Source organism: Streptomyces deserti, from assembly GCF_054782695.1.
This window is the reverse complement of record NZ_BAAGRZ010000003.1, coordinates 1-55104: the sequence shown is the minus strand read 5'-3', so window position 1 is coordinate 55104 and position 55104 is coordinate 1. Positions and strand designations below refer to the sequence as shown.

52 protein-coding genes, 1 pseudogene and 1 riboswitch (1 of these 54 only partly in view) are annotated in these 55104 nt (G+C 73.0%); of the genes and pseudogenes, 25 read left to right on the top strand and 28 right to left on the bottom strand.

Annotation, left to right across the window (positions count from 1 at the left end; genetic code table 11):
• On the top strand, window positions 1-638 hold the 3' portion of the coding sequence (locus ACYVMZ_RS08485; protein ID WP_461077234.1) for a methyltransferase. The gene continues 391 nt to the left of window position 1, outside the view; the window shows 638 of its 1029 coding nt (coding positions 392-1029); its start codon lies beyond the left edge, outside the window; the stop codon is at window positions 636-638.
• 384 nt (window positions 639-1022) lie between these two features.
• Here the strand turns inward: ACYVMZ_RS08485 and ACYVMZ_RS08480 are convergent, their stop codons facing one another.
• On the bottom strand, window positions 1023-2150 hold the full coding sequence (locus tag ACYVMZ_RS08480) for a SchA/CurD-like domain-containing protein (RefSeq protein WP_461077232.1): 1128 nt from the start codon (window positions 2148-2150) through the stop codon (window positions 1023-1025).
• Between the two features lie 258 nt (window positions 2151-2408).
• Between ACYVMZ_RS08480 and purB the strand changes: the two genes are divergently transcribed.
• On the top strand, window positions 2409-3851 hold the full coding sequence (gene purB, locus ACYVMZ_RS08475) for an adenylosuccinate lyase (RefSeq protein WP_461077230.1): 1443 nt from the start codon (window positions 2409-2411) through the stop codon (window positions 3849-3851).
• Between the two features lie 13 nt (window positions 3852-3864).
• Window positions 3865-4413, top strand: a complete 549-nt coding sequence (mug, locus tag ACYVMZ_RS08470; protein WP_461077228.1) for a G/U mismatch-specific DNA glycosylase — start codon at window positions 3865-3867, stop codon at window positions 4411-4413.
• Window positions 4414-4465: 52 nt separating this feature from the next.
• Here the strand turns inward: mug and ACYVMZ_RS08465 are convergent, their stop codons facing one another.
• Genes ACYVMZ_RS08465 through ACYVMZ_RS08455 form a run of 3 tightly spaced genes read right to left on the bottom strand, consistent with a single transcriptional unit; the run spans window position 4466 to window position 6612 of the window.
• The gene (locus tag ACYVMZ_RS08465; RefSeq protein WP_461077226.1) at window positions 4466-4906 is read right to left on the bottom strand and encodes a hypothetical protein; all 441 of its coding nucleotides are present in this window, start codon (window positions 4904-4906) and stop codon (window positions 4466-4468) included.
• A 57-nt stretch (window positions 4907-4963) separates the two neighbouring features.
• The gene (locus ACYVMZ_RS08460; protein ID WP_461077224.1) at window positions 4964-5689 is read right to left on the bottom strand and encodes an ABC transporter permease; all 726 of its coding nucleotides are present in this window, start codon (window positions 5687-5689) and stop codon (window positions 4964-4966) included.
• A 2-nt stretch (window positions 5690-5691) separates the two neighbouring features.
• Entirely contained in the window at window positions 5692-6612 is a 921-nt protein-coding gene (locus ACYVMZ_RS08455) for an ABC transporter ATP-binding protein (protein WP_461077222.1), read from the bottom strand.
• A 108-nt stretch (window positions 6613-6720) separates the two neighbouring features.
• Between ACYVMZ_RS08455 and ACYVMZ_RS08450 the strand changes: the two genes are divergently transcribed.
• From ACYVMZ_RS08450 to ACYVMZ_RS08440, 3 genes are all read left to right on the top strand, one after another.
• Entirely contained in the window at window positions 6721-7890 is a 1170-nt protein-coding gene (locus tag ACYVMZ_RS08450) for a sensor histidine kinase (RefSeq protein ID WP_461077220.1), read from the top strand.
• 14 nt (window positions 7891-7904) lie between these two features.
• On the top strand, window positions 7905-8567 hold the full coding sequence (locus tag ACYVMZ_RS08445) for a response regulator transcription factor (protein ID WP_461077218.1): 663 nt from the start codon (window positions 7905-7907) through the stop codon (window positions 8565-8567).
• A gap of 99 nt (window positions 8568-8666) precedes the next feature.
• Entirely contained in the window at window positions 8667-9824 is a 1158-nt protein-coding gene (locus ACYVMZ_RS08440; RefSeq protein ID WP_461077216.1) for an ROK family transcriptional regulator, read from the top strand.
• Window positions 9825-9951: 127 nt separating this feature from the next.
• Here ACYVMZ_RS08440 and ACYVMZ_RS08435 read toward each other — a convergent pair whose 3' ends face one another.
• Both ACYVMZ_RS08435 and ACYVMZ_RS08430 read right to left on the bottom strand, forming a co-directional pair.
• The gene (locus ACYVMZ_RS08435; RefSeq protein WP_461077214.1) at window positions 9952-10713 is read right to left on the bottom strand and encodes a GntR family transcriptional regulator; all 762 of its coding nucleotides are present in this window, start codon (window positions 10711-10713) and stop codon (window positions 9952-9954) included.
• 624 nt (window positions 10714-11337) lie between these two features.
• Complete coding sequence (locus ACYVMZ_RS08430) at window positions 11338-12255, bottom strand: RNA polymerase sigma-70 factor (protein WP_461077212.1); 918 nt, start codon at window positions 12253-12255, stop codon at window positions 11338-11340.
• 240 nt (window positions 12256-12495) lie between these two features.
• Between ACYVMZ_RS08430 and ACYVMZ_RS08425 the strand changes: the two genes are divergently transcribed.
• From ACYVMZ_RS08425 to ACYVMZ_RS08410, 4 genes are all read left to right on the top strand, one after another.
• Entirely contained in the window at window positions 12496-13326 is an 831-nt protein-coding gene (locus tag ACYVMZ_RS08425) for an alpha/beta fold hydrolase (RefSeq protein WP_461077210.1), read from the top strand.
• Window positions 13327-13381: 55 nt separating this feature from the next.
• Window positions 13382-14836 carry a MocR-like pyridoxine biosynthesis transcription factor PdxR gene (pdxR, locus tag ACYVMZ_RS08420; RefSeq protein ID WP_461077208.1) on the top strand — a complete coding sequence of 485 codons (1455 nt, stop codon included), beginning with the start codon at window positions 13382-13384 and terminating at the stop codon, window positions 14834-14836.
• A gap of 155 nt (window positions 14837-14991) precedes the next feature.
• Window positions 14992-16578, top strand: a complete 1587-nt coding sequence (locus ACYVMZ_RS08415) for an alkaline phosphatase D family protein (RefSeq protein WP_461077206.1) — start codon at window positions 14992-14994, stop codon at window positions 16576-16578.
• Between the two features lie 477 nt (window positions 16579-17055).
• The gene (locus ACYVMZ_RS08410; RefSeq protein WP_461077204.1) at window positions 17056-18318 is read left to right on the top strand and encodes a GNAT family N-acetyltransferase; all 1263 of its coding nucleotides are present in this window, start codon (window positions 17056-17058) and stop codon (window positions 18316-18318) included.
• A gap of 93 nt (window positions 18319-18411) precedes the next feature.
• Here ACYVMZ_RS08410 and ACYVMZ_RS08405 read toward each other — a convergent pair whose 3' ends face one another.
• Window positions 18412-19602: a trans-sulfuration enzyme family protein gene (locus ACYVMZ_RS08405; protein WP_461077202.1), complete on the bottom strand. Its 1191-nt coding sequence runs from the start codon at window positions 19600-19602 to the stop codon at window positions 18412-18414.
• Window positions 19603-19663: 61 nt separating this feature from the next.
• Between ACYVMZ_RS08405 and ACYVMZ_RS08400 the strand changes: the two genes are divergently transcribed.
• Together ACYVMZ_RS08400 and ACYVMZ_RS08395 are read left to right on the top strand one after the other, a co-directional pair.
• Window positions 19664-20155: an Lrp/AsnC family transcriptional regulator gene (locus tag ACYVMZ_RS08400; protein WP_461077200.1), complete on the top strand. Its 492-nt coding sequence runs from the start codon at window positions 19664-19666 to the stop codon at window positions 20153-20155.
• Between the two features lie 33 nt (window positions 20156-20188).
• Window positions 20189-21889, top strand: a complete 1701-nt coding sequence (locus ACYVMZ_RS08395) for a DUF885 domain-containing protein (protein ID WP_461077198.1) — start codon at window positions 20189-20191, stop codon at window positions 21887-21889.
• A 9-nt stretch (window positions 21890-21898) separates the two neighbouring features.
• On the opposite strand, the gene ACYVMZ_RS08390 is transcribed toward ACYVMZ_RS08395, so the two are convergent.
• From ACYVMZ_RS08390 to ACYVMZ_RS08380, 3 genes are all read right to left on the bottom strand, one after another.
• Window positions 21899-22744, bottom strand: coding sequence for an SDR family oxidoreductase (locus ACYVMZ_RS08390; RefSeq protein WP_461077196.1), 846 nt, complete (start codon window positions 22742-22744; stop codon window positions 21899-21901).
• Between the two features lie 336 nt (window positions 22745-23080).
• A complete protein-coding gene (locus ACYVMZ_RS08385; protein WP_461077194.1) occupies window positions 23081-23599 on the bottom strand; it encodes an immunity 21 family protein in 519 nt (172 codons plus the stop codon).
• A 44-nt stretch (window positions 23600-23643) separates the two neighbouring features.
• A complete protein-coding gene (locus ACYVMZ_RS08380) occupies window positions 23644-24123 on the bottom strand; it encodes a rhodanese-like domain-containing protein (RefSeq protein WP_461077192.1) in 480 nt (159 codons plus the stop codon).
• A gap of 94 nt (window positions 24124-24217) precedes the next feature.
• Here ACYVMZ_RS08380 and ACYVMZ_RS08375 point away from each other — a divergent pair, with 94 nt between their 5' ends.
• Window positions 24218-24664 (top strand): Lrp/AsnC family transcriptional regulator, encoded by a 447-nt coding sequence (locus tag ACYVMZ_RS08375; RefSeq protein ID WP_461077190.1) that lies wholly within the window; start codon window positions 24218-24220, stop codon window positions 24662-24664.
• Between the two features lie 2 nt (window positions 24665-24666).
• Here ACYVMZ_RS08375 and ACYVMZ_RS08370 read toward each other — a convergent pair whose 3' ends face one another.
• The 8 genes from ACYVMZ_RS08370 to ACYVMZ_RS08335 form a co-directional block, all read right to left on the bottom strand.
• Window positions 24667-27660, bottom strand: a complete 2994-nt coding sequence (locus ACYVMZ_RS08370; protein WP_461077188.1) for an AAA family ATPase — start codon at window positions 27658-27660, stop codon at window positions 24667-24669.
• Window positions 27657-28820 carry an exonuclease SbcCD subunit D gene (locus ACYVMZ_RS08365; protein WP_461077185.1) on the bottom strand — a complete coding sequence of 388 codons (1164 nt, stop codon included), beginning with the start codon at window positions 28818-28820 and terminating at the stop codon, window positions 27657-27659. The genes ACYVMZ_RS08370 and ACYVMZ_RS08365 overlap by 4 nt, the downstream gene beginning before the upstream one ends.
• Window positions 28821-28966: 146 nt before the next feature.
• Complete coding sequence (locus tag ACYVMZ_RS08360; protein WP_461077183.1) at window positions 28967-29593, bottom strand: YigZ family protein; 627 nt, start codon at window positions 29591-29593, stop codon at window positions 28967-28969.
• A gap of 41 nt (window positions 29594-29634) precedes the next feature.
• On the bottom strand, window positions 29635-30177 hold the full coding sequence (locus ACYVMZ_RS08355) for a SixA phosphatase family protein (protein ID WP_461077181.1): 543 nt from the start codon (window positions 30175-30177) through the stop codon (window positions 29635-29637).
• Window positions 30174-30947, bottom strand: a complete 774-nt coding sequence (locus tag ACYVMZ_RS08350) for a hypothetical protein (protein ID WP_461077179.1) — start codon at window positions 30945-30947, stop codon at window positions 30174-30176. The genes ACYVMZ_RS08355 and ACYVMZ_RS08350 overlap by 4 nt, the downstream gene beginning before the upstream one ends.
• 58 nt (window positions 30948-31005) lie before the next feature.
• Window positions 31006-31827: an ABC transporter ATP-binding protein gene (locus ACYVMZ_RS08345; RefSeq protein ID WP_461077177.1), complete on the bottom strand. Its 822-nt coding sequence runs from the start codon at window positions 31825-31827 to the stop codon at window positions 31006-31008.
• A gap of 52 nt (window positions 31828-31879) precedes the next feature.
• Window positions 31880-32893 carry a FecCD family ABC transporter permease gene (locus ACYVMZ_RS08340; protein ID WP_461077175.1) on the bottom strand — a complete coding sequence of 338 codons (1014 nt, stop codon included), beginning with the start codon at window positions 32891-32893 and terminating at the stop codon, window positions 31880-31882.
• The gene (locus ACYVMZ_RS08335; protein WP_461077173.1) at window positions 32890-33906 is read right to left on the bottom strand and encodes an ABC transporter substrate-binding protein; all 1017 of its coding nucleotides are present in this window, start codon (window positions 33904-33906) and stop codon (window positions 32890-32892) included. The genes ACYVMZ_RS08340 and ACYVMZ_RS08335 overlap by 4 nt, the downstream gene beginning before the upstream one ends.
• A gap of 68 nt (window positions 33907-33974) precedes the next feature.
• Window positions 33975-34161: riboswitch (cobalamin riboswitch) on the bottom strand.
• A gap of 85 nt (window positions 34162-34246) precedes the next feature.
• Here ACYVMZ_RS08335 and ACYVMZ_RS08330 point away from each other — a divergent pair.
• From ACYVMZ_RS08330 to ACYVMZ_RS08320, 3 genes are all read left to right on the top strand, one after another.
• Window positions 34247-34654 (top strand): CoA-binding protein, encoded by a 408-nt coding sequence (locus ACYVMZ_RS08330; protein WP_461077171.1) that lies wholly within the window; start codon window positions 34247-34249, stop codon window positions 34652-34654.
• Window positions 34655-34836: 182 nt separating this feature from the next.
• Window positions 34837-36477: an APC family permease gene (locus ACYVMZ_RS08325; protein ID WP_461077834.1), complete on the top strand. Its 1641-nt coding sequence runs from the start codon at window positions 34837-34839 to the stop codon at window positions 36475-36477.
• A 30-nt stretch (window positions 36478-36507) separates the two neighbouring features.
• Window positions 36508-37722 carry a 4-hydroxybenzoate 3-monooxygenase gene (locus tag ACYVMZ_RS08320; protein WP_461077832.1) on the top strand — a complete coding sequence of 405 codons (1215 nt, stop codon included), beginning with the start codon at window positions 36508-36510 and terminating at the stop codon, window positions 37720-37722.
• A 1-nt stretch (window position 37723) separates the two neighbouring features.
• Here the strand turns inward: ACYVMZ_RS08320 and ACYVMZ_RS08315 are convergent, their stop codons facing one another.
• The gene (locus ACYVMZ_RS08315) at window positions 37724-38083 is read right to left on the bottom strand and encodes an ArsR/SmtB family transcription factor (protein WP_461077169.1); all 360 of its coding nucleotides are present in this window, start codon (window positions 38081-38083) and stop codon (window positions 37724-37726) included.
• 61 nt (window positions 38084-38144) lie between these two features.
• On the opposite strand from ACYVMZ_RS08315, the gene ACYVMZ_RS08310 reads away from it, so the two are divergent.
• Entirely contained in the window at window positions 38145-39236 is a 1092-nt protein-coding gene (locus tag ACYVMZ_RS08310) for a cation diffusion facilitator family transporter (protein ID WP_461077167.1), read from the top strand.
• A 1-nt stretch (window position 39237) separates the two neighbouring features.
• On the opposite strand, the gene ACYVMZ_RS08305 is transcribed toward ACYVMZ_RS08310, so the two are convergent.
• Together ACYVMZ_RS08305 and ACYVMZ_RS08300 are read right to left on the bottom strand one after the other, a co-directional pair.
• Window positions 39238-39795, bottom strand: coding sequence for a YbaK/EbsC family protein (locus ACYVMZ_RS08305; RefSeq protein WP_461077165.1), 558 nt, complete (start codon window positions 39793-39795; stop codon window positions 39238-39240).
• 42 nt (window positions 39796-39837) lie between these two features.
• Window positions 39838-40410, bottom strand: coding sequence for a helix-turn-helix domain-containing protein (locus ACYVMZ_RS08300; RefSeq protein WP_461077163.1), 573 nt, complete (start codon window positions 40408-40410; stop codon window positions 39838-39840).
• A gap of 97 nt (window positions 40411-40507) precedes the next feature.
• Here ACYVMZ_RS08300 and ACYVMZ_RS08295 point away from each other — a divergent pair, with 97 nt between their 5' ends.
• Window positions 40508-41365 carry an EamA family transporter gene (locus ACYVMZ_RS08295; RefSeq protein ID WP_461077160.1) on the top strand — a complete coding sequence of 286 codons (858 nt, stop codon included), beginning with the start codon at window positions 40508-40510 and terminating at the stop codon, window positions 41363-41365.
• Window positions 41366-41386: 21 nt separating this feature from the next.
• Here ACYVMZ_RS08295 and ACYVMZ_RS08290 read toward each other — a convergent pair whose 3' ends face one another.
• Entirely contained in the window at window positions 41387-41593 is a 207-nt protein-coding gene (locus tag ACYVMZ_RS08290) for a transposase (protein WP_461077830.1), read from the bottom strand.
• A gap of 152 nt (window positions 41594-41745) precedes the next feature.
• On the opposite strand from ACYVMZ_RS08290, the gene ACYVMZ_RS08285 reads away from it, so the two are divergent.
• The 5 genes from ACYVMZ_RS08285 to ACYVMZ_RS08265 are packed head-to-tail and all read left to right on the top strand — an operon-like array spanning window position 41746 to window position 45860.
• Window positions 41746-42249, top strand: a complete 504-nt coding sequence (locus ACYVMZ_RS08285; RefSeq protein ID WP_461077158.1) for an RNA polymerase sigma factor — start codon at window positions 41746-41748, stop codon at window positions 42247-42249.
• A complete protein-coding gene (locus ACYVMZ_RS08280; protein ID WP_461077156.1) occupies window positions 42246-43064 on the top strand; it encodes a zf-HC2 domain-containing protein in 819 nt (272 codons plus the stop codon). Before ACYVMZ_RS08285 ends, ACYVMZ_RS08280 begins: the two co-directional genes overlap by 4 nt.
• Window positions 43061-43894 (top strand): ABC transporter ATP-binding protein, encoded by an 834-nt coding sequence (locus ACYVMZ_RS08275; RefSeq protein WP_461077154.1) that lies wholly within the window; start codon window positions 43061-43063, stop codon window positions 43892-43894. Before ACYVMZ_RS08280 ends, ACYVMZ_RS08275 begins: the two co-directional genes overlap by 4 nt.
• The gene (locus ACYVMZ_RS08270) at window positions 43891-45288 is read left to right on the top strand and encodes a hypothetical protein (protein WP_461077152.1); all 1398 of its coding nucleotides are present in this window, start codon (window positions 43891-43893) and stop codon (window positions 45286-45288) included. The genes ACYVMZ_RS08275 and ACYVMZ_RS08270 overlap by 4 nt, the downstream gene beginning before the upstream one ends.
• Window positions 45285-45860 carry a hypothetical protein gene (locus ACYVMZ_RS08265; RefSeq protein ID WP_461077150.1) on the top strand — a complete coding sequence of 192 codons (576 nt, stop codon included), beginning with the start codon at window positions 45285-45287 and terminating at the stop codon, window positions 45858-45860. Before ACYVMZ_RS08270 ends, ACYVMZ_RS08265 begins: the two co-directional genes overlap by 4 nt.
• A 133-nt stretch (window positions 45861-45993) precedes the next feature.
• On the opposite strand, the gene ACYVMZ_RS08260 is transcribed toward ACYVMZ_RS08265, so the two are convergent.
• Together ACYVMZ_RS08260 and ACYVMZ_RS08255 are read right to left on the bottom strand one after the other, a co-directional pair.
• Complete coding sequence (locus tag ACYVMZ_RS08260) at window positions 45994-46542, bottom strand: putative immunity protein (RefSeq protein ID WP_461077148.1); 549 nt, start codon at window positions 46540-46542, stop codon at window positions 45994-45996.
• A gap of 174 nt (window positions 46543-46716) precedes the next feature.
• Window positions 46717-47019: a helix-turn-helix domain-containing protein gene (locus ACYVMZ_RS08255; RefSeq protein WP_461077146.1), complete on the bottom strand. Its 303-nt coding sequence runs from the start codon at window positions 47017-47019 to the stop codon at window positions 46717-46719.
• A gap of 66 nt (window positions 47020-47085) precedes the next feature.
• Between ACYVMZ_RS08255 and map the strand changes: the two genes are divergently transcribed.
• The gene (gene map / locus ACYVMZ_RS08250) at window positions 47086-47868 is read left to right on the top strand and encodes a type I methionyl aminopeptidase (protein ID WP_461077144.1); all 783 of its coding nucleotides are present in this window, start codon (window positions 47086-47088) and stop codon (window positions 47866-47868) included.
• Between the two features lie 325 nt (window positions 47869-48193).
• Here map and ACYVMZ_RS08245 read toward each other — a convergent pair whose 3' ends face one another.
• Window positions 48194-49003: an acyltransferase gene (locus tag ACYVMZ_RS08245; protein ID WP_461077142.1), complete on the bottom strand. Its 810-nt coding sequence runs from the start codon at window positions 49001-49003 to the stop codon at window positions 48194-48196.
• A gap of 111 nt (window positions 49004-49114) precedes the next feature.
• On the opposite strand from ACYVMZ_RS08245, the gene ACYVMZ_RS08240 reads away from it, so the two are divergent.
• Complete coding sequence (locus tag ACYVMZ_RS08240) at window positions 49115-49654, top strand: gamma carbonic anhydrase family protein (RefSeq protein ID WP_461077140.1); 540 nt, start codon at window positions 49115-49117, stop codon at window positions 49652-49654.
• Window positions 49655-49713: 59 nt separating this feature from the next.
• Here ACYVMZ_RS08240 and ACYVMZ_RS08235 read toward each other — a convergent pair whose 3' ends face one another.
• The 3 genes and pseudogenes from ACYVMZ_RS08235 to ACYVMZ_RS08225 all read right to left on the bottom strand — a co-directional run bounded on the left by ACYVMZ_RS08235 (window position 49714) and on the right by ACYVMZ_RS08225 (window position 54716).
• Complete coding sequence (locus ACYVMZ_RS08235) at window positions 49714-50358, bottom strand: DedA family protein (protein WP_461077138.1); 645 nt, start codon at window positions 50356-50358, stop codon at window positions 49714-49716.
• A 98-nt stretch (window positions 50359-50456) separates the two neighbouring features.
• Window positions 50457-52841, bottom strand: a complete 2385-nt coding sequence (locus ACYVMZ_RS08230) for a phosphoketolase family protein (RefSeq protein WP_461077136.1) — start codon at window positions 52839-52841, stop codon at window positions 50457-50459.
• 193 nt (window positions 52842-53034) lie between these two features.
• Window positions 53035-54716, bottom strand: a pseudogene (locus tag ACYVMZ_RS08225) (RICIN domain-containing protein).
• Window positions 54717-55104 lie beyond the last annotated feature (388 nt).

Genomic DNA, 55104 nt, shown 5'->3' with positions numbered 1-55104 from the left:
TGTACGGCAAGGAGTTCTTCACCTACCTCAACGAGGACGCCCCGGAGTCGGCCGACGTGTTCAACCGGGCCATGACGACCTCCAGCCGGCAGTCCGCCCGGGACGTCGCCGAGCTCCTCGACCTGTCGGGGGCCTCCTCGGTAGCCGACATCGGCGGCGGCCAGGGGCACGTGGTGGCGAGCCTGCTGGAGAAGTACCCGGCGATGCACGGCACGCTGCTCGACCTGCCGCGCGTGGTGGAGAACGCCGATCCGCGGCTGCGGCCGGGCGGCTCGCTCGCGGACCGGGTGCGCGTCGTGCCCGGCGACTGCCGGGAGGCCGTGCCGGTGAAGGCCGACGTCTACGTCGTCAAGAACGTCCTGGAATGGGACGACGACAGCACGGCCCGGCTGCTGCGCAACGTCATCGAGGCGGGCGGGCCGGGGACACGCGTGGTGGTCATCGAGAACCTCGTCGACGACACACCGTCGATGCGGTTCAGCACCGCCATGGACCTGCTGCTGCTGTTGAACGTCGGCGGGGCCAAGCACACCACCGACAGCATGGTCCGCCGGCTGACCGCCGCGGGCCTGGTCATCGACGACATCAGTCCGGTCAATCCCTACCTGCACGCGTTCGACTGCACTGTGCCGGGGTGACCGGGGTCGGCCGCCCCTGCCGCGGCAGGGGCGGCCGACAGGCGCCCCGGGCGTCGGGCCGACCTCGGAGCACGGGCATGCCCGTGCGCCGGGGTCGGCTTCGGTGGTCAGGGGGGCGGGCGGCGGGGCGCCTCGGGGGACGGGCTCGGGGCCGTCTCGGGCGGTCGGGCGTCCGGAATCGGGCCCGGCCTCGGCGGTCAGGTCTCCGGCTGGGGCCCTCCGGGGGCTCGCATCCGGAGGCCGCCCTCGGCCACAGCACAAAGCCCCCGGCGTCGGGAACAGCCTTGGTGACCGGCATGGGTCGGGAGTGGCCCGCAGGGTCGGGCATCCGGGCGCCGACGGCAGCCCGGAGGGCACGCGGTCGGCGTCGGCCCGGCCCGGCCGTCAGGCCTCCGGCGCCCGGCGGTCGGTGATGAGCTCCATGCGGGCGAGCGGCAGAAGACGCTCCAGGTCGCCGTCCGCACCTGCCTCACCGTCGAGGAGCGTCGTCAGCTCGGCCGCCTGCCGGGCATCCGCGAGGCCGAGGGCGCGGGCGGGGTCGGTGTCCAGGCCGGCCCGGACGTCGATCAGCCGCACCACGACGTCGCCGCGCTGGAAGATCGTGCTGCGCAGGACCAGGGTGTGCGGATCGTCCGCCGCCGCCTCGTCCTGCTGGGCGAGCACCTCGGCCAGCCGCAGTCCGCTGCCCGGCCGGGCCGGGTAGTACAGCGCGTACCGCTCCCCCACCGCGCTCTCCTCGTCCGCCGTCACGTGGTGCACGGCGGGCAGCGCCGCCCGGGTGAAGAAGGCCCGGGCGGATACGGGGTCGTCGAGGTCCCGGTGCTGCTCCAGGTGGGGGTTGATGGCTTCCTCGACGGCGCGGACCTCCGGCTGCCGCGCCACGTGCCGCAGGGCGGCGAGCAGGTCGCCGCGCACCTCGATGGCCCGTACGACCCGGTTGCCGTGCATGAACAGGGACGTGCGGCACAGCCGGGTGGTGTCGTCGACGCGCGGCTCGGGCGAGGCGTAGTCGGCCAGGATCTCGGCGACGGCACGTTCGCTGCCCGGTTTGACCGTGAAGGTGAGTGCGTGCCTGGTCACGCCGTCCCCGATCCTGGGGGACGCCTGGAGCCAGCGCTGCGCGGCCTCGGCGGCGGGCTGCCCCGCGCCGGTCTCGCGGACGACGTGGAAGCGCAGCGACCGGGTGTCCCGGACACAGCCGTGCAGCGGTTGCACCATCCGTACGTGGTCCTCGCTGTTGACCCAGGCGAGGAACGGCGGGGCGCTCTCCCACTCACTGGTGATCAGCCACTGAGAGGGGTTCTCGATCGACTGGCACAGCTGGTCGCTGACATGCCCGGGCACGGACGCGACCTGGTTGGAAAGCTGCTCGTACGCCTCCAGAAACTGCTGCTGAGCGCCGTCGTGGACGTCCACCAGCAGGACGACCCGGAGCCTGGAACCGTCGAACACGGACTGGGAGACCCGCTGCGACACCTGCCGCGCCGGCGGTCGATCAGAGGTGGTGGTCATCCTGCGCACGTCTCCTTCACGTCCCTGACAGGACATTCGCGGGGCAGAGGTGAACGCCGGCCGCCGGCACCGCGACGCCGACCTGCGTCGATCCTCGGCCGGTCGGCAGGCCCGCGCGACTTGTACGCATCACGCGGGTGAGCGGCCGGGCCCGGGGACGCATACGGGTTCGTCACCTCTGGCCTGCGTGTTTCGGGCGACGGGCCCGTCTGCGAGCAGGATCCGGGGCCCTCTGGACGCCGGGTAGACTCCGTGCACGTGACTGCTGCGCCCGCCAAGCCCCGTATCCCCAACGTCCTCGCCGGACGTTACGCCTCCGCCGAGCTCGCCACGCTCTGGTCGCCCGAGCAGAAGGTGAAGCTGGAGCGGCAGCTCTGGCTCGCCGTGCTGCGGGCCCAGAAGGACCTCGGGATCGAGGTTCCGGAGGAGGCGCTGGCCGACTACGAGCGCGTGCTCGACCAGGTCGACCTCGTCTCGATCGCGGAGCGCGAGAAGGTCACGCGGCACGACGTGAAGGCGCGGATCGAGGAGTTCAACGACCTCGCCGGGCACGAGCACGTGCACAAGGGCATGACCTCCCGCGACCTCACCGAGAACGTCGAGCAGCTGCAGATCCGGCTGTCGCTGGAGCTGATGCGCGACCGCACGGTGGCGGTGCTCGCACGGCTGGGCAAGCTGGCCGGGGAGTACGGCGAGCTGGTCATGGCCGGCCGCTCGCACAACGTGGCCGCGCAGGCCACCACCCTCGGCAAGCGTTTCGCGACCGCGGCCGACGAGCTGCTGGTCGCCTACGGCCGGGTCGAGGAGCTGCTGGGCCGTTACCCGCTGCGCGGCATCAAGGGCCCGGTCGGTACGGCGCAGGACATGCTGGACCTGCTGGGCGGGGACGCCGCGAAGCTGGCCGAGCTGGAGCGGCGGATCGCCGGTCACCTGGGCTTCGCGCAGGCGTTCACCTCGGTCGGCCAGGTCTACCCGCGCTCGCTGGACTACGAGGTCGTCACCGCGCTGGTGCAGCTGGCCGCCGCGCCCTCCTCGCTGGCGAAGACGATCCGGCTGATGGCCGGGCACGAGCTGGTCACCGAGGGCTTCAAGCCGGGCCAGGTGGGCTCCTCGGCGATGCCGCACAAGATGAACACCCGCTCCTGCGAGCGCGTCAACGGCCTGATGGTGATCCTGCGCGGCTACGCCTCGATGACCGGCGAGCTGGCGGGCGACCAGTGGAACGAGGGTGACGTGTCCTGCTCGGTGGTGCGCCGGGTCGCGCTGCCGGACGCGTTCTTCGCGCTGGACGGTCTTCTGGAGACGTTCATGACGGTGCTCGACGAGTTCGGCGCGTTCCCGGCGGTCGTGGGCCGGGAGCTGGACCGCTACCTGCCGTTCCTGGCCACCACCAAGGTGCTGATGGGCGCGGTGCGCGCGGGGGTCGGCCGGGAGGTCGCGCACGAGGCGATCAAGGAGAACGCCGTCGCCACGGCTCTCGCGATGCGCGAGCAGGGCGCCGAGCGCAACGACCTGCTCGACAAGCTCGCCGGCGACGAGCGCATCCCGCTCGACCGCGCCCAGCTGGAGGCGCTGATGGCGGACAAGCTGTCCTTCACCGGCGCCGCGGGCGACCAGGTCGGCGCCGTCGTCGGCCGGATCGAGGAGATCGTCAAGCAGCACCCTCAGGCCGCGGGCTACACGCCCGGGGCGATCCTCTGACACGCCGCACATCGTGCCGCGCTTCACCCCTGAGGAGTTGGAGGCCGCCCGCGACCGCCCGGTGCCGGACGTGGTCGCGGACGGCCTGCGCGTGCTGTTCTGCGGTATAAATCCCGGGCTGATGACGGCCGCGACGGGCCACCACTTCGCCCGTCCCGGCAACCGCTTCTGGCCGGTGCTGCACCGGTCCGGGTTCACGCCGAGGCTGCTGAAGCCGTCCGAGCAGCGGGAGTTGCTGTCGTACGGGCTCGGTATCACGAACGTCGTGGCGCGGCCGACGGCGCGGGCCGACGAGCTGAGCGCCGAGGAGTACCGCGAGGGTGGGCGGCTGCTCGCCCTGAAGGTGGCGCGGCTGCGGCCGCGCTGGCTGGCCGTGGTCGGGATCACCGCCTACCGGGCCGCGTTCGACGACCGCAAGGCCCAGGTGGGGCCGCAGTCGCGGACGATCGGCGACACGCGCGTGTGGGTGCTGCCCAATCCGAGCGGGCTGAACGCGCACTGGACGGTGGAGACGATGGCGGAGGAGTTCGCGCGGCTGCGTGCGGCCGCGCAGGCTCCCTAGGCGGTCATGGCGGGTCTGTCCCAGCCGGTCACGGCAGATGTGTTCCAACCGGTCACGGCGGGTCTGTCTCCGTGACGACGGCCAGGAGTTGGACCTCGTCCGACTCGTCCAGGTCGGCGACGGCCACGGCGACCCAGCGGCCGGTCCCGACCACCTCCCACAGGCAGGCCACGCGTGCGCGTGCGCTGAGCGTGGCCCACGGCTCGGGTATCTCCTCCCGTTCGGTGCGCAGGAGAACGGTCTGCAGGTTGTAGGGCGGCGTATCCCCCCAGCGTGAGGCGAGGAGTTCGTCGAGGGCGTCCCGGTCCTTCTCGCACTGGTCGACCGTCACCGCCCGCTGCGCCGGGTCTGCGTCCCCGAGGCCGTGACTGCTCTCTAATACCGCGACGTGGTAGCCGGGACCCGAGCTGCCGACATCCGACGGACCGTGCTCCGCCGGAAAGGGGCGGAAGCACAGCTCGTCGATGAGGGCGATGTGCTGTGCGATGTTCATGAAGTCCAGTAAACCCGCCGCCACTGACAGTTGGCGGGGCGTCAGCCCGTGGGCCGGTCAGGCGTCCCGGCGGCGCAGGCTCCACGCGCCCGCCAGGAGCGCGGCGGCCGTCCACAGGGCGGTCACCACGAGTCCCGGCCAGGGGCCGAGCGTTCCCTCGTACGTCTCGTGGAGGACCACCTGTCCGGCCTTGTCGGGCAGGAAGTCCGCTACGGTGCCCACCGCGTCGCCGATCACGAACGCGACCACGAGGATGAAGGGGATCAGGAGGGACAGTGTGGCCACGCCGCTGCGCAGCAGGGTGGCGAGGCCGGCCGCGAACAGGGCCATCAGCATCAGGTAGATCCCGCAGCCCACGACCCCGCGTACCTGCTCGCCCACGGTGAGCCCGTCCGCCGCGGAGCCCAGTCCGGCCCGCGCCACGACGAGGGCGGCGAAGGCGGTCGCCAGTCCCACGAGGAGAGCCGGTACGGCGATCGCCGTCACCTTGGCGGCGAACCACCGTCCGCGCTGTGGCACCGCGGCCAGTGAGAGCCGCAGCGCACCGCCGTGGAACTCCGACGACACGGCCATGGCTCCGAAGGCGATCGCCGCGATCTGGCCCGGGACGACCCCGGACAGGGCCATGAACAGCGGGTCGAACTCCGGGTCGGACGTCTTGGAGACACCGGCCACCGCGGAGAACGCCGTGGTCGCCGCGAACATCCCCAGCAGCGCGCCGAGGAGCGAGCGGAGCGTGCGGATCTTCAGCCACTCGGAGCGCAGTACGGGCGCGGATTCCATGGTCAGGCCTCCTGGCGAGGTGCGGTGAACTCGGCTTCGGCGGCGGTCAGGCCGAGATAGGCCTGCTCCAACGTGCCTTCCTCCACGGCCAGTTCCAGGAGCGGCACGCCCGCTGCGGACGTGAGGCGCCCTATGTCGTCCACGCGCGCGTGGTGCACGATCCAGTGGCCGTCCTCGTGTTCCACGGCGTCGTGACCGTGCCGGGCGAGGACGCTCTTCAGGGCGGTGGGGTTCGTGGTGCGGATCCGTACGCGGGGCCGCACGCGCGCGTGGATGAACTCCCGCATCGGGGTGTCGGCCAGCAGGCGGCCCCGGCCGAGGACGATCAGGTGGTCGGCGAAGGACGCGGTCTCGTTCATCAGGTGGCTGGAGACCAGGACCGTGCGCCCCTCCCCCGCGAGCCGGCGCAGCAACTCGCGGATCCAGATGATGCCTTCGGGGTCGAGGCCGTTCGAGGGCTCGTCGAGCATGACCACCTCGGGGTCACCGAGCAGGGCGGCGGCGATACCGAGCCGCTGCCGCATGCCCAGGGAGTACGTCTTCACCCGGCGGCGGGCTACCGAGGCCAGGCCCGTCTCCTCCAGCACCTCGTCGACCCGGCGGTCCGGGATGCGGTTGGCCGCCGCCAGGACGCGCAGATGGTCGCGGGCGGTGCGGGAGCCGTGCGCGGCGTGGGCGTCGAGCAGGGCGCCGACGTGGCGCAGGGGTTCGTGCAGGGTGGCGTAGGCGCGGCCGCCCACGGTGGCGGAGCCGGCGGTCGGCCGGTCGAGGCCGAGCACGAGCCGCATGGTGGTGGACTTTCCGGCGCCGTTGGGGCCGAGGAAGCCGGTGACGCGGCCGGGGCGCACGGTGAAGGTGAGGCCGTCCACGGCCCGGCGGGTGCCGTACTCCTTGGTGAGGTCTCGGACGTCGATGCTGGTCATGGCAGCAGCGTGGCCGTTCCAGGCGGGTCGGGGCCTCCCCCGCCGGGGGAGATCGCCTCCCCCGTGCGGGGGAGGTGCGGTGTCAGTGGTGGCTGGCACGATGACGGGATGGTCCGCTTGCTGCGCCCGTTCACCCGGGCGGTGACGTACACACGATGGCTGCATCTGTTCCTGGCCGTCGTGTGGCCGGCCATGTGGTGGTACATCTTCGACCCGTTCTGGGCGTGGCTCACGGCCATCGTGCTGCTCGGGGTCAGCGGACTCGTGCCCGCGATGCGGACCGTCGAAGGGTTCCAGGCCAGACTGCTGCTGCTTCGCGAGCGGCACGACAGCGACACCCCGGACATCGTCACGGCGCCCTCCGCCACCTGGGGCGACCGCGGACGCACCACCCTGTGGCTGGAGATCCGGCTGTTCCTGGGCTGTGCGGTCGGCTTCCTCACCATCCACCTGCCCATGCTCACCAAGGACTTGGTGCGCGCATCGCAGGGCGGCAGCCCGGACCCGGCCACGTTCATCCAGGTTCCGGGCCACCACTGGTGGTACGCCCTGCTCGCTCTCCTCCCCTTGATCACGCTGGCCGCCATCGTGGTCGGCGCCGGAAAGCTGATCACCGGCAACGCCCGCCGCCTCCTCGGCCCCTCCCCCGCGGAGCGGCTCGCCGCGCTGGAGGAGCGCACCGAGCAACTCCTGGAAAGGACGCGCATCGCGCGCGAGTTGCACGACTCGATCGGTCACGCGCTGACCGTCGCCGTGGTGCAGGCGGGCGCCGCGCGCACGGCGGGCGACCCCGCGTTCACCGACCGGGCGCTGAGCGCGATCGAGGAGACCGGCCGGGCCGCCCTGGAGGACCTGGAGCGCGTGCTCGGTGTGCTGCGCGAGTCGGGGAAACCCGTGAGCGGCAGGCCGACGCTCGCGGACGCCGACCGGCTGCTGGAGTCCGCGCGGGCCTCCGGGGCGAAGGTCGACGCCGAGGTGGCCGGTCCGGTGGACACCGTGCCCGGGCCGGTCTCCCGGGAGGGCTACCGGATCCTGCAGGAGTCCCTGACCAATGCGCTGCGGCACGCGGGGCCCGTACCCGTGCGGGTCCGCACCCGCGTCGCCGACGGCACCCTCGTCCTGGAGGTGCGCAATCCGCTCACTGCCGGGATACCCGGCCCGGGGCGCGGCAGCGGGCTGCGCGGCATACGTGAGCGTGCCGCGCTGCTGGGCGGCCACGCGCACACCGGACCCGACCGAGGGGACTGGCAGGTGCACGTCGAGCTGCCGCTGAGCTGATCTACGCTGGCCGGATGCCGGTCACCGTTCTCCTCGTCGACGACGAACCCCTCGTACGCGCGGGTCTGCGAGCCGTGCTGGAGGCACAGCCCGACATCGAGGTCGTCGGGGAGGCGGCCGACGGGGCGGCGGTCATTCCGCTCGTACGGCAGCTGCGGCCCGACGTGGTCGCCATGGACGTCCGCATGCCGCTCCTGGACGGCATCGAGGCCACGCGCGCCCTGCTGCGGACCGTCGACGCGCCGCCGAAGATCCTCGTGGTGACGACGTTCGAGAACGACGAGTACGTGTACGAGGCGCTGCGCGCGGGGGCCGACGGGTTTCTGCTCAAGCGGGCCCGGCCCGCCGAGATCGTGCACGCGGTGCGGCTGGTCGCCGAGGGTGAGTCGCTGCTCTTCCCCGCCTCGGTGCGGCAGCTCGCCGCCGAGTACGGCGACGGCGGCGGGAACCGGGTGGCGCGGGCACTGATGGAGCGGGCCCAGCTCACCGAGCGGGAGGCCGAGGTGCTCCGCCTGATGGCGCGGGGCCTGTCGAACGCGGAGATCGCCGGGCGGCTGGTCGTGGGGACGGAGACGGTGAAGTCGCACGTGAGCGCCGTACTGGCAAAGCTCGGGGCGCGGGACCGCACGCAGGCGGTGATCGCGGCGTACGAGTCGGGGTTCGTGGCGCCGGGGTGATCGCCAGGGGTGGGCCCTCGGCAGGCGGCCGGCACTCGCCGGGGTCCGCCGTGCCGAGTACGATCCGGCCAACACGCGCACGAGCTGGGAGGACGGACGGTGGGGCGGCTGACCGGCGGGGATCCCTCGCTGCTGCGAAGGATCAACTCCGCGGTGGTGCTGCACGCGCTGCGTGCCACGGACTGCGCCACGCTGACGGAGATCACCCGGGTGACGGGGCTGTCCCGGCCGACCGTGGAGGGCGTGGTCGAGGGGCTGATCGAGGCCGGTCTGGTCGTCGAGAAGGGTCCGGACGAGAGTGTCGTCAGGCGTCAGGGGCGGCCGGCGCGGCGGTTCCGGTTCCGGGCCGAGGCCGGGCATCTGCTGGGCCTTGAGATCGGGGTGCACCGGGTGGCCGCACTGCTGGCCGACCTGGACGGGCGGGTGATCGGCGCCCAGGCCAAGGACGTCGACGAGACGGCGTCGGCCGACGAGCGGCTGGAGCGGTCGCGCACCGCGGTCGCCGAGCTGCTGCGCCGGGCCGGTGTCGCGCGCGGTTCGCTGCGGGCCGTGGGGGTGGGCACGCCCGGCATCGTCGAGGCGGACGGCACGGTGCGGCTGGGCACCGCGCTGCCCGGGTGGACGGGGCTGCGGCTGGGCGAGCGGCTGAGCCGTTCCTTCAAGTGCCCGGTGCTGGTGGAGAACGACGCCAACGCCGCGGCCGTCGCCGAGCACTGGAAGGGTTCCGCCACCGAGTCCGACGACGTGGTGTTCGTGCTGGCCGGGCTGAGCCCGGGCGCGGGTTCGCTGATCGGGGGACGCCTGCACCGGGGGTTCGGCGGGGCGGCCGGCGAGATCGGGGCGCTGCACCTGCTGGGCCGTGAGGCGACGCCGGAGACCCTGCTGTCCACCACGGACGAGCCGCTGCACCCGCTCGACGAGCAGGCGGTCGCGAAGGTCTTCGCGCGGGCCCGCGAGGGCGACCAGCGGGCCCGGGCCGCCGTGGACCGCTTCATCCAGCGACTCGTCCACGACGTGGCGGCCCTGGTGCTGGCCCTGGACCCGGAGCTGGTCGTCATCGGCGGCTGGGCGGCCGGGCTGGACGGCGTGCTGGATCCGCTGCGCCGCGAACTGGCCCGCTACTGTCTGCGCCCGCCGAAGGTCGCCCTGTCGCTGCTCGGCGAGGCGGCGGTGGCGACGGGCGCGCTGCGGCTCGCCCTCGACCACGTGGAGGAGCAGCTGTTCGCGGTGGAGGGCACGGTCACGGCACGCCGCTAGGGCGTCCCGTCCTGGTTCCTCGCCGGTACGCCGCGCCCCGCCCTGGCCCTGGACGACGTACCACCTCCCGCACCAACGCGCGGCGCCCCGGAGGATGGGCTCCCCGGGGCGCCGGAAACACGATATGTCAGGACGCCCGGCGCTGCGGCCCGTGGTGGATCTCCACGCCGCCCGAGTCACCGAAGGTCAGTCGGCACGTGTCAGCGCGGTACGTCGCTACGGACAGTGCCGCCGTGCGGCCCTGGGCGATGAAGCGGGTGGTGACGACGAGGACGGGGGCTCCGGGGAGCCGGTCCAATTCCTTGGCGTCGTCGGCCCGGGCCGAGCCGAGCTCCACGGCGTTGTCCTGCCGCTCCAGTTCCGAACGCTGCAGTTCGCGCAGCACCGCACGCGCGCGTGCCGCTCCGGACGGCGCGTCGATGGCGGACAGGTCGGGCACCGACGACCGGGGGACGTACAGCAGCTCGGCGGCGACGGGCTGGCCGTGCGACACGCGGGAGCGGCGGATGGTGTGCACGGGCTCGTCCCGGCCGGTGCCCAGCGCGTCGGCGACGGCGGCGGGCGGTACCGCCGCGGTGCAGTCGACGGGCTGCCAGGCGTCCTCGGGCCCGCCCGGCCACGTGTGGTGGTCCGTACCGACGGCCACACCCATGCGGGGCGGGGCGACGGTCGTACCGACGCCGCGGCGGCGCTGCAGCCTGCCCTCGAGTTCGAGCTGTTCCAGGGCCTGGCGGAGCGTGGCGCGGGCGACGCCGAAGCGGGCGGCGAGGTCACGCTCGTTGGGCAGGATCTCGCCCACGGAGAACTCCGAGTCCAGCGCCTCGCTGAGCACGGTCTTCAGGTGCCAGTACTTCGGTTCCGGCACCGGATCCAGCTGCGTGGTCCCCACCCTGTCCTCCGCATTCGCCGTGGTCCGGCGGCTTTTTAGCGCCCTTGTTTTTTAAAGGTTGTTGCACTTCTCTGCGACCATAGGGCGGCCCTCACCCTTGGTCAAGACCAATCGCGATCCCTGGGGAGCGGCACGGACGCGCCCGTCAGTCGCGCGGCCAGGGGGCCGGAATGCCGCCGCGCCTGAGCGTGGCCAGGCCGAGGGAAGGCCTAGGGAGACGCCCACGAACGCCACGTCGGGCAGCCAGGTGGCGCGGGTGACCATGGCGTGGCGGGCGATCCGCGCCGCGTGCGGGCGATCGCCGACGCGGTACGCCCGCCGCTGCCCGCCGCCGGCCTCGACGACCGCGCCGACATCCGGTGGGGCCACGCCCCTGCACCCCCGATCGGGCTGCCGCCGGCCGGCCCGACCCGCGTACCGCGCGTGCACATCTGCGGCGGGCACGGGATGAGGGGCATCGCACGGGGGCCGCTGACCGGCAGACTCTTCGCCGAGTCGGCCGTGACGGGCCGGCCCGCCGCGGAGCTCGTACCGCTGCATCCGCTGCGCCGACCGGTGCGCCGAGCGTGCTCAGCCCTCCTGGTTCTCAGCCCTCCTCGTCCTCAGCCCTGCTCGAACTCACCTCTACCTGGACCCCGGCCCGTCATCCGCCCCGTGCCCGACACCGGCCAGCGAGCGCAGCTTGTCGGGGTTGCGGACGATGTACACCGCCTGGATGTGTCCGTCGGCGACGTCCACCTGGAAGACGGCGTCGGGTTTGCCGCCGGACAGCGCCAGGATCGCGGGGCCGCCGTTGAGTTCCAGGAGACGGAGGGACAGGTCCGGGGCGCTCTTCCGGGCGGCGCCGGCGAGGAAGCGGCCCACCTTGTCCGCGGTCTCCAGGACCCGCAGCGGCGCCTTCGCCTTGCCGCCGCTGTCGCCGACGAGACGGACGTCCGGGGCGAGCAGCGCCATGAGCTCCTCGAGGTCGCCGCCGGCCGCGGCGGCCAGGAACCGTTCGGTCAGGTCGCGGCGCTGGGCGGGGTCGACCTCGTAGCGCGGCCGCCGCTCCTCGACGTGCTTGCGGGCCCGCCCGGCGAGTTGACGCACCGCCGGTTCCCCTCGGTCGAGCATGGCGGCGATCTCGGCGTACGGGAAACCGAAGGCCTCCCGCAGCACGAACACCGCTCGCTCCAGTGGAGACAGGGACTCCAGCACGACGAGGACGGCGAGGGAGACGGAGTCGGCGAGCACGGCCCGCTCCGCGGTGTCCGGGACGGTGTTCCCGAAGTCGGTGACGTACGGCTCGGGCAGCCACGGGCCGACGTACGTCTCGCCGCGCGCCTTGATCTGCCGCAGCCGGTCGATGGCGAGACGGGTGGTGACGCGCACCAGATAGCCGCGCAGTTCCCGCACGTCGCTGCGGTCGGTGCCCGACCAGCGCAGCCAGGCTTCCTGGACCACGTCCTCGGCGTCGGCCACGCGGCCCAGCATGCGGTAGGCGACTCCCAGGAGGACGGGACGGTGCTCTTCGAAGACGTCGGTCGCGGCATCGGTGGTCACGGCACCATCCCAGCCGACGGGCGCGGCCGTGTCCAGGCTCCACCACCGGGGTGCGCCAGGCGTGTTGGGGGGTGTACGCGTCGACCGCCGGGGGCTACCCGTCGGTAGTAATTGCTGACAAGCTGTCTACGGCGTCTTCCGGCACGTCCGGTCAGCCAGTCCGGTCGGCCAGCCCCGCCGACAAGCCCCACAAGTCCGTCCCAGCCGTACGTCAGTTGGTCCCAGACGAGGAGCACCTCCATGCCCGCCACCGTCTCCTTCGAGATCACCTCCCCCCACGGCCCGCGGCCCGTGACCGTGTCGTACACGCGCGTGGGCAGCGGTGAACCGTTGCTGCTGCTGCACGGCATCGGCCACCACCGACAGGTGTGGGACCCGGTGATCCCCGTCCTGGCGGCCGAGCGTGACGTGATCGCCATCGACCTGCCCGGGTGCGGTGAGTCCCCGGCGCTTCCGGACGGCACGGCGCACGACCTGCCGACGATGAACGCCGTGCTCGCCGCGTTGTGCGAGGCGCTGGAGATCGAACGGCCGCATGTGGCGGGCAACTCGCTCGGCGGGCTGCTGGCCCTGGAGCTCGGCCGGGCGAAGCTGGTCCGGTCGGTGACGGCGCTGTCTCCGGCGGGGTTCTGGAACGAGGCGGAGCGGCGGTACGCCTTCGCGGTGCTCATGACGATGCGGCAGATCGCCCAGCGGATGCCGCTGCCGGTGGTGGAGCGGCTGGCCCGCCCGGCGCTCGGCCGAACGCTGCTGACGAGCACCATCTACGCCCGTCCGGGCCGCCGTTCGCCCGAGGCCGTGGTCGCCGAGACGCTGGCGCTGGCCCGGGCCCAGGGGTTCTCCGAGACCCTCCGGTCCGGCCGGGCCGTGCAGTTCACCGAGGACGTCCCCGGTGTGCCGGTGACCGTGGCGTGGGGCAGCAGGGACCGGCTGCTCGTGCCCCGGCAGGGCGTGCGTGCCAAGGGCGTCCTGCCCAGGGCCCGGCTGGTGCGGCTGCCCGGCTGCGGCCATGTCCCGATGAACGACGACCCGGCGCTGGTGGCCCGGGTCCTCCTCGACGGCAGCCGCTGACCCGCGAACCCCCGCCTGGCACACCGGGGGAACCGTGCCTCTAAAGTCCCCTCCCATGACGCCATCGCAGACCGGCCCGGACGGGCAGGGCGCCTCCGCAGCCTGGGAGTTGCTGCTGCCCGCCGCCTCGGCTCCGGCCCGCACACGGGGCCGCTCCCTGCAGGCGGCACTGCGCGAGGCGGTCCGCTCGGGCCGGCTCGCGCCGGGGACCCGGCTGCCGTCGAGTCGGGACCTGGCCGCCGACCTCGGGGTGTCGCGCGGGCTGATCACGGAGGCGTACGAGCAGTTGACGGCGGAGGGGTATCTGCGCAGCGGCCGGGGTGCCGGGACCTGGGTGAGCGGTGCCGTACGGGCCGCCCGGCCGCGGGCGCGTGACCTCGCCCCGCGTTCCCCCGGCGCCCGCGCCGACTTCGTGCCCGGCACACCGGACCTGTCGCTGTTCCCACGGTCCGCGTGGGCCGCCGCGCAGCGCCACGTCCTGGCGGAGCTGCCGCACCAGGAGCTCGGCTATCCCGATCCGCGTGGTCTGCCCCGGCTGCGCACCGCGCTGGCCGAACTGCTCGCCCGACGGCGGGGCGTGGTGGCCGACCCCGAGCGGATCGTGGTCGTCTCCGGGGTGGCCCAGGCGACGACGCTGCTCGGCTTCGTGCTGCACGCACGCGGGATGGGCACCGTCGGCGTCGAGAGCCCCGGCAGCCCGCAGCACGACGCCCTGTACGCCTCCGCCGGGGTCACCGCCGTACCGCTGCCCGTGGACGACGAGGGGCTTGCCATGGAGCCGCTGCGGGCGTCGGGCGTACGGGCCGTCGTGGCGACGCCCGCCCACCAGTTCCCCACCGGCATCGCCTACTCGGCGCGGCGCCGGGCGGAACTCCTCGACTGGGCGCGGTCCGTGGACGGGATCGTCCTCGAGGACGACTACGACGGCGACTTCCGCTACGACCGGGCTCCCGTGGGCGCGCTTCAGGGACTCGACCCGGAGCACGTGGCCTACGCGGGCTCGGTCAGCAAGTCCCTCGCCCCGGGGCTGCGGCTCGGGTGGCTGCTGGTGCCGGAGTCCTGGGCCGACGAGGTCGTCGAACGCAAGCGGACGATGGATCTCGGCCATCCAACTCTGGACCAGGCGGTGTTCGCGCGGTTCCTGGAGCACGGCGACTACGACCGCCAGCTGCGCCGCCGTCAGCGCGCCTACCGCGAGCGGCGCGACGCACTGGTGGCCGCCCTGCAGGAGCACTTCCCCGGCTCGTCGGTGTCCGGGATCGCCGCGGGCCTGCATGTGATCGCCGCGTTCCCGGAGTGCTACGGGCCCCAGGACCGCTTCCTGGCGCGCGTGGCGGCGGCCGGAGTCGCGGTGCGCCCGCTGACGGAGTACACGCACGCGCGTTCGGGCGAGAGCGACGGGAACAAGGGGGTGCGGCTGGTGATGGGGTACGCGCACGGGTCGCCCGCGCGGATCCGTGCGGGCGTACGGCTGATGGCCGAGGCCGTCGAGGCCCAGGCCCTGTCGTAAACTCCCGCCTGCTCCGCGACGACAGGGCCTGGTGCCGCGCGCCGGTTCCCCGGCGTCCGCGGCCGGTTGTTCACTTGGGGTTTGCGTGCGTGCCGTGCCGTACGAGTAGGTGTGGCATCGCCCATTGGCCGGATCACGTCCCTGGAGGCGCATCCATGTCACACCGTCCGTTCCCCGGCCGCCGCAGCGTCCTGCGCGGCTCCCTCGCCGCGTCGGCGGCCCTGACCCTGCCCGGTGCGCTCGGCGCGGCACCGGCCTTCGCCCTGTCCGGGCGCCCGAAGGCGGACTGGGGCGTCCAGACGGGCGACGTGACCTCGAGCTCCGGGCTGGTGTGGGTGCGCTCGGACCGGCCGGCCCGAATGATCGTGGAGACGTCGGCCACCGAGTCCTTCCGCAACCCGCGCAGATGGCACGGCCCACTGCTCGGCGCCGGCACGGACTTCACCGGCACGACCCGGCTGCACGGGCTGCCGCCGGGCGAGCAGATCCACTACCGGGTGCTGCTCGCCGACCCGGACGACCCGCGCCGCGTGGGCGAGCCGGTCACCGGCACCTTCCGCACCGTGCCGGTGCGGCGGCGCGACGGGGTGCGGTTCGTGTGGTCCGGCGACCTGGCCGGGCAGGGCTGGGGCATCAACCCGGACCTCGGCGGCTACCGCATCTACGACGCGATGGCCGGGCTGGACCCGGACTTCTTCCTCTTCAGCGGCGACACCGTCTACGCCGACGGCCCCATCGCGCCGACCGCGGCCCTGCCCGACGGCAGCACCTGGCGGAACATCACCACCGAGGAGAAGTCCAAGGTCGCCGAGACCCTGGCCGAGTTCCGCGGCACCTTCCGCTACAACCTGCTCGACGAGAACATGCGCCGGTTCAACGCCCAGGTGCCGTCCATCGTCCAGTGGGACGACCACGAGGTGCGCAACAACTGGTACCCGGGCCAGGTCATCGCGGACACGGACACCCGCTACACCGAGAAGAGCGTGGACGTGCTGACGGCCCGGGCCCGGCGCGCGTTCAGCGAGTACTTCCCGATCTCGACCCTGCGGCCGGGCGCCCGGGAGGGCCGCGTGTACCGCGTGCTGCGGCAGGGCCCGCTGCTCGACGTGTTCGTGCTGGACATGCGCACGTACCGCAACGCCAACTCGCCCGGCAGGCAGACCGTGGACCCGCAGGGCATCCTCGGCCGCGAGCAACTGGAGTGGCTCAAGCGGGAGCTGGCGCGCTCGCGTGCGGTGTGGAAGGTGATCGCCGCCGACATGCCGCTCGGCCTGATCGTGCCCGACACCCAGGAGGGCAGGCAGAACATCGAGGCCGTGGCGCAGGGTGACCCGGGCGTGCCGCTCGGGCGTGAGCTGCAGATCGCCGAACTCCTGCGGTTCGTCAAGCACCGGCGGATCACCGGCACGGTGTGGTTGACGGCCGATGTCCACCACACCTCGGCCCAGCACTACCAGCCCTCGCGGGCCGCGTTCACCGACTTCGAGCCGTTCTGGGAGTTCGTCTCGGGGCCGCTGAACGCCGGTGCCTTCCCGGCCAGCGCGCTCGACAACACCTTCGGCCCCGAGCGGGTGTTCGTGAAGGCGCCGACCACGGCGAACGTCTCGCCCGCCGGCGGCTACCAGTTCTTCGGCGAGGTCGACATCGACGGCGACAGCGGCGAGCTGACGGTGCGTCTGCGCGAGCAGGACGGCACGGTGCTGTTCACGCAGGTGCTGCAGCCGGGTCTGGTCGGCCAGTGACTCACCACGCTCAGCCGCGACGCCACGGCCTGCGGCTCCCGTAGCCTGAGACGTGCCGCGCGCCGGTGTCATCCCCCGGTGCGCGGCACGCTCGCATCGGCCCCGACGGCACGCGCCCGCTGGAGCCGGCCGCGCAGGGGGCCAAGGCCGGGCTGCCGCATCTGGCGCAGACGGCGGCCCGGCGCGGCTCGTCCACGGCTCGCGGCACAGGCCGGCCGGCTGCGCGGTGCGCTGGAGGAAGAGGTGGCCGCATGACGTAGGCGCGACGTAGTCCCGCATGCCCGGCGACCACCGCGCGGCCGGACGCCGCCCGGTCCGAGCAGGCAGATCTCCCGCCCGTCCTCCCGCCCGTCCTCCCGCCTGGTCCTCCACCGCACCACATCCGTCAAAAGACCAACAAAAGGCGCGGAACCACTCTTTACTCAGCGGTCACAATGCGTTCGTGATCACGCAACACCGTTCCTTCACAGTGGCTGCATGAGTCGAAAAGTTTCTGACGGAACGCACACGCAGAACGGTTGCTTCACACACCACTGGGAGCGGATCACGACGACGTTCCACACCTGGTGGTCACGGCGCCACGGTCACGCGCCGCCGGCACTCGATACCGGGTCCCCGGCACCGGAGCAGGTGCCCGGGGAGACCGCGTTGTGGCGGATGCGGACGACGGTGAAGGACGAACCGGGCTCGCTGGCCGCGCTGTGCACCGCGCTCGCCGAGCGGCGGGTGGACATCCTGAGCCTGCAGACGCATCCGCTGGCCGAGGGCACGGTGGACGAGTTCCTGCTGCGCGCCCCGGCCGAGCTGGCCGTGGACGGGATCACCGGCGCGGTGTCGGCGGCGGGCGGCACCGACACCTGGATCGAGCGCGCGGACGCCCACGACCTGGTGGACGCGCCGACCCGGGTCCTGGGCATGGCGACCCGTACCGCGCTGGACGCCGCGGAACTGCCGCTGGCGCTACGGCAGTTGCTGGGCCGGTGCACCATCCGGTCCCTGCCCGCCGCACCGGAGGGCGGCGACCGGGCACCCGACGGTGAGCCGGTGGAGGGGGCCCTGGAGGACACCGTGATGCGGCTGCGCGCCCCGGAAGGCGGAGTGATCACCGTGGAGCGGCCGTATCTGCCGTTCACGCCGACGGAGTTCGCCCGGGCCCGGGCGCTGGTGGAGCTGGACGCCCGGCTCGGCCCGCGTCTCCCGCGCGGCCGGGACGTGCTGACGCTGCCCGAGGGCAGTGACATCACCGTGCGCCGGGCCGACACGCGTGACCTCCACGCGGCGCTGGCGATGCACGAGCGGTGCTCGGAGCGGACCCTGAAGCTGCGCTACCACGGGCCGGTCGGCGACGCGGACCGCTATCTGAACCACCTGCTCAGCCCCCGCTTCGGCCGCACCCTCGCGGTACAGACCGCGTCGGGGCGCATCGTCGGCCTCGGTCATCTGCTGTGGGACGGCGACGAGACGGAGATCGCGCTGCTCGTCGAGGACGCCTGGCAGCGGCGGGGCATCGGCGGCGGTCTCCTCGCCCGGCTGGTGGCGATGGCCCGCGAGGCGGGCTGCGCGAGCGTGTACGCCGTGACGCAGGCGTCCAACACCGGCATGGTCGCCGCGATGCGCGGCCTCGGCCTCCCCCTCGACTACCAGATCGAGGAGGGCACCCTGGTCATCACGGCCCGCCTGGAGGGAACCCCTGTCGCGGCGGGACTGCCGTACGACGCCGATCGGATCGGGCTCCAGTAAGCCCCGCGCGGCCGGATCCGCCGAACCGGCCCCAGGTCAAGGTCCCCGGACACGGCGGGCGGCCCGGTGGGAACCCGCCGGGCCGCCCGCCGTTCAGGCCTCCCGCCTGGCCCGGGCGACGGCCCGCTCCCGCAACGCCCCGTCCAGGTCGGCCCACAGATCCTCGACGTCCTCCAGTCCCACCGACAGCCGCAGCAGCCGGTCGCTCACCCCGGCCTCCCGGCGGTCGTCGGCGTCGACGATGCGGTGGCTGATGGACGCCGGGTGCTGGATGAGCGTGTCGACGCTGCCGAGGCTCACCGCCGGGGTGATCAGCCGGACGCCGGCGATGACCTCGTGCGGGTCGCCGTACACCTCGAAGGAGACCATCGCGCCGCCGATGCGCGGGTAGTGGACGCGGGCCACGCGCGGGTCGGCGGCGAGGCGGCGGGCGAGTTCGGCGGCGTTCGCGGACGCGGCCCGCACCCGTACCGGCAGGGTCGCGAGGCCCCGCAGCAGCAGATAGCCGGCCAGCGGATGCAGGACCCCGCCCGTGGCGAACCGCACCTGCCGCAGCCGCCCCGCGAACTCCTCGTCGCAGGCCACGACCCCGGCCAGCACGTCCCCGTGCCCGCCGAGGTACTTGGTGGCGCTGTGCAGCACCAGCCGCGCCCCCTGCTCGGCGGGCCGCTGGAGGACCGGCGTGGCGAAGGTGTTGTCCACCAGCAGCGGCACGGACCCGCAGGCGTGGGCCACGGCGCACAGGTCGACCTCGGCGAGCGTGGGGTTGGCCGGGGACTCCACCAGCACCAGCCCGGTGTCCGGGCGCAGCGCGTCCGCGACGCCCGCCGGGTCGGTCCAGGTCACCTCCGAGCCGAGCAGCCCGGCGGTCAGCAGATGGTCGCTGCACCCGTACAGCGGCCGTACGGCCACGACGTGCCGCAACCCCATCGAGCCCCGCACCAGCAGGACCGCGCTCAGCGCGGCCATGCCGCTGGCGAACGCGACCGCGGCCTCGGTGCCCTCCAGACGGGCCAGCGCGGTCTCGAAGCGGGCCACGGTCGGGTTGCCCAGCCGCCCGTACACGGGCGGGCCGTCCGGCTCGGCACCGGTGGCGGCGAAGGCGTCGATGCGGGCGGCCTCGCCACGGCTGTCGTACGAGGGGTAGGTGGTGGACAGGTCGATCGGCGGGGCGTGCAGACCCCGCCGGGCGAGGTCGTCCCGGCCGGCGTGCACGGCCTCGGTGGCGAGTGCTCTCTGGGCGGTGCGTACGTCGTCGTAGGCACCCATGCTCGCGGTCTCCATGGACGGCAAGGGTGAACACGGAGCGGGTCACACGGCGCGTATCCCGTGCTACGTTCGGCCAGTGGCTGAATCTGTCGTACTGGATCCGGTGGATCTCCACCTGCTGCGGCTGTTGCAGAACGACGCCCGGACGACGTACCGGGACCTCGCCGCGCAGGTCGGGGTGGCGCCGTCGACCTGTCTGGACCGGGTGACCCGGCTGCGCCGCTCGGGCGTGATCCTCGGGCACCAGCTGCGGCTCGACCCGGCCAAGCTGGGGCGGGGCCTGGAGGCGCTGCTGTCGGTGCAGGTCAGGCCGCACCGGCGGGAGCTGGTGGGCCCGTTCGTGGAGCGGATCCGGGCGCTGCCGGAGTCACGGACCGTCTTCCATCTGACCGGGCCGGACGACTACCTCGTGCATGTCGCCGTCGCGGACATGGCGGACCTGCAGCGGCTGGTCCTCGACGAGTTCACGGCCCGGCGGGAAGTGGCGCGCGTGGAGACCCGGTTGATCTTCCAGCAGTGGGACTGCGGCCCGCTGCTACCGCCTTCGCCCACGGCTCAATCCGGGTGACGGCGAGCGGGCCGTCGTACCAGGATGGTCCGCATGTCACAGACCAACAGCCCGCTGCCCCGTCAGGTCGCCGACGCCTACGTCGACGAGCTCATCGCCCTCGATCCGATCACCGGCACGTTTCTCGGTGTGAAGGAGAGTTCCAGCCGCCTACCCGACACCTCCCCGGCGGGCCAGGAGGCGCTCGCTGAGCTCCAGCGGGCCACGCTCGCGCGGCTCGACGAGGCCGAGCGCCGCCCCGGCGCGGACAGTGACATCGAGCGCCGGTGCGCGCGGCTGCTGCGCGAGCGGCTCACCGCGGAGCTCGCCGTGCACGAGGCCGAGGAGGGCCTGCGCGCGGTCAGCAATCTGAGCTCGGTCGTCCACGCGGTGCGCCAGGTGTTCACCGTCACGCCGACGCAGTCGGAGGAGGACTGGGCGGCGATCGCCGAACGGCTCCGCGCGGTCCCGGCCGCGCTGGAGGGCTACCGGGAATCCCTGGCGCTCGGCCTGGAACGCAAGCTGTACGGGGGGCCGCGCGCCACCGCCACGTTCGTCGAGCAGCTCGGCGAGTGGGCGAACACCGATGGCACGGACGGCGAGGGACACGGCTGGTTCGAGCAGTTCGCCGCCGCCGGCCCCGAGGCACTGCGCTCCGAGCTGGACGCGGCGGCCCGCTCGGCCACGCAGGCCGTCGTCACGCTGCGCGACTGGATGCGGGACGTGTACGCGCCGGCCATCGAGGGCGCACCGGACGTGGTGGGCCGCGAGCGGTACGCCCGCTGGGTCCGCTACTTCAACGGCACGGACCTCGACCTGGACGAGGCGTACGCCTACGGCTGGTCCGAGTACCACCGCCTCCTGGGTGAGATGAAGACGGAGGCCGAGAAGATCCTGCCGGGCGCGGCCACGCCGTGGGTGGCGCTGGCGCACCTGGACGAGCACGGCACGCACATCGAGGGCGTCGACGAGGTGCGGCAGTGGCTGCAGTCCCTGATGGACGAGGCGATCGACGCGCTCGACGGCACCCACTTCGACCTCGCCGAACGGGTACGCCGGGTGGAGTCCCGCATCGCCCCTCCGGGCAGCGCCGCGGCGCCGTACTACACGCCGCCCTCGGACGACTTCGCGCGCCCGGGCTGCACCTGGCTGCCGACCATGGGCCAGACGCGCTTCCCGGTGTACGACCTCGTGTCGACCTGGTACCACGAGGGCGTGCCCGGCCATCACCTCCAGCTGGCCCAGTGGAAGCACGTGGCCGAGGACCTCTCCCGCTACCAGGCGAGCGTCGGCATGGTGAGCGCCAACGCCGAGGGCTGGGCGCTGTACGCGGAGCGGCTCATGGACGAACTGGGCTTCCTGACCGACCCGGAGCGCCGGCTCGGTTATCTGGACGCGCAGATGATGCGGGCGGTGCGCGTCATCATCGACATCGGCATGCACCTGGAGCTGACGATCCCGGACGACTCCCCCTTCCACCCCGGCGAGCGCTGGACGTCCGCGCTGGCGCAGGAGTTCTTCGGCGCGCACAGCAGCCGCCCCGCGGACTTCGTGGAGAGCGAGCTGACCCGCTACCTGTCGATGCCGGGCCAGGCCATCGGCTACAAGCTGGGCGAACGCGCCTGGCTGCTGGGCCGGGAGAACGCCCGCAAGCGGCACGGCGACGCCTTCGACCCGAAGGCCTGGCACATGGCGGCCCTCTCGCAGGGCTCGCTCGGGCTGGACGACCTCGTGGACGAGCTGTCCCGGCTCTGATCCCTCAGGTCAACGCCGGAAGCCTCCCTCGGAGTTGATGACCTGGCCGGTGATCCATTCCGCCTCGTCCGTGGCGAGCCACGCGATGAGGCGGGCCGGGTCGTCGGGCATGCCCCACCGGCCGGCGGGGAACATCGCCGCGATGGCCTCGTAGTCCTCGCCGGTCATGTAGTCCGTGTCCACCGGGCCGGGGTTGATGGTGTTCACGGTGACCGCGTGCTCGGCCAGGGCCGTCGACAGGGAACGGGTGATGGAGGCGAGGGCGCCCTTCTGGAGGGCGTAGGCGACCTCCCAGGGCATGCCGCCCGCGATGTCCTGGCCGGAGGTCATCATGATCACGCGCCCGCCCGGGGTGCGTGGCGGCAGCGCGGCCCGCAGCCGGGCGTACGCCTGGATCAGCAGGACCACGGAGCGGGTGTCGACCGCCCAGTGCGTGTCGAGCATCGCCGCGTCGATCTCGTCGAGGCTGCCGTCGTATCCGCTCTGCGCGTGGTTGGCGACGAGGATGTCGAGCCGTCCGCCGAGCGCCTCGGCGGCCCTGGCGACGAGGTCGGCGGGCGCGGCCGGGTCGGCCAGGTCACCGGGCCCGGCGACGACACGGGCCTCGGGGTCACCGAGGGCGCCGCGCACCGAGGCGATCACGTCCTCGATCCGGTCGGCGCCCCACGGCTTGGCGGCGTCGTGCGGCACGTGGTGGTGCAGATAGACGCTCGCCCCGTACGCGGCGAGCCGCCGGGCCACGGCGTGGCCGATGCCGCCACGCCGGCTGGCTCCGGTGACCAGGGCGGTCCGGCCGCGCAGGGGAAGGGGGTCACGGCGCAGTTCTTCGGGTGTGGGAGGTGGAAGCAGAGGCATGATCCACCATCATGGGCACCCGGCGGGCGCGGCGCACACGAATATCCACTGTCCACGGCTGCCCGCGGGCGCGGCGCGACGCACGCTCCTCTCCCCGGCTGTCCGCGGATGCGACACACGCTCATATCCACGGCTACCGGGGGGGGCCGCGACGCGCGCTCATATCCACGGCCGGTGGGCGCGAGGCACGCCCATTTCCGCGGCCGGTGGCGCAACGCACGCCCCACATATCCACGGCTATCGGCAGGCACGACACACGCCCATACCCACGGCCCGCGGGCGCGACACAAGCCCATACCCACGGCCGGCGGGCATGACGCACGCCCATACCCACGGCTATCGGTGGGCGAGCCGCCGCAGTTGTACGAGGCCCAGCCAGGCCTCCGGCCCGGGCCGGGCCTGGGCCGCGCGGACCTCGTAGCGGCCGGGCTCCAGGACGACGCGCACGTGGTCGGCGTGCGCGGAGTCGGTGCCGGGCCAGGCCGCGTCGAACAGCAGCACGGCGCCCGGCACCTCCCAGCGCATCTCCGGTCCCCACTCGGCGGAGTGCAGCGCCGCCGGCACGTTCGCCAGGAGTTCGTCCTCGGAGTCGCCGGCGCACCACCGTACGAAGGTGCCGTGCTCGGGCAGGAAGGCGGTCGAGGCGGGTTCGTCGCCCAGCACCAGGGCCGTGGAGTCGCCGACCGGGAGGAGTCCGACGTGCCCGTCCACCTCGCAGGCCCGGTCGTAGTCCGAGGCGGTCTCCTCACCGTCGGCGCCCGTCCAGAACGGCAGCACCGTCTCCGGCACGGCGATGAGCGGTCCGCCGCCCGACTCGACCCACTCCACCGCTCCCGGCTCCGCGTATCGCACCATGCGGCAGAACCTACAGGGCCGACTCTGTCGGCGGCGCCGCGGGTTCAGCAGCCGCAGTCGCCCGCGCCCACCGGTGCCGTGAGCGGGTCGACGTCCCGCCGTTCGCGTCCCTGCCAGGTCTCGAACTCGAAGCCCTCGCGGGCCCAGTACTCGAAGCCGCCGAGCATCTCCTTGACCTGGTAGCCGAGTTCGGCGAGGGCCAGGGCGGCGCGGGTGGCGCCGTTGCAGCCGGGGCCCCAGCAGTACGTGACGACCGGCACGGACCGGTCGAGGAACTGCTCGGCCTCCTCGGGGATGAGCGCGGTCGGCAGGTGGATCGCGCCGGGGATGTGCCCCTGGTCCCAGGCCTCGGTGGAGCGGGAGTCCACGACGACGAAGCCGGGGTCGCCGCCGGCCGTGAGCGCGGCGGCCACGTCGGAGACGTCGGCGTGGAAGGCGAGACCGGCGCGGAAGTACGCGGCGGCCTCGGCGGGGGCCGCCGGGGCGACGCGCAGGACGGGGTTCACGGTGATCTCGGTGGTCATGGCAGAAAAACTACGGCCGGTGACCGACTCCCTGAAGTGCTGTTCCACGGCCTCCCTCTTGATCTGCCGGGGATTTCCCTGCTATCCCTCGGGGATGACCGCGTATTCCCCGGACGCCACCGACTGGCGCATCCTCGACGTCCTCCAGCGGGAGGGCCGGGCCAGTTTCGCCGAGCTGGCCCGTGCCGTCTCCATGTCCGCGAGCGCGGTCACCGAGCGGGTGCGGCGCATGGAGGAGGCGGGGGTCATCCAGGGTTACGCCGCGGTGGTCGACCCCGAACGGCTCGGGTTGCCGATCCTGGCCTTCGTACGGCTGCGCTACCCGACCGGCAACTACAAGCCGTTCCACGACCTGGTCGCCGCGACGCCGGAGATCCTGGAGGCGCACCACGTCACCGGCGACGACTGCTTCGTCATCAAGGTCGCGGCCCGCTCGATGCGCCACTTGGAGGAGGTGTCGGGGAAGATCGGGGCGTTGGGCTCGGTGACGACGAGCATCGTCTACTCCTCCCCCCTGGCCCGCCGCCCGCTCGGCCGCTGACCTCAGCCGACCCCGCGCTGCCGCAGCACCGACCCCGACCGCCCCTTCACCACCTCCAGCTGCGCGTGGATCCGCCGCCTGAGGTCGGCGACGTGGCTGACGATGCCGACGCTGCGGTCGCGTTCCCGCAGGGAGTCGAGGACGTCGAGGACCTCGTCGAGGCTCTGGTCGTCGAGGCTGCCGAAGCCCTCGTCGATGAAGAGGGTGTCGAGCCGGACCCCGCCCGCCTCGTCCGTGACGACGTCGGCGAGGCCGAGGGCGAGGGCGAGCGAGGCGAAGAAGGTCTCGCCGCCGGACAGCGTCGCCGTGTCGCGCTCCCGTCCGGTCCAGGCGTCGACGACGTGCAGCCCGAGGCCGCTGCGGCCGCGCCCGGTGCGGTCGTCGGAGTGGACGAGGGTGTAGCGGCCGGACGACATGCGCCGCAGCCGTACGGTCGCGGCGGCGGCGACCTGTTCCAGGCGGGCCGCCAGGACGTACGACTCCAGGCGCATCCGGCGTTCGTTGTCCGCCGAGGTGCCCGCGGCGAGGCCGGCCATGCGGGCCACGCGGTCGTACTCCTCGCGCAGCGGCGCCAGGCGGCGTACCGAGGCGGCGGCCCGCGCGGAGAGCCGGTCGAGTTCGGCGCAGCGCCGGGCGGCGGCGTCGCGCGCGGAGGCGGCGTCACGTACCCGCTGCTCGGCCGCGGCGGCGGCCTGTTCCGCCGCCGTGAGGTCGGCGGGCGGCTGCTGGGCGGCGGCCGCGGTGTCGGCCTCGGCGAGGACGGCGCGGACGGCTGCCTCCTCGTTCTGCCAGGCGTCCAGGCGCCGTTGCAGGTCGCGGTGGGCGGCGTCGTCGAGGAGGGCGTCGGCCGCGGCCTGTGGGGTGTCGAAGCCGGCGCGGAAGGCGGCGTCGGCGAGCCGGGCGTCGGCGTCCTTCAGCCGCTGGGCGGTGTCCTCGGCGACGCGGGCGGCCTCCGCGGCGTCGGTGAGCCGTGCGGCCTGCCGCTCGAGCTGCGCGGCGCGCGTGGCGACGCTGTCCGCGCCGGCCCGGGCCCGGGCCAACTCCTCCTCGAGGGCGGTGGTTTCGCGCTCCAGCCGCTCGCGGTGGCCCACGCGGGAGGCGGCCCGGACGGCGGCCTGCTGCTGGGCGGCGATCCGCCGCTCGTGCTCGTGCTCGGCCTGCCGCGCCTGCTCGTGCGCGGCGTGCAGCACGGACGCCGCGTCGCGTGCCTGCGCGTACTGCCGTTCCAACTCCTCGACAGCTTGGGCGAGTTGCTCGGTGGGCGTGTCTCCGGCTTCGGCGGATGCGGCGGCCAGCGCCTCCCGTACGGTGCCGAGGCGGCGTTCGTGCTCGGCGCGTTCTTCCTCGGCGCGCTGGTAGGCGGCCAGGGCGCGGTCCTCCGCCTCGCGGTCGACGTGCCCGGCGACCTTGCGGGCGGGGGCCGGGTGTTCGGTGGCGCCGCAGACGGCGCACGGCTCGCCCGCGGTGAGGTTCGCGGCGAGTTCGGCGGCGATGCCGTTCAGGCGCTGTTCCTTGAGGTCCAGCCAGTGCTGCTTGGCCTTCAGCACCCGCTCCCGCGCGAGGCGGGCCTGCTCGGCGGCCTGCTGCGTGTCGTCGGCCAGCTGGTCGCGCATCCGGGCGGCCCTGAGCCGCTTCTGCGCGGGTTCGCGCTGGACGGCGAGCTGTTCGGCCCTCGTCGCGGCGTCCTGGGTTGCCTCGATACGCTCCTGGAGGCTCGCGCGGGTCTCCTCCCATCCGGCGAGCCACGCCTGCGCCTCCGCCAGGACGTCCTCGTCGGCGCGCTCCTGACGGTCCAGGTCGGCGCGCTCCGCGACGAGTTCGGCCAGCCGCCGCTCGGCCCGGCGGGCCGACTGCAGTCCGCCCAGTTCCTCGGCGGCCCGGCGTGCGGCGGCCGCGAGCCCGGCCGCGCCCGCGTCGGCGAAGGTCTCCGGCAGCAGGGCACGCGCGCGTGCCTCGGCGGCGCCGGGCCGCCGGTCCTCGGTGTCGGCGGCGTCCCAGCAGTCCAGGGCGGGCGCCACCGCCTCGGCCTTCCGGGCCCGCTCCATCCGGGCCTGCGCCTCGCGGTACGCGTCGGCGCGCGACTGCAGGAGCCGCGCCCGCTCCTGCGCCTCGGCGAACCTCCGTTGCAGCCGCGCCAGTTCGCGTACGTCGTCCAGGGCCCGGTCGGCGGCGGCCTGGGCGGACTCGGCGGCGGTCAGGCGGCAGTGGGCGATGGTGAGCTGTTCGCGGGCCGTGCTGCGGGCGACGGCGGCGGCGCTCAGCACGGCCTCGGCCAGGCCCGGCTCGCCCGGGGTCAGCTCCGGCAGCTCCATGGCCTCGCCGGCGGCCTGCTGCATGCGGTGCGCGTCGGCGAGCAGCGCGGCGTCCCCGTCCCGCACCTGGGCCTCGGTGCCGCGCCGGCGCTCGGCGAGGCGCTTTTCGACCTCGGCGAAGCGGCGGGTGTCGAAGAGGCGGCCCAGCAGCTTGCCGCGCGCCTCGGCGTCGGCGCGCAGGAACCGCGCGAAGTCGCCCTGGGGCAGCAGCACGACCTGGCAGAACTGCTCCCGGCTCATGCCGAGCAGCTGCGTGATCTCCTCGCCGATCTCCTGGTGCGAGCGGCTGAGGTCCTTCCAGGCCCCGGCCGCCGCGTCGTACTCGCGCAGCGCGCTCTGGGCCTTGTCGAGCGTCGTACCCGAGCCGCGCTTCTTGGGGCGCTCCCAGGGCGGCTGCCGGGTGATCTCCAACCGGCGTCCGGCGACGGTGAGTTCGAGGGTGACCTCGGTGCGGGTTCCGGGCGTGGCGTGGTCGCTGCGCAGGCTCATGCCCTGCCCGCTCTGCCGGGCGCCAGGCACGGAGCCGTACAGCGCGTAGCTGACGGCGTCCAGGACGGAGGTCTTGCCGGCGCCCGTCGGCCCGTGCAGCAGGAAGAGTCCGGCTGCCGACAGTGCGTCGAAGTCGACGGTCTGGGACCCGCCGAACGGCCCGAAGGCGGTGATGTCCAGCCGGTGCAGCCTCACCGCGCCACCTCTCGCACGGCCTCGTCCGCGCGCACCGCGTCGAACGCGTCCCGCAGGACGGCCTGTTCGTGCGCGTCGGGTCCGGCGCCGCGCACATGGGCGACGAAGTCCTCGGCGATCTGCTGGTCGCTGCGGCCCGCGAGCCGCCGGGCGTACGACACGTCGGGGTCCTCCGGCGCCCGCTCCGGGTCGAAGAGGAGGCTGAGCGTGTGCGGGAAGCGCTCGGTGAGCCGGGCCATGGGGTCGGCGGGACGGATCGGGTCGGTGAGCGTCGCCTCGACCCACGCCTCCTCGTGCCGCGCGAGCTGCGGATCGGCGAGGAGCTCCTCCAGCGTCCCCCGGATCCGGGCCAGGGCACGCGGCACCGGGCAGTCGACGCGCTCGGCGGTGACGGAGCCGTCGGCTGCGAGGTCGACGAGCCATATGCTCTTGCGGTGGCCGGCCTCCGAGAACGAGTACGGCAGCGGGGAGCCGGAGTAGCGGACGCGCTCGGTGATGGTCTGGCAGCCGTGCAGATGCCCGAGCGCCACATAGTCGACGCCGTCGAAGACTCCCGCGGGCACGGCCGCCACCCCGCCGACGGTGATGTCGCGCTCGCTGTCGCTGGGCTCGCCGCCGGTGACGAAGGCGTGCGCGAGGACGACGGACCGGGTGCCGGGTGCGCGTGTGTCGAGGTCGGCGCGGACCCGGTCCATGGCGGCGGCGAGCACCGCCTCGTGCCCGGCCTTCGCGACGCCGAACTCGTCCTTCACCAGGGCGGGTTCGAGATACGGCAGCCCGTAGAAGGCCACGTCGCCGTGCGGGTCGGACAGCACCACGGGGGTGCCGCACGCCGACGGCTCGGTCCGCAGGTGAATTCCCGCGCGCCCGATCAGCCCGGCACCGACGCCCAGGCGGCGGGCCGAGTCGTGGTTCCCGGAGATCATCACGGTGGGCACACCGAGGTCGGCGAGGCGGTGCAGCGCGTCGTCGAACAACTCGACCGCGGCGAGCGGCGGCACCGCCCGGTCGTACACGTCTCCCGACACGACCACCGCGTCCACCTCGCGCTCACGCACGGTCGTGACGAGATGGCCGATGAACTCGGCCTGGGCACCGAGCATCCCGACCCGGTGGAACGGCCGGCCGAGATGCCAGTCGGACGTGTGCAGCAGCCTCATGATCCCCGAGACTAACGGCCGGGTCTGACATCACGTGCGCTTACTCCCGTATCGACGGGATCGACCGTATCGATCCGTCATACTCCGCGGCACATATGCCCGTTATGCACGCTTCACCCGGATCCATGCACGGTTCACTCGGACCCTCACGCGTCCCCGTACGCCTCCCCGCCCAGTTCGAACCCGGCCGTCCCCGCCGTGACGTCCGCGAGCCAGGCGCGGAAGGCGTCCACGTCGGCGTCGGGCAGGCCGATCTCGAGCGTGACGGCCTCGCCGTAGCGCACGTCCCGCACCTCGCGCCCGGTGGCGCGCAGGTCGCTCTGGACCTTGCCGGCGCGCTGGTGGTCGACGGTGACCGTGGCCAGCCGGAACCGCCGCCGTGTGATCGTTCCGAGGGTGTCCAGCGCCTCGCCGACCGCTCCGCCGTACGCGCGGATGAGCCCGCCCGCGCCGAGCTTGACGCCGCCGTAGTAGCGGGTGACGACGGCGACGACGTACCGCATGTCGCGGCGCAGCAGCATCTGGAGCATGGGGGCGCCGGCGGTGCCGCCGGGCTCGCCGTCGTCGCCGGTCTTCTGGACGGAGGCGTCGGCGCCGATGACGTACGCCCAGCAGTTGTGGGTGGCGTCCGCGTGCTCCTTGCGCACGCGCGCGATGAAGTCCCGCGCCTCCTGCTCCGTGGCCGCCGGGGCGAGCGCGCACAGGAACCGGGAGCGGTTGACCTCGGTTTCGTGCACGCCCGCGCGGGCGACCGTGCGGTACTCGTCCTGCATCCGACCAGCCTATGCGCAGCCCACGGGACGGGCCGGTCCGGCTACCGCTTCTTCCCCCGGGGCACGGCCACCGACGTCAGCAGGGCCGCGCCGGGGGCGAGGTCCCGCCAGTCGGCACCGCGCCAGGACAGCACGGCGATCGCCGAGGTCGGGAACTTCGTCCGGACCCGCTCCAGCGTGTCGTCCAGGCCGTCCCCGGCCAGCTCCAGGACCAGGTCCTCCAGGCCCGGGTTGTGCCCGATCAGCAGCAGTGTGTCGACCTCGGCGGGCACCTCGTGCACGACGGCCAGCAGGTCGGCGGCGTCGGCGGCGTACAGCCGCGGGTCGTAGCGGACCGGCGGGGGCGTGCCCCACTGGGCGGCGACGAGTTCCCAGGTCTGGCGGGCGCGCACGGCGGTGGAGCACAGGGCGAGGTCGGGCAGGCAGTCGGTCTCGGCGAGCGCGCGTCCGGCCGCCGGGGCGTCCCGCAGCCCGCGCGGGGCGAGCGGGCGCTCGTGGTCGGCCACGCCCTCCGGCCAGGCGGACTTGGCGTGCCGCAGCACGACCAGGCGGCGCAGCGGGCCCGCTCCCGCCCGCTCGATCACGCCCGGGCTCCCAGGTCGCGGGTGAGGTCGAGGCCGAGGAGCCGGTCGGCGTAGGCGTACGTCTCGAAGCGGGCGCCGTCCGGCAGGTCCGGCTCGGTCTCCACCCGGCCCAGGACGCGCAGCACTCCGGGTGCGTCCAGGTCGTTCTCCCAGGCGGTGCGGAGCTGTCCGCGCACCTCCTCGGGGACCGGCCGCGAGGGTTGGTGCGCCCAGGCCGCTACCGCGCGGCGCCAGCGGACCAGGGTGGCGTCGGCGTCCCCCAGGGCGGCCGCGTCGAGCCGCACCGGTGTGTCCCGGCGCCGGGAGAGCAGGGCCAGGCGCAGGGCGGTCGGGTCGACACCGTCGGGCACACCCGGCGGGCCCGGTGCCGCCGGGTCGACGGGCGCGACCGCGATCCGGACACCGTCGGGCTGCGCACCGCCCTCGGCCACGACGTGGAGGACCTGTGCCCCGCCCGGCCCGGCGCTGACGTCCCGGCTGTCCTGGAAGGGCCGGATGCCCAGGGCCGCGGCGTTCGCCCGCAGCTCGGCCTCCTCCCGCTCACCGGTCAGCAGGGCCCACACCGGTGTGCCGCCGAGTTCCAGGGCCCGCACGAGCAGGTCGGCGACGAGCAGCACACGCAGGTTCGTGGTGTCGAAGCCCGGCGTGTGCACCTCGACGCGGGTCAGGCCCCGGCGGGCGGGGGCGGCGTCGACGAGCTCGCCGGTTCGGGCGTCGGTGATGCGCAGCACGAGGTGAGCGTAGGCGGGTGGGTGGGCCCACGCGGGCATGTCGGGTGTTTTGCGGCCGCCGTGGCGGGTGCCGGCCGTGAACGGGCGTGCGGCGACGCTATGCCCCGGGGTCCGCCACGGTTCCCAGGAACCGCACGTGCGGCCGCCCCTCCGCCCCCTCCCGGGTGACGGCCGCCCGCACCCCGTACACCTCGGCGATGAGCCGCTCAGTGAGGACGTCGCCCGGAGTGCCGCCCGCCACGACACGTCCCTCGTGCAGCACGACGAGCTGGTCGCAGTACATCGCGGCGAGGTTGAGGTCGTGCAGGGCGACGACGGTGGTGACGGGGAGCCCGGTGACCAGGGTCAGCAGGTCGAGCTGGTGGTGGATGTCGAGGTGGTTGGTGGGTTCATCCAGGAGGAGCTCGCGGGGTTCCTGGGCGAGCGCGCGGGCGATCTGCACCCGCTGGCGTTCACCGCCCGACAGGGTGTCCCAGGGCTGGTCGGCGCGGTCGGCGAGTCCGGTGCGCTCCAGGGCGTCGCGTACGGCCCGCTCGTCGCGCGCCGAGGCGGGCGTCCAGGCGCGGCGGTGCGGGACGCGGCCCAGGCGCACGACGTCCAGGACCGTCAACTCGACCTGGGCGTCGACCTGTTGCTCGACCACGGCCAGGCGGCGGGCGACGGCGCGGCGGGGCACATCCGCCAGCGGGGTGCCGTCGAGCGTGACGACGCCGGCCGTCGGCGCGAGCAGCCCGGCCAGCAGCCGCAGGAGCGTGGACTTGCCGGAGCCGTTGGGTCCGAGGAGCCCGACGGTGGAGCCCGGGCCGGGCGCGAGGGACACACCGTCGAGGATGAGGCGGCCGTCGGCGCGGCGGCCGACCCGGTCGGCGCGGAGCCCGGCAGGTGACGCCTCGGCCTCCACCGGGAGGACGTCGGTCATCGCAGCCTCTCCGTCCGGCGCACGGCACGGATTGCGGCCGGCCATACGCCGGTCATCGCACCCTCCGCGTCCGATACAGCACCAGCACGAACGCCGGCACCCCGATGAGCGACGTCACGACCCCCACCGGCACCTCCTGCGGATCGAGGACGGTGCGGGCCAGGGTGTCCACCCACACCAGGAACACAGCACCCGCCAGCGCGGCGACCGGCAGCAGCCGGACGTGACCGGGCCCGACCAGGGCACGGGCGGCGTGCGGCAGGACGAGCCCGACGAACCCGATCGCCCCGGCCGAGCTGACCAGCGCGGCCGTGAGCAGGGCCGTGGCGCACAGCAGCACCAGCCGGGTACGGGCGACGGACACTCCCAGGGCGGCCGCCGCCTCCTGGCCGAAGGCGAAGGCGTCGAGGGTGCGGGCGTACGACAGGCACACCACCAGCGCCACGGCCAGCACGCCCAGGCACAGCCACACGTCCGTCCAGCCGGCGCCGCCGAGCGAGCCGAGCAGCCAGAACAGCACGCCCCGGGTGGTCTCGGCGTCGGCGGCGGTCATCACGACGAAGGAGGTGAGCGCGGAGAACAGCTGCATGGCGGCGACACCCGCCAGCACCACCCGGTCGGTGGTGCCGCCGAGGGTGTGGCTGAGCAGCAGGACCAGCGCGAAGGAGACCAGCGCGCCCAGGAACGCCCCCGCGGGCACCGAGACGGCCCCGCCGCCCACGCCCAGCACGACCACGACGACCGCACCCGTCGACGCGCCCGACGACACACCCAGCACGAACGGGTCGGCGAGCGGGTTGCGCAGCAGCGACTGCAGCACCACGCCGCACACGGCGAGCCCGGCCCCGCACACGGCCGCGAGGAGGGTGCGCGGCAGCCGCAGCTGCCATACGATGCCGTCCCTGATCGGCGTCAACTCCGAAGCGCCCAGGCCGAGATGGGCGACGACGGTCGACCACACCTCCCCGACCCCGATGTCCGCCGGACCGATGGTGATGGCGACGGCGAGGGAGGTGGCCAGGAGCAGAGCCCCGGCCGCACCGAGCGCCACCCCGCGCACGGTCACTTCACGAGCCCGAACTCACGTAGTCCCGCGGCCACGTGCTCCACGCCCTGGACCGTGCGGATCGTCGGGTTCATGGCCTGCCCGCTCAGCAGCACGTACCGCTTGTGCCGGACGGCGTCCATGTTCCTCGTCACGGGGTCGGACTCCAGGAAGGCGATCTTCTTCGCCGCCGACTCGGCGGTCTGCGACTTGCGGGTCAGGTCACCGATCACGAGCACGTCGGGGTTGCGGTCGGCGACCGTCTCCCAGTTGATCTGCGGCCATTCCTCGCGGGTGTCGTCGAAGACGTTCTTCGCGCCCAGGGCGCGGGTGATGACGCCGGGCGCCCCGCAGCAGCCGGCCATGTAGGGCGACTCGGAGTTGGCGAACCAGTACAGGAGGGTCACGTCCGAGGCGTCGATGCCCGCCGTGGCCTTCGCCATGCGCCGCTCCAGGGAGGCGACGAGCTTCTCGCCGCGCTCCTCCACCCCGAACACGGCGGCGAGGTCGCGGACTTCGCCGTACACGGTGTCGATGTCCAGGGCTTCGTCACGCGCCCCGTCGCCGTCACCGGTGTTGTCCTTGCCCGCGCAGTCGGACGGCGAGACGTACGTCGGCACGCCCAGCTTCTCGAACTGCTCCCGCGTGGCCACACCGCCCTTGCCCAGGGTGGAGACGAACGACGCGGCGACGAAGTCGGGGTCGGCGTCCAGGACCCGTTCGAAGGAGGGGTTGTCGTCGGCGAGGCGCGGCACGCGCGCGTTCGCCTTCTGAAGTCCCTTCAGCACGGGGTCGGTCCAGGTGGCCGTCCCCGCCAGGCGGTCGGCGAGGCCGAGGGAGAGCAGGATCTCGGTGGTGCCCTGGTTGAGGGAGACGGCGCGTTCCGGGGGCGCGTCGACGCGTACGGTGCGGCCGCAGTTGTCGAGGGTGACGGCGGCCTTCGTACCGGCGGCGGTGGTGTCGCCGCAGCCGGTCAGGAGCAGGGAGCCGGCCGCGAGCAGGGCGGCGGCGCGGGCGGGTCGCGCGAGGGGCACGGAATCGTCCTAGGTCGTCGAGGGCTCGAACGCGGAGCCCGGTCGTACGGTGCTCCCCCGCCGTGCGTCGGCCGCGGGGGCTGCCAGCAGGTCTTCGGACTCGGGTTCCTCCGGAGGGGGCGCCTTCCCGGAGGACTGTCGTCCTCCAGTGGCCGAGGCCCCGCCCGTCCCCCTCACCGCTGCGCGTCAGTTCCGGATTCACACCGGATTCCCTGACCCACGTACATGGGTTCGACTGGCCTCGGCAAGCTATCACGGCGGGCGCGGGGAATCACCGGGCCCCGTGCGTCGTTGTCCGGACGACAGCTCTTCCCCATGTCCCATCCCGAGGAGGCCGACGGTGTACGGCGACGAGGCAACGGTCCGCAAGATCCTCACCGGGCTCGGCGACACCTGGGCCGTGGTGGGCCTGTCGTCGAACCAGCGGCGCGCGGCGTACGGCGTCGCCGATGTGCTGCAGCGCTACGGCAAGCGCATCGTGCCCGTGCACCCCAGGGCGGAGACGGTGCACGGCGAGCGGGGATACGCCTCGCTCGCGGACATTCCCTTCGAGGTGGACGTGGTCGACGTGTTCGTGAACAGCGACCTGGCCGGGAAGGTCGCGGACGAGGCGGTCGCGAAGGGCGCCAAGGCGGTGTGGTTCCAGCTCGGTGTCATCGACGAGGCCGCGTACGAACGGACGCGCGCGGCAGGACTGGAGATGGTGATGGACCGCTGCCCGGCGATCGAGATCCCGCGGCTGGGCTGAGGCCTGGGACTTAACGACTCCCTCATTGCCGTGTACAGGAATCCTGAAGCCCTTTCCAGGAAATCCCCGCATCCGGTCAAATGCACGGCAACGGCCTTCTGCCTGCCGGCAATTCATTCCTAATCTGACGGCCTCTTGCTCACTGAACGCTTTTGTTCATTTCATGAGGGGCCCCTGTGGAAATGGTAAGCGTCGACCAGGCAGTGGCGGGGGCGAAAGGGAGGCCGGGCGGGCTGCGACGGGACGTCGGGCTGATCGGGCTCATGTGGGCCTCGGTCGGTTCCATCATCGGGTCGGGCTGGTTGTACGGCGCCGAGAAGGCGGTCGTGGCGGCCGGTCCGGCGGCGATCCTGTCGTGGGTGATCGGCGCGGTGGCGATCGTGCTGCTGGCGCTGGTGCACGCGGAACTCGGCGGCATGTTCCCGGTCGCGGGCGGCACGGCCCGCTATCCGCACTACGCGTTCGGCGGCCTGGCCGGCATGTCCTTCGGCTGGTTCTCCTGGCTGCAGGCGGCGACCGTGGCGCCGATCGAGGTCGAGGCGATGATCGGCTACGCCGGGCACTGGCACTGGGCGCAGGGCTTCCAGCACGCCGAGGACGGCACGCTGACGATGAGCGGGTTCGTCGTGGCCGTCGTCCTGATGGCCGTGTTCGTCGTGATCAACTTCCTCGGCGTGCGGGTGCTGGCGCACACCAACAGCGCGGCCACCTGGTGGAAGGTGGCCGTGCCCCTCGCGGCGATCTTCATCATCGCGGCGGGCAACTTCCACCCGGGCAACTTCACCGAGCACGGATTCGCTCCGTTCGGCGCCAAGGGCGTGCTGACCGCCATCAGTTCCAGCGGCATCATCTTCGCCCTGCTGGGCTTCGAGCAGGCCATCCAGCTGGCGGGCGAGAGCCGCGACCCGAGGCGGGACCTGCCGCGCGCGACCCTCGGCTCGGTCGCCATCGGCGCGGTCGTCTACGTCCTGCTCCAGATCGTGTTCATCGCCGCGCTCCCGCTGAGCTCCTTCGCGCACGGCTGGGCGAAGCTGGAGTACCCCGGGAGCAGCGGTCCCTGGGCGGGCCTGGCGACGCTGCTCGGCCTCGGCTGGCTGGGCGTGGTGCTGTACCTGGACGCGGTGGTCTCCCCCGGCGGCACCGGCCTGATCTACACCACCGCCACCTCCCGCGTCTCCTACGGCCTGGCCAGGAACGGCTACGCGCCGAAGGTCTTCACCCGCACCGACGCGCGCGGAGTGCCCTGGTTCGGGCTGATCGTCGCCTTCGTGACCGGCGTGGTCTGCTTCCTGCCCTTCCCGAGCTGGCAGCAGCTGGTCGGCTTCATCACCTCGGCGAGCGTCCTGATGTACGCGGGCGCCCCGCTGGCGTACGGCGTCTTCGCCGACCGGCTGCCGCACCACGAGCGCCCCTACCGCCTGCCCGGCGGCACGGTGATCGCGCCCCTGTCGTTCGTGGTCGCCAACCTCATCATCTACTGGTCCGGCTGGGACACCCTGTGGCGGCTGGGCGTGGCGATCGTCCTCGGCTACGTACTGCTCGGCGGATACGCCTGGTACGCCGTCCGCCGCCGCCTGCCGAACGCGCCCCGGCTCGACTTCAAGGCCGCCCAGTGGCTGCCCGCCTACCTGCTGGGCATGGGCGTCATCTCCTGGCAGGGCGGCTTCGGCGGCCAGGGCCACATCGGCCTGTGGTGGGACATCCTGGTCGTCGCCGTCTTCTCCCTGGCCGTCTACCACTGGGCGAAGGCCTCCGCGCCCCGGCCCCGGGAGATCGAGCGGAGCATCGAGGAAGTCGTCGTCGCGGACCTGCCCGCGCACTGACACCCGCCGCATAATGAGCCGGTGACTGACATCACTCCCCACCCCGACTCGGCCGCCCCGCAACGCTTTCCGGTCGTCGTCGTGGGCGCCGGCCCCGCCGGGCTCACCGTCGGCAACACCCTGCGGGCCGCCGGCGTCGACTGCCTGGTCCTGGAGACCGAGACCCGGGAGTTCATCGAACAGCGGCCCCGCGCCGGGGTGATCGAGGAGTGGGCCGTGCGCGGCCTAGAAAAGCGCGGCCTCGCGCGGAACCTGCTGGACCGGGCGCAGCTGCACAGCGCGTGCGAGTTCCGCTTCGGCGGGGAGACGTACCGGTTCCCCTACGGGGAGCTGACGGGATGCCATCACTTCGTCTATCCGCAGCAGTTCCTGGTGACGGACCTGGTACGCGAGTACGCGGACGTACGGGGCGGGGAGATACGGTTCGGCATACGGGACGTGCGGGTCCACGACCTGGACACCGACCGTCCGTCGGTGTCGTACACCTGCCCCGAGACGGGGCTGCGGCAGGTCGTCACCTGTGACTTCGTCGCGGGCTGCGACGGGGCGCGCGGCGTGACGCGGGCCTCGCTGCCGCCGGGGCGGGCGCGCATCGCGCGGCACGACTACGGCATCGGCTGGCTGGCGCTGCTCGCTCAGGCGCCGCAGTCCTCCGACTCCGTGCTGTTCGGCTGCCACCCCAGCGGATTCGCCGGGCACATGCCCCGCAGCGCCGAGGTGACCCGCTACTACCTCCAGTGCCCACCGGGCGACGACCCGGAGAACTGGCCGCACGAGCGCGTCTGGGCGGAGCTCCAGCAGCGGCTCGGGGCGGCCGGTGTCCCGCCCCTGACGGAGGGGCCGCTGATCGAGAAGCGCGTGCTGGACATGCACGACTACGTGGTCGAACCGATGGCGTTCGGGCGGCTCTTCCTGGCCGGTGACGCGGCCCACCTCGTCGCGCCCATCGGCGCCAAGGGCATGAATCTCGCCCTGCACGACGCGTTCCTGCTCGGCGACGCGCTCGTCGCGCACCTCCACGGCGGCGACGCGAGCGGGCTGGACGGCTATTCGGAGGCGTGTCTGCGGCGGGTGTGGGACTACCAGGAGTTCTCGCACTGGCTGTCCGAGCTGTACCACGGGACCGCGTCGGGCGATCCGTTCCGCGCGGGCACCACGCTGGCCCGGCTGCGCCGCCTGTTCGCCTCGCCCGCAGCCGCTGCCGCCTTCGCCGAGCAGTACCTGGGCACCGCGGCGCACTACTGACTCAGTCGTGCGGGGGCCGGTCGGTGAGCCGGTGGTCCGCCACGTTCAGCGCCTCGTCCACCAACCGGCGCAGATGGCCGTCGCGCAGTGAGTAGATCACCCGGCGGCCCTCCTTGCGGGTGTCCACCAGCCCCGCCAGCCGCAGCCGCGCCAGGTGCTGGCTGACGGCGGGCCGCGCCGCCCCGCACACCTCCGTGAGCGTCGTGACGTCGGCCTCGCCCCCGGTCAGGGCATGCAGCAGGGCCAGCCGGGTGCGGTCGCCGAGCAGGGCGAGGAGTTCGGCGGCGAGCGCGAACTGCTCCTCGCCCGGGGTGCGCGGGTGCGCATCGTGCGCAGGTGACAGGTGCATGCGTGCGCTCATACGCACATAATGGCGTCGTGGGCATCGCACGTCCACCTCCGCACACCGGAAGGGGAGTCACGTGAGCGACCGGCACCAGCACGAGCACCCGGACGGGCACCGGCACGAGCACCCGGACGGGCACCGGGAAAGGCGCCGGGACGGGCACCATCACCACCACTCCCCCACCGGCTTCCGCCACCGCCTGACCCACCTGTTCACGCCCCACTCCCACGAGACCGCCGACAAGCTCGACTCCGCGCTGGAGTCCTCGGCCCGCGGGATGCGGGCGCTGTGGGTCTCCCTGGCGGTCCTCGGCGTGACGGCCCTGGCGCAGGCGGTCGTGGTGGCCGTCTCCGGCTCGGTGGCGCTGCTCGGCGACACGGTGCACAACACCGCGGACGCGCTGACCGCCGTACCGCTCGGGATCGCCTTCGTGCTGGGCCGCCGCGCGGCCACGCGCCGCTTCACCTACGGCTACGGGCGCGCCGAGGACCTGGCGGGCATCGTGATCGTGCTGACGATCGCCGCGTCCGCGGTCTTCGCGGGCTGGACGGCGATCGACCGGCTCCTCGATCCGCGCCCCGTCGAGCACGTCCCGGCGGTCGCCGTCGCCGCGCTCGTCGGGTTCGCGGGCAACGAGTGGGTGGCCCGCTACCGGATCCGCGTGGGCCGCGCGATCGGCTCGGCCGCGCTGGTCGCCGACGGACTCCACGCCCGTACGGACGGTTTCACGTCACTGGCCGTGCTGCTGAGCGCGGGCGGCGCCGCGCTGGGCTGGCAGCTGGCCGACCCGATCGTGGGGCTGGCGATCACGGCCGCGATCGTGCTGGTGCTGCGGGACGCGGCGCGCGAGGTGTTCCGGCGGGTGCTGGACGCCGTCGACCCGGCGCTGGTGGACCGGGCCGAGCGGGCGCTGGCCGACGTCGCGGGGGTGCGCGGAGTGGGCGAGCTGCGGCTGCGCTGGATCGGTCACCGGCTGCGCGCGGAGGTCGCGGTCGTCGTGGACGGCGACGCGACGGTACGCCAGGCCCACCGCATCGCCGTCGACGCCGAACACGCCCTGCTGCACGCGGTACCGCGCCTGACCGCGGCCCTGGTCCACGCCGACCCGGAACCGGTCCCGGGCGAGGCGGACCCGCACCTGGCCCTCGCCCACCACGCGGCGGCGTAGGTCAGGCGATCCCCAGTCCCTCGAGGACCACCGCGCCGGGCAGTTCCGCGAACGCCTTGCCCGGCACCAGCAGCTTGCCGCGCCGCCGGCCGCTGCCGACGAGCACGTACGGCAGGTCGACGACGGCCGCGTCCACCAGCACCGGCCAGCCCTCGGGCAGCCCGATCGGCGTGATGCCGCCGTACTCCATGCCGGTCTCCCCCGTCGCTGTGTCCATCGGGGCGAACGAGGCCTTGCGGGCGCCGAGTTGGCGGCGTACGACACCGTTGACGTCGACCCGGGTGGTGGACAGCACGACACACGCGGCCAGCGTGGCCTCACCACCGCGCTTGCCCGCCACCACCACGCAGTTCGCGGACTTCTCCAGCAGGTCCCGGCCGTAGTGCTGCACGAAGACGGCGGTGTCCGCCCACTGCGGGTCGGTCTCGACGTAGAGGATCTGGTTGGCGGGCACGCTCCCCCGCCAGTGGCGTACGGCGTCGGCGACCGGGCGCGTGAGCTCGTCGAGGCAGTCCGGGGCGGGGGTGGCGTGGTGGAAGTCTCCGATCGGTGCGCGCATGCCCGCACGCTAACACCGGCGCCACGGCCGCCGGGGCCGGTGTCAGCGCACCGGGGGCACCGAGACGGCCATGACCATCTCCATCGGTTCGTCACCGTCGTTGCCGTAGGTGTGCGGGGCGTTGGCCTCGAAGGAGGCGCTGGCCCCGGCCGGGACTCGGTACTCGACGCCGTCGACGGTGAGCGTCAGTACGCCCGCGGTGACGTGGAGCAGCTCCACCGTGCCGGTGGGGTGCGGGTCGGAGGAGCTGTTCTCGCCCGGCATCAGCCGCCACTGCCACATCTCCAGCGGGCCGGGCGCCTCGGTGCCGGCGAGGAGGAGGTTGTAGCTGCCGGCGTCGGTGCGCCACAGCCGTACGGCCTGCTCGGCGGGGACGATGCGGACCTTCGGGCCCTGCTCGTAGTCGAGGAGGGAGGTGATGCTGACACCGAGCGCGTCACCGATCTTGACGACGGTGCCGAGGCTGGGGTTGGTGCGGGCCTGCTCGATCTGGATGAGCATGCCGCGGCTGACGCCGGACCGGGCGGCGAGCACGTCCAGGGTGAAGCCGCGCACCGCGCGCCAGTGCTTGACGTTGCGCGCCAGGGACTGGGTCAGCAGGTCGAGGTCCGACACATTCCGTCCAATATTATGAATGACACAGTTCAATGAAATGAACTATGGTGAGGTGCACCTGATCGTTCACTGAACTGTACTGCGAGGCGACGACTCCATGACAGCACTCTTCGCCCTGGCCACCAGCCTGCTGTGGGGTCTGGCCGACTTCGGCGGAGGGCTGCTGACGCGGCGCACGCCCGCGCTCACCGTGGTCGTGGTCTCGCAGTCGATCGCCGTCGTGGTGCTCGGCGCGATCGTGGCCGGGACCGGCGGCTGGAGCGAGGCGGGCCCGCAGCTGTGGTTCGCGGTGGCCGCCGGTCTCGTCGGCCCGGTGGCGATGCTCGCCTTCTACAAGGCGCTCGCGCTCGGTCCGATGGGCGTCGTCTCGCCGCTCGGCTCGCTCGGCGTGGCCGTCCCGGTCGGGGTGGGCCTGGTGCTGGGCGAGCGGCCGGGGGTGCTGCAGTTCGTCGGCATCCTGGTCGCCGTCGTCGGCGTCCTCCTCGCGGGCGGCCCGCAGTTCCGGGGCGCCCCCGTGCAGCGGCAGGCCCTCGTCCTCACGCTGCTCGCGGCGTTCGGCTTCGGCGCGGTGATGGCCCTGATCTCCGCGGCGTCGACCACGCTCACCGGCCTGTTCCTCGCCCTGTTCGTGCAGCGGGTCACCAACGTCGCCGCGGGCGGCCTGGCGCTGTACGTCTCCGTGCGGCGCGGCTGTGCCGCCCTGCCCGCGGAGGGCTTCCCGTGGCGCGCGCTGCCGACGCTGGCCTTCGTCGGCCTGGCGGACGTCGCGGCCAACGGCACGTACGTGGTCGCCGCGCAGCACGGCCCGGTCACCGTGGCCGCCGTGCTCGCCTCGCTCTACCCGGTGGTGACGGCGCTGGCCGCGCGGGGCTTCCTCAGCGAACGGCTGCGGGCGGTGCAGGCCGCGGGCGCGGGCCTCGCGCTCGTCGGGACGGTCCTGCTGGCGACCGGCTAGGGTCTGCCGGGAAAGTGCTGGTCACAGCCACTCGTCGAGGACTGCGACCGGCACGGTCGCCTCGCGGCGGACGGCGAGCTTGTCGTACCTCGCGGCCACGGCCCGGTGGCGCTTGAGCCGTCCGTAGCGTTCCGGCACATCTCGCCAGGGAGCACCGGTCCGGGTCCGCCACCGTATGCCGTCGATCAGTTGCCGCCGCGTCCACACCGGCGGACGGCCCGGCCTGATGCCCTGCGTTCTCCGAGAGGCCGACGGCGGTCCCCCATGTGGCGGGGATCACGTTGGGGGGAAAACCTGCGGCCCGGCTCGGGCGTCTAGCGGGTGTGAGATCAGTCAGGGCAGCGCTGCACGAGTTGGACGAGGAGCGTCTCGTCCGGCTTGTGGCAAAAGGCGACCGTGCCGCGTTCGAGGAGCTGTACCGGCGTACGTCGCCGTGGCTGGCGGTGCGGCTGCGCCGCCGGTGTGTGGACGAGCAGGTCGTCGCCGAGGTCATGCAGGAGACCTACTTGGCGGTGTGGCGCGCGGCGGGTGCGTTCGCCGGGGCCGCGGTCGGAGGGACGGCCACTGGTTGGCTGTGGACGATTGCGGCGCGCCGCCTGGTCGACGCGTTCCGGCGCAGGGCTCACCACGCGGAGCCGCCGCCGGCCGCCGCTGTGCCCGACGCGGCGCCCGCCGCCGAGGAGGAGGCGCTCGCGGCGACCGTCGGCGGTGATGTCGGGGACGCGCTGCGGTGCCTCGCGCCGGAGCTGAGACAGGTACTGCAGGCCATGGTGCTCGACGGGCTGTCCGTCCGGGAGACCGCGGTCCTGCTCGGGCTGCCCGAAGGCACGGTCAAGACCCGTGCCCGCCGGGCCCGGATCGCGATGCGGAGGGCGCTGGCATGAGTGTGGAACATGTGTCGATGCGGATCATCGACGGTTACGCGCGCGGCGGCACGGACCTCGCCGCCGACGAGGTGTGGGCCGTGGAGGCCCACCTGGAGGCGTGCCGGGTGTGCCGTGACCGCCTGTCTGCCGCTGTCGGTGCCGAGGTGCCCGCCGTGGCGTCGCTGGTCGACACCGTGTGGTCCGGCCTCGAACCCCACGTGGCGGTCACCGCCACGATGCCGCGCGGACGGCGCTGGTCGGCGCGGCTGTCGAGATGGATGACGCCCACGATGGTGCCGTGGCTGGCCATGGTCGTGGGCGTGACGCTGCTGGCCCTGCTGCTCGACCTGGTCGACACCGGCTCCGGCGAGGTGTCACTGGTGCTGCTGCTCGCGCCGGTCCTGCCCGTGCTCGGCGTCGCGGCGTCCTGGTCGCGCGGTCTGGACCCGGCATACGAGCTGACGGCCTCGGTGCCCAGGGCCGGGCTCTATCTGGTGCTGCGGCGCACCGCGTCCGTGCTCGGCGTGGTCATCCCCGCGCTGCTGCTGGGCGGATGGGTAACGGGGGTGATGGTGGCTCAGTGGCTGCTGCCCTGTCTGGCCTTCACCTCGACGACCCTGGCGCTCGGCGGTGTCGTCGGTGTGACCCGCGCCGCCGTCGCGCTGGCCGCCGTGTGGGCTGCCGTGGTCGTGGCGCCGACCCTGGCCACCAGCCGTACGACCTTCGCCCTGCAGGCGGGCGCTCTGCCCGTGTGGGGGCTGATCCTCGCGCTCGGCATCGGTGTCGTGAGCGCCCGCAGGGGCGCGTACTCCGTGCTGGGAGCCCATCGATGACCATCGGAAAGGAACACCACATGACGTCCGCGGTGAGCGCGGCCGACATCGCACCGACGGCCTACGCCTGGGAGATCCAGGCCACCGGGCTGAAGGTCAGGGTCGGCAGGAAACGGATGGCCGTCGACGGCCTTGACCTGTCGCTGGGCACCGGCGTACACGGCCTCCTCGGCCCCAACGGGGCGGGCAAGACCACCCTCATCCGGACGCTGGCCACCGTACTGCGCCCCACCGAGGGCACCCTGGAACTGCTCGGGGAGTCCGTGGGCGGCATGGGCGAGCACCGTGCGCTGCGCCGCCGGATCGGCTACCTGCCGCAGGAGTTCGGCTACTACAAGCGCTTCACGGTGCGCGAGTTCGTCGAGTACATGGCGTGGCTGAAGGAGGTGCCCAAGGCGGACATCCCCGCGGCGGTGCAGCGCGCCGTCGAGCGGGTGGGTCTGGCGGACCGCGCCGACGAGAAGATGAAGACCCTGTCGGGCGGCATGGTGCGCAGGGTCGGCATCGCCCAGGCCATCGTCAACGACCCGGCGATCCTGCTGCTTGACGAGCCGACGGTCGGCCTGGACCCGGCGCAGCGGCTGCGCTTCCGCGAGCTGCTGCAGGAGTTGGGTACGGACACCTGCGTGCTCGTCTCGACCCATCTGGTGGAGGACGTCGCCGCCGCCTGCACCGACGTGGTGCTCTTCGCCGAGGGACGACTGGTCTTCCAGGGCCCTCCGGACGAGCTGGCCTCGGTGGGCGGCCCGGAGCACGTGGGGGACAGCCCGCTGGAGCGCGGCTACTCGGCGCTGCTGCTCAACCCCGAGCGGGGAAGGGGCACTTGGTGAACATCCGTGTCCTGCGCATCGAGCTGAGGCGCTCCGTCGCCCCGTGGGCCGGCGCCGTGGTGCTGGCGCCGGCGCTGACGTTCCTGTGCCTGCTCTCCGGAGAGTGGCGGACGAGCACCACGGCGTGGACGGCCCAGTGGACGTCCATGGCCCTGTGGACCCGCACCCTGCTGTTCTACCTGTGGCCGCTCGCCGTGGGGCTCGGGGCGCTGCAGGGCCTGCGCGACCACCGCTCGAAGATGTCCGAACTGCTGACGAGCACACCGAGGCCCGCCCGGCACCGCGCCGCCATGCTGGCGGGCACGACGGCGATCACGCTGGCCTCGGCCTTTGCGCTCCTCGTCCTCGTGGGCGGGGTCCAGGTGCTCGCCAACACCGAGTACACGCACCTCGGGTGGCTGCCGATCTCGCTGGTGGGGGCACTCTCTCTCGTCGCGGGGGCCGTACTGGGAATGGGGGCCGGGCGGGCCCTGCCGTCCGTGCTCACCCCGCCCGCGCTGGCCATGGGCGCCTTCGTGTTCACGGCCCTCATGCACATGTCGTTGGGCCGGACGGAGACGGCCACGGCGCAGGGGCTCCCGGTCACGGAGCCGAACCGGATCTCGCTGCTGTCACCGGCGGTGCAGGAGGTGCGCGACGTGCTCGTCACGCTCTCCGCCTCCGTGCACGTAGGGCAGACGATCTGGCTGCTCGGCATGGCCGCGACCGGCTTCGCGCTGCTGGTCGCCGCGACCCCGCGCGCCCGGCTGATCGCCCTGACGCCCGTCCTGGCGGGCGCGGTGATCGCCCTGCTCGTCCTCCCCTCCGACCCGCGCCGGATGTATGTCGTCGACGAGGCGGCCGCGGAGTTGGTGTGCGACGGCCCGGTGTGCGTGACGAGGACGCAGCAGGCGCGACTCGCCGACCTCGCGGGTCCCGGTAAGGAGGCGCTGCGCCTGCTGCACGATGCCCTGGGCGGTCAGGCGCCGGTCTCGGTCCGGGAGAACACCGCCGTGCTGCCGGAGGGCGCCACGCCGCAGTGGGCCCGCGAGACCGTGCTCTTCGACTTCGACGACGACATCATCTCCGCCGCGAAGGGCGAGGAGCTGACCTCGGCCCTGATCGCCAAAGGCATGGTGCCAGGGTGCTCCCCCGTCGGCTGGAGCGGCTTTGGGGGAGATGATTACGCGCGGACCGTCGCGGTGGGCTGGGTCCTCGGGGACCTCAGGCCGCTTCCCGGCACCTTGTCAGCAGGTTGGCGCCGCGAGGTCGACGCCGAGACCCGCCCGGTGTGGAAGGAACTCAAGGCACTCCCGCGGGCCGAGCAGCTCTCGCGGATCAACGCGATGCGCGCCGCCGCGCTCTCCTGCGAGGGGGACGCGTTCGACGTGCTGTCCGGCGGTGCGTCCCGGTGAGATGGCTGACGCTGTACGCGCGCTCGCGTCAGGTACCCGCGTCGCTCGCCGCGGTGGTGATCAGCGCGGTGGCGGGGTGGGCACTCGCCCGGGGTGTGGGCGAGGGGGCCGGTGATCCGCGGCTGCCCGTGCTCGTCCTCGCTACGGGGGCGATGGCAGCCTCGATCGGGCTCAGCGGGCAGGACCTCGCGCTGGACCGGACGGCCGCGATCCGCTGGGTGCCCCGCAGAGCGGCGCACGTGCTGCTCGCCGGCGCGGTCGTCGGCATGGTGCTGCTGACCGTGCAGGCGATGGGCGAGGACATGGCCACCACCGCGTTCGTCGTCCGGGACAGCGCGGGTCTGATGGGACTGGCCGCCCTGGGCGCAGCGCTCTCGGGCGGCCAGTACGCATGGACGCTGCCGTTCGCCTGGCTCTCGTTCTCGTTCTTCGCCCCGCCCCCGACGAGTGCGCCGACACAGGTGGCGACCTGGATGCTGCTGCCGCCCGGCACGGCGGCGGGCACCTGGACGGCCCTGGTCCTCGCGGTCACCGGCACCGCTGCCTACGCCGTCGCGGGACCGAGACGGTAACCGGACCGGGCCACCGCCACTGGCCGCTAAGCGTTGGACGGGCCCGACCACTGGGACGGCGGCGGCGCTGCCCACGGCCGTAGCCACGCATACCGCTGACGGATGTGAGGCCGCTCCGCTTGGACGCTGAAAGTCACTCAGCGGTGGTGAGCGAACGAAGGTCAGCGTCCAGCATGCGGATCAACTCACCAACCCGTCCGCCGCCACTCGGCGCCGCCGGGAAGCGTTTGAGCACGTCAATGACGACTGGTGTGGCACGATGCACCGTCTGCTCGATGCTTTCGGCACCAACGCTCCGATCGTCGCCGGCGACGAGTTCGGCCGCTCTGGCCGCGTAAGCGCCGGCTCCGAGGATGTGCTTGACCTGGGTGGCCTTGGCCAACGGATGCAGGTAGGCGGCGCCTGCCGCAGACATCGCAGCCCACGCTGCCTCTCGGGCAGCCGCAGTGTCCGCGTCCTTGGCCGCTTTGAGGGCCGCTGCTGCTGTGTCGCGCAGAGACTTCCCGCGTTCGCCGCCCCGAGCGAACTCCCACGCGGCATTGACAGCGTCTCGAGGCCGCGAGTCGTCCGGCTGATCGGCCTCGAATACCTCAAGCGCCGCCTCAGCACAGGCCGCGGCGAACGCGGCGATCTCACGAAGGTCCTGCCTGCTCAGAACGATCTCGCTCGCGTCCCCTGTCATGGGTTCCATCTTCCACGATTGCGCTGGACCGCTGGGGTCAGTTGCGAAAGTGCCGCTCACAGCCATTCGTTGAGGACTGCGACCAGCACGGTCGCGGGTACGGCTGAAGTGCACTGTTGCACCGGGCCCGTTCGCAACCCCCTCCCGCGGCCGCGACACCCTGCGGGATGGGACTTACGAGGCCAACTGCTCCTCTGCGTGGTGACCAGGGTCGGTCGCTCTCATGCCACGTTCGGGCTGGCTGATCTCGGCCCACACCGCGTCGAGGGAGAGGCCGAGGACGTCAGCGATCGCCGCGATGGTCGGGAAGGCGGGGGTGGCCACGCGGCCTGTCTCGATCTTCCGGAGGGTTTCCGGTGAGACACGTGCGGCAAGCGCGGTATCGAGCATCGAGCGCTCCCCCCTGGCCCGTCGCAGGAGGGCACCGAGGCGCTGTCCGCGTTCGACTTCTGCGGGAGTGAGCGGCAATCTGACCATGACCCCGATTCTAATACCGGTACAGTATGGCCGGTATAATTATTGGTTGCGCGGGAAGGGCGCTGCATGATCGAGATCCTGAACCCCACCTTGCTGGCCCGAGCAAGAGACACAGGCGCCCTGGTCGCTGACATCCTGCAGACGCTGAAGAGCCGCAGCACGGTCGGCACGAACCTTCTGGACATCGACCGGTGGGCCAAGGCCATGATCGTCGGCGCCGGAGCTACGTCCTGTTACGTCGACTACGAGCCATCCTTCGGACGCGGCCCGTTCGGCCACTACATCTGCACGGCCGTCAACGACGCCGTGCTCCACGGGCGGCCATACGACTACATGCTCGCTGACGGCGATCTGCTGACCCTCGACCTCGCCGTCTCCAGAGGCGGAGTCGCTGCAGACGCCGCCATCAGCTTCATCGTGGGTGACGCAAGGCCCCCGGAAAGCGTCGCGATGATCAATGCGACCGAACGCGCGCTAGCCGCAGGGATCGCCGCTGCCGGGCCCGGGGCTCGCATCGGCGACATCTCCCATGCCATCGGCACAGTCCTCAGCGAGGCGGGGTACCCGATCAACACCGAGTTCGGAGGTCACGGCATCGGATCGACGATGCACCAGGACCCGCACGTTTCGAACACCGGACGGCCGGGCCGTGGGTACAAACTGCGCCCCGGGCTGCTGCTGGCACTGGAGCCGTGGGTCATGGCGGACACCGCTCAACTCGTCACTGATGCCGACGGGTGGACGCTCCGAAGTGCGACAGGCTGCCGGACAGCACACAGTGAGCACACGATCGCCATCACTCACGACGGAGCCGAAATTCTCACCTTGCCGAAGCAGGCGCAGCCGTGAGGTGGGACCCTCGTGTTCCTCTTCTCCAAGCACCCCGCGGGCATGTGAATGGTCCAGGTCCAGGGCCTGTCGTGGCAGTGGATCTCGATCGTGGATGATCAGGCACTGTGGGGCGTGGTGATCTGACGAATGGCCAGTGGGCCTGGCTCGAGCCGTTGTGCCGCAGGGCATCAAGCCGGGCCGTCCGCCGGTGTGGACGCGGCGGCAACTGATAGTAGGCATACGGTAGCGGACCCGGACCGGTGCGCTGTCGAGCAGGGGCAGGAACCACTGTCCCGAGGCGGACGGCGGCCGACGTTCGACAAGACCGCCCTAGGCCAGGATCTCAGGACTCGCGCTCCAACTCGGCGAGGGTGCCGGGCCGTCCGGCCGTGGCACTGCCATCCAGTTCGGCGAGCCTGGCCGCCGTCTCCTCGTCCAGCTCCGACAGCGCACGCAGCTGCTCGGGGGTGACGCCCTCGGGTATCGGCACGGGCGCCGGGGTGCGCAGCGGCGGCTGCCAGCCGTCGGCGGGTGTCCAGCGCCGTACGACCCGCGCGGGCGCGCCCGCCACCACGGCGCGGTCGGGCACCGTGCCCCGGACCACCGCACCGGCGGCCACCACCACGTTCCGCCCGATGCGCGCGCCCGGCAGGATCACCGCCCCGGTGCCGATCCAGCAGCCGGGGCCGATCTCCACCGGCTCCATGCGCGGCCACTGCTTGCCGATCGGCTCGTGCGGGTCGTCGTAGGAGTGGTTCGTCGACGTCACATAGACGTACGGCCCGAAGTAGCAGTCACTGCCGATGGTGACCGTCGTGTCGGCGATGACATGGCTGCCGCGGCCCAGGACCACCCCGTCGCCGATGCGCAGGATCGGCTCCGGGCCGAGGTCGAGGCCGGGCATCAGCCCGGCGGTGAGCGTGACCTGTTCGCCGATGATGCAGTGGGCGCCCAGATGGATCCACGGTTCACCGAAGACCGTGCCGAGCGGGAAGGCGAGCCGGGTGGCTTCGCCGATCGAGCCGAAGCGGAGGCGGCCGGGGTTCTCCGCCGTCACCGAACCCGTGCGCTGCACCCAGGCCCAGCCCGCGTGGACCGCGCGCTGCGCCACTCGGCGTCGCCAGGATGAGAACGTGTTCTTGCGCTTGGGCACCCGCTCACCGTACTCAGCCCGGGCCGCGGGCATGAGGCGGGAGGTCTGTGATCTTCGCCCCACCGGGTGGCGTACGGTGCGGTTGTCCACGACGTCGGGAGGCGGACAGACATGGCACAGCGGGCGTTGATCACGGGTATCGGCGGCAGGGAACCGAAGGTGGACGACGGGGCGTTCGTGGCCCCCACGGCCTCGGTGATCGGGGATGTGACGGTCGGCGCGGGGGCGAGTGTCTGGTACGGGGCGGTGCTGCGCGGGGATGTCGAGCGGATTTCCGTGGGCGCCGGCAGCAATGTGCAGGACAACTGCACGCTCCATGCCGACCCGGGGTTTCCCGTGACGGTCGGGGAGCGCGTCAGCATCGGGCACAACGCGGTGGTGCACGGAGCGACCGTCGAGGACGACTGCCTGATCGGTATGGGGGCGACGGTGCTGAACGGCGCCGTGATCGGCGCGGGTTCGCTGGTGGCCGCTCAGGCGTTGGTGCCGCAGGGGATGCGGGTTCCTCCGGGGGTCTTGGTGGCGGGGGTTCCTGCCAAGGTCAAGCGGGAGCTGACGGAGGAGGAGCGGGAGGGCATCACTGTGAACGGCACCATGTACGCCGAGCTGGCGAAGGCTCACCGGGAAGCGCATGGGGTGCGGGGGCAGTAGGCGGTCTGCGCGTGGTGTGTGGCTGCTCGCGCGGTTCCCCGCGCCCCTTGCAGGGCGTTCTACTCCCCGGCGGGAACAGCTTCTGCCTGCCGGGGTGCCGTCTGCGCCTTCTTTGCCTTGCGCTTGAGGATCAGCATCGAGGTGAGGCCGACGAGCACCGCCGCCACCAGCCCCAGCCACGAGAACCGCTTCAGCCAGGACTCGGCGACGATGCCGACGTAGTAGATGACCGCCGTCGTGCCGCCCGCCCACAGGATGCCGCCGAGGACGTTGGCGATGGCGAACTTCCAGTACGGCATCCGCAGCACGCCCGCGAGCGGGCCCGCGAAGATGCGCAGCAGGGCGACGAAACGACCGAAGAAGACCGCCCACATGCCCCACTTCTCGAAGGACCGCTCGGCGGTGGCGATGTGCCCTTCGCTGAAGTGCCTGGGGAACTTCCCGCCGAGCCAGGCGAGCAGCGGGCGTCCGCCCCTGCGGCCGATGGCGTAGCCGATGGAGTCGCCGATGATCGCGCCGGCGGTGGCACAGGCGCCGAGGACGACGGGGTCGATGTCGCCGTGCTGGGAGGCGAGCAGCGCGGAGGAGACCAGGATGATCTCGCCCGGCAGCGGGATTCCCAGGCTCTCCAGGCCGATGACCACTCCCACCAGCGCGTAGACGGCGACCGCCGGTACGGTCTCGAGCCACTCCTGGACGTGCAACGCCGGTTCCTCCGATTCGCGCCCCTGCATTCCCGTTCACGCGCCGTGCTCCGGCGCACGGACGGGAGCCTACCGGGTCACAAGACGGTTCCCGCGCCTCAGGCGTTCCAGCTCCACTCCGCCACCTCGGGCAGGTCGGTGCCGTGCTCACGGATCCAGGCGTGGTGGCGGGTGCGCGCGTCGGCCATCCGCTGCCGTACGGCCGCGGCGCGCACCGCGAGGCCGGGCACACGGTCGATGACGTCCATGACGAGCCGGTAGCGGTCGAGGTCGTTGCGGACGACCATGTCGAAGGGCGTGGTCGTGGTGCCGGACTCCTTGTAGCCGCGCACATGCAGGTTCTGGTGGCCGGTGCGGCGGTAGGCGAGGCGGTGGATCAGCCACGGGTAGCCGTGGTAGGCGAAGATCACCGGCTTGTCGGCGGTGAACAGGCCGTCATACGCGAAGTCGTTCATCCCGTGCGGGTGCTCCTCGCGGGGCAGCAGCCGGGCGAGGTCGACGACGTTCACGACGCGCACGGCGAGGTCCGGCAGGTGGCGGCGCAGCAGCTGGGCGGTGGCCAGCACCTCCTGGGTGGGCACGTCCCCGGCGCAGGCCAGCACCACGTCCGGCTCACCGCCGTTCTCGGTGCCCGCCCACTCCCAGATGCCGGCGCCGCGGGCGCAGTGGACGCGGGCCTCGTCCATCGACAGCCAGTCGAAGCAGGGCTGCTTGCCGGCCACGACGACGTTGACGTGGTCGCGGCTGCGCAGGACGTGGTCCGCCACGGACAGCAGGGTGTTGGCGTCCGGCGGGAGGTAGACCCGGACGACCTCGGGGCTCTTGTTGAGGACGTGGTCGACGAAGCCGGGGTCCTGGTGGGAGAAGCCGTTGTGGTCCTGCCGCCACACGTGTGAGGTGAGCAGGTAGTTGAGGGAGGCGATGGGGGCGCGCCAGGGCAGTTGCCGGGAGGTCCGCAGCCATTTGATGTGCTGGTTGACCATCGAGTCGACGATGTGCACGAACGCCTCGTAGCAGGAGAACAGCCCGTGCCGGCCGGTGAGCAGGTAGCCCTCCAGCCAGCCCTGGCACAGGTGCTCCGACAGGATCTCCATGACCCGGCCGTGCGGGTCGAGGTGCTCGTCGACGTCGAGGGTCCCGGCGTGCCAGGCCTTGCCGCTGGCGTCGAAGACGGCCTGCAGCCGGTTCGAGGCGGTCTCGTCCGGGCCGACCAAGCGGAAGTCCCGCCGGCCGGCGGTGTCCTTCATGACCTGGGCGAGCAGGTCGCCGAGGACCCGGGTGGGCTCGTGCACGGTCCTGCCCGGCTTGTCGACGGGTACGGCGAAGTCGTCGAGGGGCGGGATCGGCAGGTCACGGACGAGCAGCCCGCCGTTGGCGTACGGGGTGGAGCCCAGCCGCCTGCTGCCCTCGGGAACGCAGGCGAGGACGTCGGCGACCGGCCGGCCCTCGGCGTCGAACAGCTCCTCCGGCCGGTACGACCTCAGCCAGTCCTCCAGCTGCCGCAGGTGCTCCGGGTTGTCGCGCACGCCGGCCAGCGGCACCTGGTGGGAGCGCCAGGTGTTCTCGACGGGCTCGCCGTCCACCTGGTCCGGGCCCGTCCAGCCCTTGGGCGTACGCAACACGATCACCGGCCAGTGCACGCGCTCGGTCACACCGTCCTCGCGGGCCGCGCGCTGCACGAAGGCGATGCGGTCCAGCGCCCGGTCGAAGGCCTCGGCCAGCGCCCGGTGCACCTGGGCCGGGTCGTCGCCGCTCACGTGGATCGGCTCGTGGCCGTAGCCGCGCAGCAGCGCGTCGAGCTCGGCCTCCGGGAGGCGGGACAGCACGGCCGGGTTGGCGATCTTGTAGCCGTTGAGGTGGAGGATCGGCAGGACGGCGCCGTCGTGCACCGGGTCGAGGAACTTGGTGGAGTGCCAGGAGGCGGCCAGCGGGCCGGTCTCCGCCTCGCCGTCACCGATCACGCAGGCGACCAGCAGATCGGGGTTGTCGAAGGCGGCTCCGTAGGCGTGGGCGAGCGAGTAGCCGAGCTCTCCGCCCTCGTGGATCGAGCCGGGCACCTCCGGCGCGACGTGGCTGGGCACGCCGCCGGGGAACGAGAACTGCTTGAACAGCCGCGCCATACCCGCCGCGTCCCGTGTCACGTCCGGATACGTCTCGCTGTAGCTGCCCTCCAGCCAGGAGTTGGCCAGTACGGACGGACCGCCGTGGCCCGGCCCCCAGACGCACAGCGCGTCCAGTCCCCGTGCCCCGATCACGCGGTTGAGGTGGGTGTGGACGAGGTTCAGCCCGGGCGAGGTCCCCCAGTGGCCCAGCAGCCGCGGCTTGATGTGCTCGGGCCGCAGGGGCTCGGTCAGCAGCGGGTTCGCCAGCAGGTAGATCTGGCCGGCCGACAGGTAGTTGGCGGCCCGCCAGTGCGCGTCCAGGGTGCGCAGCTCCTCGTCGGTCAGTGCCGTCCGGCTGTCCTGGTGCTGTGCCTCGGGCATGGGTGACTCCGTGGGTCGTCGTGGTCGTCGACGAGGAGTAACCAGTTTCTTCCCGGCCGATGCCCGTATGCGGCCCGACAGCGGCATGTGGCGCAATCCGGGCACCAGCCCGGCGGGCCCACCACCGGGTGACCGCGTACCGAAACCGCCCGCCCGCCGACCGGCGACGGCGGGCGGTCCGGGACGGCCCGGACTACGGGCGCAGGACGGCGCCGACCGTCGTCACGGCGGTGTTCGCAGCGGAGGCCGCGGCCTGCAGCACGTCGCTCGCGGGCACGTCGCCACCGGGCGCGTCACGACCGGCCGTGTCGCCGTCCCCGTCGGCCGCCCCGGGCCCGGCGTCGCCGCAGCAGCCGACCGGCGCGAACCGCTTCTCGAACCGCTGCGGCCGCTCAGCGGGTTCCGTCGGCGCCGCGGGCTCCTCGGGCGCGGGCACGTGCGGGGCTCCGTCGTACGGCTGAGCCTGCTCGGGGCCGCCGCTCCCCCGTGGTCCGCCCTGCCCCCGGCTCTCGTGTTTCTCCCCCGCGTCGCCGCCGGGCGAGAGTCCCGCTTCCAGCGCCCAGCGCTGCGCCGCGGATCCGTCCCGTCCGGCGACGACCGCCATGCGCCCCTCCCCGGGGGCGACGACCCGTCCCTTGCCGTCGCGGAGCAGGAGTTCCCCGCGCACGGTCAGGTCGTAGCGCACCACCCCGGCGTGCACCAGGCAGCCGGTCAGGAGGACGGCCCTCGCGTCGGTGTCGGAGGCCAGGCACAGGGTCGGGTCGGCGGCGCTGCGCACCAGGCCGTCGTCCTGGTACGACCACTGCTGGGACCCGGCGGACGAGCACGCCGCCAGCACGATCCGGGCACCGGCCTCGGCCCGGCCACCACGGGCGTCGAGGCACCGGCCGGCGTCGAGGCTGCGCAGGCGCCCGCGCGCGATCTCGGCGCGGTCGGCCGCGGAGGCGGCCGACGGGGATCCGGCGACGGGCGGGTGCGCTGCGGCGGGACCGGGACGGACGGAGTGGCCGCTCGGCGCTCCCCAGGTGGCGGGGGGAGCCGCCTTTCCGCCGCGCCACCACGGCCCGGCCGTGAGTCGAGATAGCGGCGGACGCCCCAGCCGAGCACCGTCTCGGCGAGCAGGACGTCCAGATCGCCCTCGAAATGGCCGAGTTGCTCGGCGGCCTGACGGCAGTACCGGCAGGCCATGAGATGCCGTTGGACATCCGGCAGCAGCGCTCCGCCGCGGCGCATCGGAACATCGAGGAGACGGTTGTAGAAGCGGCATTCCTTCGTCGGCGCGAGTTCCCGGTGGGCGCGTACACAGCCCGCCCGGAATTGTTCGCGGGCCTGCTCCAGCGCGGTCGACGCGGTACGGGAGTCCACTCCCAGCAGAGCAGCCGGTACCGATATCGGTTCGGCCTCCACCTCCGTGTGCCACAACAGGCATTGTGAGGCGCCCGGAAGAGCCAGGAACGCGCGCTCGGCGAGGAGTCGCCTTTCGGGTGTTCCGGGCCGTGCGGCCCGCAGTCCGCGCGCTCCGACGGGTTTACGGAGTTCCGGCAGTACGGCACAGACGCGGTCGTCGGCGGCCCACTCCCGGACCGTGTCCCGCACGGCCGCGAGCAGCTGCGGGCGCAGGGCGCCGCCGGCCGGCCGGGCCAGTACGCGGTGGAAGGCGGCGGTGGCCGCCATCCCCGCCGACCACCCGGCGGAGGCCAGGCAGATCACGGCGTACTCGTAGGCGGCCCGCCAGTGCCGCCCCAGCAGCAGCGCCAGGGCGCGGGGGCCTTCACCGGGTGCACCGGCCCGGGCGAGGAGATCGGGGTCGGATTCCTCCCGGACCACTCCGGGGCGGGGCGGGTACGGCGGGCGTGGGGGGTGAGGGGATTGCACTGAACCATTTCCTTCCAGCCGCAGGACGGCATGCGAAATGCGCGTCCGTCGGAAAGCAGGTGCCTGATTGGTGCATACCTATGCCGCGTCAGATGGGGGGGGACCCGGCTGCAGGGGCCGCTCACTTTCGCACAAGCGACTCACGGAAAACAAGGAGTTCGAATGACCCAAGTTCAAAACGCCGAAATTTCAGAAAAGTTACCGGCGGTACCCGTACCCATTTTCGAAAGACCGGAGGCGACAGATGCCAACTTGTGTGCACACGAAGGTGGTTGGTCCACGAAATCCCCCCCCCGTTATGTTCTTCGCGGTTCCGCAAGGGGACCGCTGGCCTCCGGGCCCGGCATGACTGTTGCCCCCTGTCGAAGGGATGACCTGGGGGGTGGTG

What these genes read in the sequence shown, in the direction of transcription:
- ACYVMZ_RS08295 (WP_461077160.1), top strand. Translation starts at nt 40,508, where the DNA reads ATGACAGCACTCTTCGCCCTGGCCACCAGCCTGCTGTGGGGTCTGGCC.
- ACYVMZ_RS08375 (WP_461077190.1), top strand. Translation starts at nt 24,218, where the DNA reads ATGACCGCGTATTCCCCGGACGCCACCGACTGGCGCATCCTCGACGTC.
- ACYVMZ_RS08460 (WP_461077224.1), bottom strand. Translation starts at nt 5,689, where the DNA reads ATGGAATCCGCGCCCGTACTGCGCTCCGAGTGGCTGAAGATCCGCACG.
- ACYVMZ_RS08390 (WP_461077196.1), bottom strand. Translation starts at nt 22,744, where the DNA reads ATGCCTCTGCTTCCACCTCCCACACCCGAAGAACTGCGCCGTGACCCC.
- ACYVMZ_RS08305 (WP_461077165.1), bottom strand. Translation starts at nt 39,795, where the DNA reads ATGCGCGCACCGATCGGAGACTTCCACCACGCCACCCCCGCCCCGGAC.
- ACYVMZ_RS08395 (WP_461077198.1), top strand. Translation starts at nt 20,189, where the DNA reads ATGTCACAGACCAACAGCCCGCTGCCCCGTCAGGTCGCCGACGCCTAC.
- ACYVMZ_RS08255 (WP_461077146.1), bottom strand. Translation starts at nt 47,019, where the DNA reads ATGGTCAGATTGCCGCTCACTCCCGCAGAAGTCGAACGCGGACAGCGC.
- ACYVMZ_RS08350 (WP_461077179.1), bottom strand. Translation starts at nt 30,947, where the DNA reads ATGCCCGCGTGGGCCCACCCACCCGCCTACGCTCACCTCGTGCTGCGC.
- ACYVMZ_RS08315 (WP_461077169.1), bottom strand. Translation starts at nt 38,083, where the DNA reads ATGAGCGCACGCATGCACCTGTCACCTGCGCACGATGCGCACCCGCGC.
- ACYVMZ_RS08425 (WP_461077210.1), top strand. Translation starts at nt 12,496, where the DNA reads ATGCCCGCCACCGTCTCCTTCGAGATCACCTCCCCCCACGGCCCGCGG.
- ACYVMZ_RS08230 (WP_461077136.1), bottom strand. Translation starts at nt 52,841, where the DNA reads ATGCCCGAGGCACAGCACCAGGACAGCCGGACGGCACTGACCGACGAG.
- pdxR (WP_461077208.1), top strand. Translation starts at nt 13,382, where the DNA reads ATGACGCCATCGCAGACCGGCCCGGACGGGCAGGGCGCCTCCGCAGCC.
- ACYVMZ_RS08325 (WP_461077834.1), top strand. Translation starts at nt 34,837, where the DNA reads ATGGTAAGCGTCGACCAGGCAGTGGCGGGGGCGAAAGGGAGGCCGGGC.
- ACYVMZ_RS08415 (WP_461077206.1), top strand. Translation starts at nt 14,992, where the DNA reads ATGTCACACCGTCCGTTCCCCGGCCGCCGCAGCGTCCTGCGCGGCTCC.
- ACYVMZ_RS08480 (WP_461077232.1), bottom strand. Translation starts at nt 2,150, where the DNA reads ATGACCACCACCTCTGATCGACCGCCGGCGCGGCAGGTGTCGCAGCGG.
- ACYVMZ_RS08240 (WP_461077140.1), top strand. Translation starts at nt 49,115, where the DNA reads ATGGCACAGCGGGCGTTGATCACGGGTATCGGCGGCAGGGAACCGAAG.
- ACYVMZ_RS08465 (WP_461077226.1), bottom strand. Translation starts at nt 4,906, where the DNA reads ATGAACATCGCACAGCACATCGCCCTCATCGACGAGCTGTGCTTCCGC.
- ACYVMZ_RS08385 (WP_461077194.1), bottom strand. Translation starts at nt 23,599, where the DNA reads ATGGTGCGATACGCGGAGCCGGGAGCGGTGGAGTGGGTCGAGTCGGGC.
- ACYVMZ_RS08260 (WP_461077148.1), bottom strand. Translation starts at nt 46,542, where the DNA reads ATGACAGGGGACGCGAGCGAGATCGTTCTGAGCAGGCAGGACCTTCGT.
- ACYVMZ_RS08455 (WP_461077222.1), bottom strand. Translation starts at nt 6,612, where the DNA reads ATGACCAGCATCGACGTCCGAGACCTCACCAAGGAGTACGGCACCCGC.
- ACYVMZ_RS08360 (WP_461077183.1), bottom strand. Translation starts at nt 29,593, where the DNA reads ATGCAGGACGAGTACCGCACGGTCGCCCGCGCGGGCGTGCACGAAACC.
- ACYVMZ_RS08345 (WP_461077177.1), bottom strand. Translation starts at nt 31,827, where the DNA reads ATGACCGACGTCCTCCCGGTGGAGGCCGAGGCGTCACCTGCCGGGCTC.
- ACYVMZ_RS08450 (WP_461077220.1), top strand. Translation starts at nt 6,721, where the DNA reads ATGGTCCGCTTGCTGCGCCCGTTCACCCGGGCGGTGACGTACACACGA.
- ACYVMZ_RS08410 (WP_461077204.1), top strand. Translation starts at nt 17,056, where the DNA reads ATGAGTCGAAAAGTTTCTGACGGAACGCACACGCAGAACGGTTGCTTC.
- ACYVMZ_RS08365 (WP_461077185.1), bottom strand. Translation starts at nt 28,820, where the DNA reads ATGAGGCTGCTGCACACGTCCGACTGGCATCTCGGCCGGCCGTTCCAC.
- ACYVMZ_RS08280 (WP_461077156.1), top strand. Translation starts at nt 42,246, where the DNA reads ATGAGTGTGGAACATGTGTCGATGCGGATCATCGACGGTTACGCGCGC.
- ACYVMZ_RS08275 (WP_461077154.1), top strand. Translation starts at nt 43,061, where the DNA reads ATGACCATCGGAAAGGAACACCACATGACGTCCGCGGTGAGCGCGGCC.
- ACYVMZ_RS08445 (WP_461077218.1), top strand. Translation starts at nt 7,905, where the DNA reads ATGCCGGTCACCGTTCTCCTCGTCGACGACGAACCCCTCGTACGCGCG.
- ACYVMZ_RS08405 (WP_461077202.1), bottom strand. Translation starts at nt 19,602, where the DNA reads ATGGAGACCGCGAGCATGGGTGCCTACGACGACGTACGCACCGCCCAG.
- map (WP_461077144.1), top strand. Translation starts at nt 47,086, where the DNA reads ATGATCGAGATCCTGAACCCCACCTTGCTGGCCCGAGCAAGAGACACA.
- ACYVMZ_RS08380 (WP_461077192.1), bottom strand. Translation starts at nt 24,123, where the DNA reads ATGACCACCGAGATCACCGTGAACCCCGTCCTGCGCGTCGCCCCGGCG.